General features: G+C 67.8%; 56 protein-coding genes and 1 tRNA gene (2 of these 57 running past the window's edge). 34 read left to right on the top strand and 23 right to left on the bottom strand.

From position 1 onward, the window contains the following. The 5 genes from NL241_RS23725 to era form a co-directional block, all read left to right on the top strand. Positions 1 to 254: the 3' end of a PhoH family protein gene (locus NL241_RS23725; RefSeq protein ID WP_487687121.1), read on the top strand. It extends 772 nt beyond the left edge of the window; only the last 254 of its 1,026 coding nucleotides appear in the window; its start codon lies beyond the left edge, outside the window; it ends in the stop codon at positions 252 to 254. Between the two features lie 63 nt (positions 255 to 317). Then, a complete protein-coding gene (ybeY, locus tag NL241_RS23720; RefSeq protein ID WP_487687123.1) occupies positions 318 to 854 on the top strand; it encodes an rRNA maturation RNase YbeY in 537 nt (178 codons plus the stop codon). After that, positions 851 to 2,155, top strand: coding sequence for a hemolysin family protein (locus NL241_RS23715; RefSeq protein ID WP_487687126.1), 1,305 nt, complete (start codon positions 851 to 853; stop codon positions 2,153 to 2,155). The genes ybeY and NL241_RS23715 overlap by 4 nt, the downstream gene beginning before the upstream one ends. Further along, positions 2,148 to 2,465: a cytidine deaminase-like protein gene (locus NL241_RS23710; RefSeq protein ID WP_487687129.1), complete on the top strand. Its 318-nt coding sequence runs from the start codon at positions 2,148 to 2,150 to the stop codon at positions 2,463 to 2,465. Before NL241_RS23715 ends, NL241_RS23710 begins: the two co-directional genes overlap by 8 nt. A 21-nt stretch (positions 2,466 to 2,486) precedes the next feature. Continuing rightward, a complete protein-coding gene (gene era / locus NL241_RS23705) occupies positions 2,487 to 3,389 on the top strand; it encodes a GTPase Era (protein ID WP_487687131.1) in 903 nt (300 codons plus the stop codon). Here the strand turns inward: era and NL241_RS23700 are convergent. The 3 genes from NL241_RS23700 to NL241_RS23690 form a co-directional block, all read right to left on the bottom strand. Continuing rightward, the gene (locus NL241_RS23700) at positions 3,386 to 4,018 is read right to left on the bottom strand and encodes an MmpS family transport accessory protein (protein WP_494395221.1); all 633 of its coding nucleotides are present in this window, start codon (positions 4,016 to 4,018) and stop codon (positions 3,386 to 3,388) included. The genes era and NL241_RS23700 overlap by 4 nt on opposite strands. Before the next feature lie 125 nt (positions 4,019 to 4,143). Then, positions 4,144 to 4,689, bottom strand: a complete 546-nt coding sequence (locus NL241_RS23695) for a CAP domain-containing protein (protein ID WP_487687136.1) — start codon at positions 4,687 to 4,689, stop codon at positions 4,144 to 4,146. Between the two features lie 21 nt (positions 4,690 to 4,710). Continuing rightward, the gene (locus tag NL241_RS23690; protein ID WP_487687139.1) at positions 4,711 to 6,168 is read right to left on the bottom strand and encodes an amidase; all 1,458 of its coding nucleotides are present in this window, start codon (positions 6,166 to 6,168) and stop codon (positions 4,711 to 4,713) included. Between the two features lie 61 nt (positions 6,169 to 6,229). On the opposite strand from NL241_RS23690, the gene recO reads away from it, so the two are divergent. Genes recO through NL241_RS23675 form a run of 3 tightly spaced genes read left to right on the top strand, consistent with a single transcriptional unit; the run spans position 6,230 to position 8,356 of the window. Further along, positions 6,230 to 7,075 carry a DNA repair protein RecO gene (gene recO / locus NL241_RS23685; protein WP_487687141.1) on the top strand — a complete coding sequence of 282 codons (846 nt, stop codon included), beginning with the start codon at positions 6,230 to 6,232 and terminating at the stop codon, positions 7,073 to 7,075. Next, positions 7,020 to 7,904, top strand: a complete 885-nt coding sequence (locus NL241_RS23680) for a decaprenyl diphosphate synthase (RefSeq protein WP_487687143.1) — start codon at positions 7,020 to 7,022, stop codon at positions 7,902 to 7,904. Before recO ends, NL241_RS23680 begins: the two co-directional genes overlap by 56 nt. After that, on the top strand, positions 7,904 to 8,356 hold the full coding sequence (locus tag NL241_RS23675; RefSeq protein ID WP_487687146.1) for a hypothetical protein: 453 nt from the start codon (positions 7,904 to 7,906) through the stop codon (positions 8,354 to 8,356). The genes NL241_RS23680 and NL241_RS23675 overlap by 1 nt, the downstream gene beginning before the upstream one ends. Here NL241_RS23675 and NL241_RS23670 read toward each other — a convergent pair. Next, positions 8,349 to 8,750, bottom strand: coding sequence for a Fur family transcriptional regulator (locus NL241_RS23670; protein ID WP_487687148.1), 402 nt, complete (start codon positions 8,748 to 8,750; stop codon positions 8,349 to 8,351). The genes NL241_RS23675 and NL241_RS23670 overlap by 8 nt on opposite strands. Further along, positions 8,747 to 9,100: an ArsR/SmtB family transcription factor gene (locus tag NL241_RS23665; protein ID WP_487688094.1), complete on the bottom strand. Its 354-nt coding sequence runs from the start codon at positions 9,098 to 9,100 to the stop codon at positions 8,747 to 8,749. The genes NL241_RS23670 and NL241_RS23665 overlap by 4 nt, the downstream gene beginning before the upstream one ends. 174 nt (positions 9,101 to 9,274) lie before the next feature. Here NL241_RS23665 and NL241_RS23660 point away from each other — a divergent pair, with 174 nt between their 5' ends. After that, the gene (locus tag NL241_RS23660) at positions 9,275 to 10,657 is read left to right on the top strand and encodes a glycine--tRNA ligase (protein WP_487687150.1); all 1,383 of its coding nucleotides are present in this window, start codon (positions 9,275 to 9,277) and stop codon (positions 10,655 to 10,657) included. Between the two features lie 32 nt (positions 10,658 to 10,689). Here NL241_RS23660 and NL241_RS23655 read toward each other — a convergent pair whose 3' ends face one another. Beyond that, entirely contained in the window at positions 10,690 to 12,717 is a 2,028-nt protein-coding gene (locus NL241_RS23655) for a TPM domain-containing protein (protein WP_494395220.1), read from the bottom strand. A gap of 70 nt (positions 12,718 to 12,787) precedes the next feature. On the opposite strand from NL241_RS23655, the gene NL241_RS23650 reads away from it, so the two are divergent. The 3 genes from NL241_RS23650 to NL241_RS23640 all read left to right on the top strand — a co-directional run bounded on the left by NL241_RS23650 (position 12,788) and on the right by NL241_RS23640 (position 16,355). Continuing rightward, positions 12,788 to 14,062: a deoxyguanosinetriphosphate triphosphohydrolase gene (locus NL241_RS23650; RefSeq protein ID WP_487687155.1), complete on the top strand. Its 1,275-nt coding sequence runs from the start codon at positions 12,788 to 12,790 to the stop codon at positions 14,060 to 14,062. Between the two features lie 4 nt (positions 14,063 to 14,066). Further along, positions 14,067 to 15,959, top strand: a complete 1,893-nt coding sequence (gene dnaG, locus NL241_RS23645; protein WP_487687157.1) for a DNA primase — start codon at positions 14,067 to 14,069, stop codon at positions 15,957 to 15,959. 66 nt (positions 15,960 to 16,025) lie between these two features. Further along, positions 16,026 to 16,355 carry a DUF7155 family protein gene (locus NL241_RS23640; protein ID WP_487687160.1) on the top strand — a complete coding sequence of 110 codons (330 nt, stop codon included), beginning with the start codon at positions 16,026 to 16,028 and terminating at the stop codon, positions 16,353 to 16,355. On the opposite strand, the gene NL241_RS23635 is transcribed toward NL241_RS23640, so the two are convergent. Beyond that, on the bottom strand, positions 16,356 to 16,595 hold the full coding sequence (locus NL241_RS23635) for a hypothetical protein (RefSeq protein WP_487688096.1): 240 nt from the start codon (positions 16,593 to 16,595) through the stop codon (positions 16,356 to 16,358). A gap of 219 nt (positions 16,596 to 16,814) precedes the next feature. Between NL241_RS23635 and NL241_RS23630 the strand changes: the two genes are divergently transcribed. Continuing rightward, the gene (locus tag NL241_RS23630) at positions 16,815 to 17,138 is read left to right on the top strand and encodes a hypothetical protein (RefSeq protein WP_494395219.1); all 324 of its coding nucleotides are present in this window, start codon (positions 16,815 to 16,817) and stop codon (positions 17,136 to 17,138) included. 10 nt (positions 17,139 to 17,148) lie between these two features. Here NL241_RS23630 and NL241_RS23625 read toward each other — a convergent pair. Continuing rightward, a tRNA-Asn gene (locus tag NL241_RS23625) sits at positions 17,149 to 17,221 on the bottom strand. Positions 17,222 to 17,539: 318 nt separating this feature from the next. Between NL241_RS23625 and NL241_RS23620 the strand changes: the two genes are divergently transcribed. Next, on the top strand, positions 17,540 to 17,758 hold the full coding sequence (locus tag NL241_RS23620; RefSeq protein ID WP_494395218.1) for an LppP/LprE family lipoprotein: 219 nt from the start codon (positions 17,540 to 17,542) through the stop codon (positions 17,756 to 17,758). Positions 17,759 to 17,884: 126 nt separating this feature from the next. Here NL241_RS23620 and NL241_RS23615 read toward each other — a convergent pair whose 3' ends face one another. The 4 genes from NL241_RS23615 to NL241_RS23600 are packed head-to-tail and all read right to left on the bottom strand — an operon-like array spanning position 17,885 to position 21,429. Continuing rightward, a complete protein-coding gene (locus tag NL241_RS23615; RefSeq protein ID WP_487687168.1) occupies positions 17,885 to 18,154 on the bottom strand; it encodes a cytochrome C oxidase subunit IV family protein in 270 nt (89 codons plus the stop codon). Further along, positions 18,154 to 18,723: a cytochrome c oxidase subunit 3 gene (locus NL241_RS23610; protein WP_494395217.1), complete on the bottom strand. Its 570-nt coding sequence runs from the start codon at positions 18,721 to 18,723 to the stop codon at positions 18,154 to 18,156. The genes NL241_RS23615 and NL241_RS23610 overlap by 1 nt, the downstream gene beginning before the upstream one ends. After that, entirely contained in the window at positions 18,720 to 19,397 is a 678-nt protein-coding gene (locus NL241_RS23605; protein WP_487688099.1) for a hypothetical protein, read from the bottom strand. The genes NL241_RS23610 and NL241_RS23605 overlap by 4 nt, the downstream gene beginning before the upstream one ends. A gap of 55 nt (positions 19,398 to 19,452) precedes the next feature. Further along, complete coding sequence (locus NL241_RS23600) at positions 19,453 to 21,429, bottom strand: acyl-CoA dehydrogenase family protein (RefSeq protein WP_494395216.1); 1,977 nt, start codon at positions 21,427 to 21,429, stop codon at positions 19,453 to 19,455. A gap of 102 nt (positions 21,430 to 21,531) precedes the next feature. On the opposite strand from NL241_RS23600, the gene NL241_RS23595 reads away from it, so the two are divergent. From NL241_RS23595 to NL241_RS23585, 3 genes are all read left to right on the top strand, one after another. Continuing rightward, positions 21,532 to 22,245 (top strand): VIT1/CCC1 transporter family protein, encoded by a 714-nt coding sequence (locus NL241_RS23595; RefSeq protein ID WP_487687176.1) that lies wholly within the window; start codon positions 21,532 to 21,534, stop codon positions 22,243 to 22,245. 30 nt (positions 22,246 to 22,275) lie between these two features. Then, the gene (locus NL241_RS23590) at positions 22,276 to 23,337 is read left to right on the top strand and encodes an esterase-like activity of phytase family protein (RefSeq protein ID WP_494395215.1); all 1,062 of its coding nucleotides are present in this window, start codon (positions 22,276 to 22,278) and stop codon (positions 23,335 to 23,337) included. Positions 23,338 to 23,524: 187 nt separating this feature from the next. Next, positions 23,525 to 23,845 carry a hypothetical protein gene (locus NL241_RS23585; protein WP_487687179.1) on the top strand — a complete coding sequence of 107 codons (321 nt, stop codon included), beginning with the start codon at positions 23,525 to 23,527 and terminating at the stop codon, positions 23,843 to 23,845. Between the two features lie 137 nt (positions 23,846 to 23,982). Here the strand turns inward: NL241_RS23585 and NL241_RS23580 are convergent, their stop codons facing one another. After that, positions 23,983 to 25,182 carry an MFS transporter gene (locus NL241_RS23580; protein WP_494395214.1) on the bottom strand — a complete coding sequence of 400 codons (1,200 nt, stop codon included), beginning with the start codon at positions 25,180 to 25,182 and terminating at the stop codon, positions 23,983 to 23,985. Between the two features lie 61 nt (positions 25,183 to 25,243). Then, on the bottom strand, positions 25,244 to 25,693 hold the full coding sequence (locus NL241_RS23575) for a MarR family winged helix-turn-helix transcriptional regulator (RefSeq protein ID WP_487687181.1): 450 nt from the start codon (positions 25,691 to 25,693) through the stop codon (positions 25,244 to 25,246). A 64-nt stretch (positions 25,694 to 25,757) separates the two neighbouring features. Here NL241_RS23575 and NL241_RS23570 point away from each other — a divergent pair, with 64 nt between their 5' ends. From NL241_RS23570 to NL241_RS23550, 5 genes are all read left to right on the top strand, one after another. Further along, positions 25,758 to 27,800 carry a DUF2232 domain-containing protein gene (locus NL241_RS23570; protein ID WP_494395213.1) on the top strand — a complete coding sequence of 681 codons (2,043 nt, stop codon included), beginning with the start codon at positions 25,758 to 25,760 and terminating at the stop codon, positions 27,798 to 27,800. Further along, complete coding sequence (locus tag NL241_RS23565; RefSeq protein WP_494395212.1) at positions 27,797 to 28,639, top strand: energy-coupling factor transporter transmembrane component T family protein; 843 nt, start codon at positions 27,797 to 27,799, stop codon at positions 28,637 to 28,639. Before NL241_RS23570 ends, NL241_RS23565 begins: the two co-directional genes overlap by 4 nt. 148 nt (positions 28,640 to 28,787) lie before the next feature. Next, complete coding sequence (locus tag NL241_RS23560) at positions 28,788 to 29,999, top strand: phosphotransferase (RefSeq protein ID WP_494395211.1); 1,212 nt, start codon at positions 28,788 to 28,790, stop codon at positions 29,997 to 29,999. A gap of 41 nt (positions 30,000 to 30,040) precedes the next feature. Beyond that, positions 30,041 to 30,301 (top strand): hypothetical protein, encoded by a 261-nt coding sequence (locus NL241_RS23555; RefSeq protein WP_487687191.1) that lies wholly within the window; start codon positions 30,041 to 30,043, stop codon positions 30,299 to 30,301. 80 nt (positions 30,302 to 30,381) lie between these two features. Beyond that, complete coding sequence (locus NL241_RS23550) at positions 30,382 to 31,836, top strand: peptide MFS transporter (protein WP_494395210.1); 1,455 nt, start codon at positions 30,382 to 30,384, stop codon at positions 31,834 to 31,836. 4 nt (positions 31,837 to 31,840) lie between these two features. On the opposite strand, the gene NL241_RS23545 is transcribed toward NL241_RS23550, so the two are convergent. The 3 genes from NL241_RS23545 to NL241_RS23535 are packed head-to-tail and all read right to left on the bottom strand — an operon-like array spanning position 31,841 to position 35,118. Beyond that, a complete protein-coding gene (locus tag NL241_RS23545) occupies positions 31,841 to 32,527 on the bottom strand; it encodes an LpqN/LpqT family lipoprotein (protein WP_494395209.1) in 687 nt (228 codons plus the stop codon). A 30-nt stretch (positions 32,528 to 32,557) separates the two neighbouring features. Then, positions 32,558 to 33,991, bottom strand: coding sequence for an APC family permease (locus NL241_RS23540; RefSeq protein ID WP_494395208.1), 1,434 nt, complete (start codon positions 33,989 to 33,991; stop codon positions 32,558 to 32,560). A gap of 29 nt (positions 33,992 to 34,020) precedes the next feature. Further along, a complete protein-coding gene (locus tag NL241_RS23535; protein ID WP_487687200.1) occupies positions 34,021 to 35,118 on the bottom strand; it encodes an alcohol dehydrogenase catalytic domain-containing protein in 1,098 nt (365 codons plus the stop codon). Between the two features lie 118 nt (positions 35,119 to 35,236). Here NL241_RS23535 and NL241_RS23530 point away from each other — a divergent pair, with 118 nt between their 5' ends. After that, a complete protein-coding gene (locus NL241_RS23530; protein WP_494395207.1) occupies positions 35,237 to 36,667 on the top strand; it encodes a PucR family transcriptional regulator in 1,431 nt (476 codons plus the stop codon). Here the strand turns inward: NL241_RS23530 and NL241_RS23525 are convergent. The 3 genes from NL241_RS23525 to NL241_RS23515 form a co-directional block, all read right to left on the bottom strand. After that, positions 36,660 to 38,339 carry an alpha-amylase family protein gene (locus NL241_RS23525; RefSeq protein ID WP_494395206.1) on the bottom strand — a complete coding sequence of 560 codons (1,680 nt, stop codon included), beginning with the start codon at positions 38,337 to 38,339 and terminating at the stop codon, positions 36,660 to 36,662. The two genes, NL241_RS23530 and NL241_RS23525, sit on opposite strands and share 8 nt — an antisense overlap. Then, positions 38,336 to 39,316 (bottom strand): TIGR03885 family FMN-dependent LLM class oxidoreductase, encoded by a 981-nt coding sequence (locus NL241_RS23520; protein WP_494395205.1) that lies wholly within the window; start codon positions 39,314 to 39,316, stop codon positions 38,336 to 38,338. Before NL241_RS23520 ends, NL241_RS23525 begins: the two co-directional genes overlap by 4 nt. Positions 39,317 to 39,382: 66 nt before the next feature. Next, on the bottom strand, positions 39,383 to 39,883 hold the full coding sequence (locus tag NL241_RS23515) for a hypothetical protein (protein WP_494395204.1): 501 nt from the start codon (positions 39,881 to 39,883) through the stop codon (positions 39,383 to 39,385). 63 nt (positions 39,884 to 39,946) lie between these two features. Here NL241_RS23515 and NL241_RS23510 point away from each other — a divergent pair, with 63 nt between their 5' ends. The 4 genes from NL241_RS23510 (at position 39,947) to NL241_RS23495 (ending at position 44,297) form a co-directional block, all read left to right on the top strand. Next, positions 39,947 to 41,461, top strand: a complete 1,515-nt coding sequence (locus NL241_RS23510) for a TldD/PmbA family protein (RefSeq protein ID WP_494395203.1) — start codon at positions 39,947 to 39,949, stop codon at positions 41,459 to 41,461. Beyond that, entirely contained in the window at positions 41,461 to 42,834 is a 1,374-nt protein-coding gene (locus tag NL241_RS23505; RefSeq protein WP_494395202.1) for a metallopeptidase TldD-related protein, read from the top strand. The genes NL241_RS23510 and NL241_RS23505 overlap by 1 nt, the downstream gene beginning before the upstream one ends. A gap of 122 nt (positions 42,835 to 42,956) precedes the next feature. Further along, on the top strand, positions 42,957 to 43,427 hold the full coding sequence (locus NL241_RS23500) for a hypothetical protein (protein WP_494395201.1): 471 nt from the start codon (positions 42,957 to 42,959) through the stop codon (positions 43,425 to 43,427). A 51-nt stretch (positions 43,428 to 43,478) separates the two neighbouring features. After that, positions 43,479 to 44,297, top strand: a complete 819-nt coding sequence (locus tag NL241_RS23495) for a carboxymuconolactone decarboxylase family protein (RefSeq protein ID WP_494395200.1) — start codon at positions 43,479 to 43,481, stop codon at positions 44,295 to 44,297. Here NL241_RS23495 and NL241_RS23490 read toward each other — a convergent pair. Next, positions 44,276 to 45,472, bottom strand: coding sequence for a serine hydrolase domain-containing protein (locus NL241_RS23490; RefSeq protein ID WP_494398375.1), 1,197 nt, complete (start codon positions 45,470 to 45,472; stop codon positions 44,276 to 44,278). The two genes, NL241_RS23495 and NL241_RS23490, sit on opposite strands and share 22 nt — an antisense overlap. A 235-nt stretch (positions 45,473 to 45,707) precedes the next feature. Here NL241_RS23490 and NL241_RS23485 point away from each other — a divergent pair, with 235 nt between their 5' ends. From NL241_RS23485 to NL241_RS23475, 3 genes are read left to right on the top strand one after another with little or no spacing between them, the layout of a single operon-like run. After that, positions 45,708 to 47,684 (top strand): glycoside hydrolase family 183 protein, encoded by a 1,977-nt coding sequence (locus tag NL241_RS23485; RefSeq protein ID WP_494395199.1) that lies wholly within the window; start codon positions 45,708 to 45,710, stop codon positions 47,682 to 47,684. A gap of 31 nt (positions 47,685 to 47,715) precedes the next feature. Beyond that, complete coding sequence (locus tag NL241_RS23480; RefSeq protein ID WP_494395198.1) at positions 47,716 to 48,168, top strand: hypothetical protein; 453 nt, start codon at positions 47,716 to 47,718, stop codon at positions 48,166 to 48,168. Positions 48,169 to 48,196: 28 nt separating this feature from the next. Further along, entirely contained in the window at positions 48,197 to 48,418 is a 222-nt protein-coding gene (locus NL241_RS23475; protein WP_494395197.1) for a hypothetical protein, read from the top strand. On the opposite strand, the gene NL241_RS23470 is transcribed toward NL241_RS23475, so the two are convergent. Next, the gene (locus tag NL241_RS23470; protein ID WP_494395196.1) at positions 48,419 to 48,937 is read right to left on the bottom strand and encodes a YceI family protein; all 519 of its coding nucleotides are present in this window, start codon (positions 48,935 to 48,937) and stop codon (positions 48,419 to 48,421) included. 29 nt (positions 48,938 to 48,966) lie between these two features. Continuing rightward, positions 48,967 to 49,683 carry an SDR family NAD(P)-dependent oxidoreductase gene (locus NL241_RS23465; RefSeq protein ID WP_494395195.1) on the bottom strand — a complete coding sequence of 239 codons (717 nt, stop codon included), beginning with the start codon at positions 49,681 to 49,683 and terminating at the stop codon, positions 48,967 to 48,969. A 160-nt stretch (positions 49,684 to 49,843) separates the two neighbouring features. On the opposite strand from NL241_RS23465, the gene NL241_RS23460 reads away from it, so the two are divergent. The 4 genes from NL241_RS23460 to NL241_RS23445 form a co-directional block, all read left to right on the top strand. After that, positions 49,844 to 50,602, top strand: a complete 759-nt coding sequence (locus NL241_RS23460) for an SDR family oxidoreductase (RefSeq protein WP_494395194.1) — start codon at positions 49,844 to 49,846, stop codon at positions 50,600 to 50,602. 69 nt (positions 50,603 to 50,671) lie between these two features. Then, entirely contained in the window at positions 50,672 to 51,337 is a 666-nt protein-coding gene (locus NL241_RS23455) for a nitroreductase (protein WP_494395193.1), read from the top strand. Positions 51,338 to 51,403: 66 nt separating this feature from the next. Further along, positions 51,404 to 54,211: a helix-turn-helix transcriptional regulator gene (locus NL241_RS23450; RefSeq protein WP_494395192.1), complete on the top strand. Its 2,808-nt coding sequence runs from the start codon at positions 51,404 to 51,406 to the stop codon at positions 54,209 to 54,211. Positions 54,212 to 54,228: 17 nt separating this feature from the next. Continuing rightward, positions 54,229 to 56,138: the 5' portion of a helix-turn-helix transcriptional regulator gene (locus NL241_RS23445; protein WP_494395191.1), read on the top strand. The gene runs 871 nt beyond the window's last position; the window shows 1,910 of its 2,781 coding nt (coding positions 1–1,910); its start codon is at positions 54,229 to 54,231; the stop codon falls past the right edge of the window.

Raw genomic sequence — 56,138 nt, 5'->3', positions numbered from 1 at the left:
TGACCCGGCTCGGTTTCGGGTCGAAGATGGTTGTCACCGGCGACACCTCACAGATCGATCTGCCCGGTGGAGCACGCTCCGGTCTGCGCGCCGCGGTGGACATCCTCGACGGCATCGATGACATCAACGTTTCCGAGCTCACCAGCGCCGACGTGGTACGGCACCGGCTGGTGTCCGAGATCGTCGACGCCTACGCCCGCTCCGAGGAGCCGAGCAGTATGAACCGGGCGCAGCGCCGGTCGGGGCGACGGTGACGCGATGAGTCTCCAGCAGCAGGTAGCGAGTGCGCCGGGGACGAGCGCGGGAGCGGATTGCGCATGAGTATCGAGGTTTCCAACGAATCGGGGATGGACGTCTCCGAAGAAGAGTTGATCAGCGTCGCGCGGTTCGCGATCGGCAAGATGAACGTCAGTCCGGGTGCGGAACTGTCGATGGTGCTGCTCGACACCGCCGCCATGGCCGACCTGCACATGCGGTGGATGGACCTGCCCGGCCCCACCGACGTCATGAGCTTCCCCATGGATGAGCTCGAACCCGGTGGCCGCCCCGACGCCGCCGAGCCGGGCCCGTCGATGCTCGGCGACATCGTGCTGTGCCCGCAGTTCGCCGCCGATCAGGCCAAGGCTGCCGGGCATCCGCTCGAACACGAACTGGCGCTGCTCACCGTTCACGGTGTGTTGCATCTGCTCGGATACGACCATGCGGAGCCCGACGAGGAGAAAGAGATGTTCGCCTTGCAGCGTCAGCTGCTCGATGATTGGTATGCCGATCAGGAGCAGCTCTACCGGCGCAGCGTCCAGGCGGAGAGAGACCGCAGACTGCTCGACAAGTCGAGGGCTTACGACGAATCGTGACAGGTATAGCACCGCTGCTCCTGGCTATTGCCCTCATCCTGCTCGGTGGTCTACTCGCGGCGATCGATGCGGCCATCAGCACCGTCTCCCTGGCCCGGGTCGAGGAGCTGGTTCGCGACGAACGTCCCGGCGCGGTCCGGCTGAACAAGGTCATCGCCGAACGCCCCAAGTACATCAACCTGGTGGTGTTGCTCCGGATCGCCTGCGAAGTCACCGCCACCGCACTGCTGGTCGCCTTCCTGGAGGACTTCTGGGGACTGAACTGGGGTCTGCTCGCTGCGGCCGCCATCATGGTGGTGGTCAGCTTCGTCGCGATCGGCGTCGGTCCCCGCACCTTGGGCAGGCAGAACGCCTACTCGATCGCCTTGGGTGCTGCCGTTCCGCTGCAAGCGATTTCGATTCTGCTGGCACCCATCAGCCGGCTGCTGATCCTGCTCGGTAATGCGCTGACACCGGGACGCGGTTTCCGAAATGGACCTTTCGCGTCGGAAATAGAGTTGCGCGAGGTCGTCGACCTGGCGCAGCAGAGCGGCGTGGTGGCCGACGACGAGCGGCGGATGATCCAGTCGGTGTTCGAACTCGGCGACACCCCGGCCCGCGAAGTCATGGTGCCGCGCACCGAGATGGTCTGGATCGAATCGGACAAGACCGCCGGCCAAGCGACCTCGTTGGCGGTGCGCAGCGGGCATTCCCGCATCCCGGTGATCGGCGAGAACGTCGATGACGTGGTGGGTGTCGTCTACCTCAAGGATCTGATCGAGCGCACCTACTATTCGAGCAACGGCGGCCGCGACACCAAGGTGTCCGACGTGATGCGCGCGCCGGTGTTCGTGCCGGACTCCAAACCACTGGACGCCCTGTTGCGGGAGATGCAGCGCGACCGCAAACACATGGCCCTGCTGGTCGACGAGTACGGCGCGATCGCCGGTCTGGTCACCATCGAGGACGTGCTCGAGGAGATCGTCGGTGAGATCGCCGACGAGTACGACACCGACGAAGTCGCGCCCATCGAGGACCTCGGCGAGAAGAATTTCCGGCTGTCCTCGCGGCTGCCCATCGAGGATCTCGGTGAGCTCTACGATGTCGAGTTCGACGACGACCTCGATGTCGACACCGTGGGCGGGTTGCTGGCGCTGGAGCTGGGCCGGGTGCCGCTGCCGGGTGCCGAGGTGGTGTCGCACGGCCTGCGGCTTCGCGCCGAAGGCGGCCATGACCATCGCGGCCGGGTCCGGGTCGGTACGGTGCTCGTCAGCCCCACCGAGCCCGACCCCGAAGAGGAAGAGTCGCACCACGATGACTGAGCTGGACCCCGAGGACGCCAAACTGGTGACGCTGGCGCGCGGCGCCATGGGCCGGGCCGAGGCCGGTTCTGGGGCGGCGGTGCGTGACCTCGACGGGCGCACCTATGCCGGGGCCCCGGTACGGCTGGCGGCTCTGGAGTTGAGCGCGCTGCAGGCGGCGGTGGCCGCGGCGGTGTCCAGCGGTGCCACGGGTTTGGAGGCCGCCGTGCTGGTGGCCGGCGACACGCAGGACCCAGGAGTGGCGGCGGTCCGGGAGTTGTCGGGCGACGCTTCGATCATCGTGACCGACCGCGCGGGAACACCCCAATGAACCGCGAAAGGGTTGGACCTGATGAGTGAGTTCCGTTCCGGCTTCGTCTGTTTCGTCGGCCGGCCCAACACCGGCAAGTCGACGCTGACGAATGCGCTCGTCGGCGCCAAGGTGGCCATCACCTCCAACCGGCCTCAGACCACCCGGCACACCATCCGCGGCATCGTGCACCGGGAGAACTTCCAGATCGTGCTCGTCGACACTCCTGGGTTGCACCGGCCGCGCACGCTGCTGGGACAGCGGCTCAACGACCTGGTGAAGGACACCTACTCCGAGGTCGACGTCATCGGCTTCTGCATCCCGGCCGACGAAGGCATCGGCCCGGGCGACCGCTGGATCTTCGACCAGATCTGCGCTGTCGCACCCAAGACCACACTCATCGTCGTCGTCACCAAGATCGACAAGGTACCCAAGGAGAAGGTCGCCGCTCAGCTCCTGGCCGTGCAGGAAGCGTTCGGCGACAAGGCCGCCGAGATCGTGCCCGTGTCGGCCACCAAGGGTGACCAGGTGGACGTCCTCACCGACGTACTCGTCTCGCATCTCGAGCCGGGGCCGGCGTTCTACCCCGACGGCGAACTCACCGACGAGCCCGAGGAAGTGCTGATGGCCGAGCTCATCCGCGAAGCCGCCCTGGAAGGCGTGCGCGACGAGCTGCCGCACTCACTGGCCGTCGTCATCGATGAGGTCGAACAGCGGGAAGGCCGCGACGACCTGATCGACGTGCATGCCATCCTCTACGTCGAACGCGACAGCCAGAAGGGCATCGTCATCGGCAAGGGCGGTGCCCGGCTCCGGGAAGTCGGCACGGCCGCCCGCACTCAGATCGAAAAGCTCTTGGGCACCAAGGTCTTCCTCGACCTGCGGGTCAAAGTCGCCAAGAACTGGCAACGCGACCCGAAACAGCTTGGCAGACTGGGCTTCTAACGCGTCCAGATGCAGTGCGCACTGCCGCCCGGCGGTTGTGACGCCACCACCACATCGTCGATCCGGATTTCACACCCGGCCGTGCCGTTGCCGACGGCCACCACCTGAAGCATGTCCTCACCCGGGTCGAGAGGCTGGGTTCGGGAGAACGGCAACTGCACGTCGTAGAACCGATCCGGCGACGGGTCGATGTCCACGGTCATCGCCTTCCCGCTGCCGGTGACCAGGAATGTCACGGTGCTGCCCTGCGGCGCGGCAGGTACATTGCGCTGGAAGTTCGACTGCGCCGCGGCGTTGGCGTCCCACATCTGCTGGCGGAAAGCCGTTGGCACACAGATGGCGTCGCCGTCGAAGGCCTCGCGCCAGACGAACCCCTGTGAGCAGGACAGCGGCCCCGACCCGGCCAGCGGATCCTTGTTGGATCCCGGGTTGGCGTTCTGCGTGGCCACCTGATCGCGCACGGCGGGTGTCACGCACACGGTGTCACCGGGGCGCGCCTCGCGCCACACGAGTCCCTGGATGCAGGTGTCCGGGCCGTACGGCAGCGGTTCGGCCGCTGCCGGCGTCACGCTCGATCCGACGATGAGCGCGGCCAAGGTCAACACAGGCGCGGCGTACTTGATGGTCATGGGGCCTCCCCGGAACGCGCGCGTCGAGTCGGCGCACTGTGAGCAGGACGCTAATGACCCTGCGGGGGAGGAGGAATCGGGTGTTTCCCTACCGTTTCCGCGATTCGCCGTTGAGTGTGACCTGGCTACGGAGTCCAGCCCGGCACATTGCCGAACTCGCGGCCGGGGGCCGGTACCGGCGCTCCGCCGTCACCCTTGCCGTAGACGGCGACCACAACCGTGCGGTCGATCAGGTTCTCCGACCAGACGCCGATGTCCACGTTGGCGCAGTCGTGCATGATCGCGTGGTAGTCGGGGCGGTACCACCACTGGTTGAGGATCTCGACCCCGCTGATCGCCAGTGCGGGGTTGATCGCCACTGTTTCGGCCACCTCGCCGTTGTAGCCGGCGTTGCGGGCGCGATCGGCCACCGTGGTGCCGTCGGAGCCGATGTCTCCGTTGAGGGCCCGGTTGTGCAGGACGTCATTGGTGTGCCATTGGGCAGCCAGGCGCAGCTTGGGGTTGATCTTGATGTTGGTGCTGCAGCCGGCCTGGTGCTGGGCGGTGTAGACGTTGGCCACCACGCTGTCGTTGAGGCGCCGATTGTCGGCCTGGGCGGCGGGTGAGCTGATCAGCGAGGCGCCGGCAACCGCGAGGACAGGCAGGACGACGGCAGCACGCATCGCAGTCATGGCAGGTGACCTTACGGGGTCTCAGCCGGCATCGGCAGGGGAATACCCGGCGTCCCTGGTGTGCGGGGTGTTCCACCACACCTCCGGGTGGTGTGTCGACCAGCCGGTCACCGCTTCGAGCTGAGCTGCCAGGGACACCAGCAACGGCTCACTGTCGGCGGGGCCCATCAGTTGTACGCCGATCGGCAAGCCGGTCGAGGTGAACCCCGCGGGAACGCTGATTGCGGGCCAGCCCAGGACATTCCACGGCCAGCATCCCGGGCAGGCGGCGATCATGGCCTTGTCGGTGGCCAGCCCCGACAACTTGTCGAACAGGTGCACCGGCAGCGGCGGCAGCGCGGTGGTGGGCGCCACCACCACGTCGACGGTCTCGAAGATCGCACCCACCCGTTGCTGCGTGCGGGTCTCGTTGGCGCGCGCCTTGCGCAGCACCTGTTCCGACAGCAGCCGTCCCATCCGCAGGTTCGCCGAGGTGCGCCGGTCGAGTTCCACGCCGTCGCCCATCCGGTCGGCCCAGTCCAGCAGGCCTGAGGTGGATCGCGCCAGGAAGTTCCACGACAGCCGCAACCCGTAGTCCGGGCTGCCGTCCAGCACGGTGTGGCCGAGATCGGTCATGTGGTCGGCGACGGACCGCAGGGCGCGGTGGATCTCCGGATGCAGACGGGCGCGGAAGCCGGTGAACGGAAACCGCGTCGAGATCGCGATGCGCAGTTGGCCCGGGCCGCGGGCAACCGCCTCGGACAACGAGACCGGCGCGGGTTTGTGCAGATCGCCGGGCACATTGCCCGACACCGCGTCCAGCACCAGCGCGGCGTCGGCGATGGTGTGGGCCAGCACGCCGTTGACGGTGATCCCGTTGAAGGCTTCGGCCAGCGGCCAGGTGGAGATGCGGCCGCGCTGCGGTTTGATGCCGACGAGGTTGGTCCAGGCCGCCGGGATGCGGACGCTGCCCGCGCCGTCGGAGCCGATGGCCGCTGCCACCAGACCGGCCGCCACCGCCGCGGCGCTGCCCCCCGAGGAGCCGCCGGGGGTGTGCTTGCGGTCCCACGGGTTGCGGGTGTGCCCGAACCCGGGTCCGCTGGTGAACGGCCACTGGCCGAACTCGCAGGTGTTGGTCTTGCCCACGATCACCGCACCGGCTGCGCGCAGCCGTCGCACCACTTCCGCGTCGGCGGTGGCCGGCAGCACCCGCCCGGAGGTGCCGAAGAAGGTCGGTACCCCGGCGACGTCGACGTCGTCCTTGACGGCGATCGGGATGCCCAGCAGGGGTGCGGTGTCACCGGCGCGGCGCCGTTCGTCGGCGGCGGCGGCCTCGGCGAGCGCCGAAGTGGTCAATACCGTCCGGAACGCGTTGAGGGTCGACTGGCTGGCGGTGATCGCGTGCAGCGAACGCCGCACCAGGTCATCAGCGTTCACCGAGCCGCTGGCCAGCTGGTACAGCTGGTCACCGACGGTGGGGAATCGGTCCGACGAACGCATCACGAGGAGACTATCGGCGCGCGTCCCCTTTGATGTCTCATGGCAATGAGAAACTGATTCGATGCGGTTGTATCGGGATCGAGCGGTGGTGCTGCGCCAGCACAAGCTCGGCGAAGCCGACCGCATCGTCACCTTGCTGACCCGCGATCACGGGCTGATCCGTGCCGTCGCCAAGGGGGTGCGTCGCACCCGCAGCAAGTTCGGTGCCCGGCTGGAACCGTTCACCCACGTCGACGTGCAGTTGCACCCGGGCCGCAACCTCGACATCGTCACCCAGGTGGTGGCCCTGGATGCGTTCGCCTCCGACATCGTGGGCGACTACGGCCGCTACACCACCGCTTGCGCCATCCTCGAGACCGCCGAACGCCTCGCCGGTGAAGAGCGCGCCCCGATGCCTCCGCTGCAGAAGCTGACCGTCGGTGCGCTGCGGGCGCTGGCCGACGGCACCCGGTCGCGGGAGCTGGTGCTCGACGCCTATCTGCTGAGGGCCATGGGCATTGCCGGGTGGGCACCCGCGCTCACCGAATGCGCCCGCTGCGCCACACCCGGGCCGCACCGGGCGTTCCATGTGGCCGCCGGGGGAAGTGTGTGTCTGCACTGCCGCCCGGCCGGGGCCAGCACACCGCCGCAGGGTGTCATCGATCTGATGTCGGCGCTGCACGACGGCGATTGGGAACACGCCGAAGCGTCACCGTCGTCGTACCGCAGTCAGGCCAGCGGCTTGGTGGCTGCGCATCTGCAGTGGCACCTGGAGCGTCAGCTACGGACTCTGCCCCTGGTGGAGCGGGCCTACCGGCCTGATCGCACAGTCGCTGATAGCCGGGTCATGCTGGTCGGGCAGGATATCCCTCATGGCTTTGAAACGGGAAGGGAAGATCAGCTACCCCCAGCTGCCTCCAGCGCCTGACGACTATCCGGTGTTCCCGGACACTTCGACGTGGCCGGTCGTCTTCCCGCAACTGCCGCCCAAGACCAACGGCCGGTTCTCCCGGCCGCCTCAGCACACCTCGAAAGCCTCGGCTCCCCAGATCCCCGCGGGCCAGGTGCCCAACCACGTCGCCGTCGTGATGGACGGCAACGGGCGTTGGGCCACCCAGCGCGGGCTGGGCCGCACCGAGGGGCACAAGATGGGCGAGGCGGTGCTGATCGACATCACCTGCGGGGCCATCGAGATCGGGATCAAACACCTGACGGTGTATGCGTTTTCCACCGAGAACTGGAAGCGCAGCACCGAGGAGGTGCGCTTCCTGATGGGGTTCAACCGCGAGGTGGTGCGCCGTCGCCGGGAGAACCTCGACGCCATGGGGGTGAACATGCGCTGGGTCGGCTCGCGGCCGCGGATGTGGAGCAGCGTCATCAAGGAGTTCGACATCGCCGAGCAGATGACGGTCGGCAACGACGTCATCACCGTGAACTACTGCGTGAACTACGGCGGTCGCACCGAGATCGTGGAAGCCACCCGCCAGCTCGCGCAGGAGGCCGTTGACGGCCGGATCAACCCGTCACGCATCAGCGAGGCGGCGTTCGCCAAGCACCTGCACCGCGCCGACATCCCCGATGTCGACCTGTTCATCCGGACGTCGGGGGAGCAGCGCGCGTCGAACTTCCTGCTCTGGCAGGCCGCGTACGCCGAGTTCGTGTTCCAGGACAAGTTGTGGCCGGATTACGACCGTCGCGATCTGTGGGCGGCCTGCGAGGAGTTCGTGTCGCGCAACCGGCGCTTCGGCAGGGCCTGATGCCCGACCTCGTGCAGCGTTTGTCGAGCGCCCTGGCCGAGGTGCTGACCGTCGTCGAGGAATCCGACGGCGCATTGACCGTCAGCCAACCGGGGCTGGTGGCCTCGCTGCGGGTGGTGACGATCGCCGAAGGCCTGGAGATGGTGTCGCTGACACAACCGCTGGCCTGGGATCTGCCGCTGAACGCCAAGGTTCGCGAGAAGGTGGCCCAGCAGGCCAGCAAGACGCTGTTGGGCACGGTGGCGCTGGTCGAAAAGGTTGAACAAGGGCCGGACGTCGCGGCCAATGGTTCGACGGCGAAGTCGTCGACCCGGAGGTCGACGGCCAAAAAATCCGCAGATGTGTTGCTGCGCTACAACTTTCCGGGTGCCGGTCTGTCCGATGAGGCGTTGCGGACCTTGATCCTGATGGTGCTGGCCGCCGGGGCCGACGTGCGTGAGGCGCTCAGCTAGACCCGCATGCGGTGCAGGTGCCGAAGATCTCGACGGTGTGGCTGACGTCGGTGAAGCCGTGGTCGGCGGCCACCGCCGCGGCCCACGATTCGACCTCGGGTCCCTCGACCTCGACGGTGGCCCCGCAGTCGCGGCACACCAGGTGGTGATGGTGGTGGGTCGAGCAGCGGCGGTACACGGCCTCGCCGTTGTCGGTGCGCAGCGTGTCCACCTGATTGGCCGTCGACATGGCTTGCAGCGTGCGATACACCGTGGTCAACCCGATGTTCTCGCCGCGGCGGCGCAGTTCGTCGTGGAGTTCCTGCGCGGATTTGAACTCCTCGAGGCTGTCCAGCAGTTCGGTGATGGCCGCGCGTTGTTTGGTGGCCCGGGTGCGGACTTCGGTGTTGGTCATTGGTGAGCCTCTCCGGCGTGGGCCACCGCGTCCAGCACGATATGGGCGAGGTGGTGGTCGACGAGGCGGTACATCACCTCACGGCCGGCGCGTTCTCCGGCGACGACGCCGGCGGCCTTCAGGATCCGCAGGTGCTGGCTGACCAGAGGTTGGGGCACGCCGAGGGCGTCGACGAGTTCGTGCACGCAACGCGCGGACTCATTGAGCTGCAACACGATTGCGATCCGGACCGGCGCGGCCAGGGCCCTCAGAATCTCGCCGGCGCCGTCGAGGATCTCGCGCGGCGGCAAGGTCGGATGAGTGGCGGTGCCGTGTTGGTGTTCGAACTCGCCAAGGGTTTGGTCGTACATCCCGGTGGACACTTCCGCGGCACCTCCCATAATGGAAATCGTTTCCACTACCACTCTTACATGCGTGATCGTGCATGTCAAAGGTTGGCCGTGTTCAGCGGGTCGCAGACACGGTGAGCGCCTGAACTACTCTGGTCGGGTTGCGTCCCACCAACACAGGAGTACTCGAGCATCGTGGCGTCCGTCATCGACACCATCGCCAACCTGGCCAAGCGTCGCGGTCTGGTCTACCAGTCCGGCGAGATCTACGGCGGCACGAAGTCGGCCTGGGATTACGGTCCGCTGGGCGTCGAGCTCAAGGAGAACATCAAGAAGCAGTGGTGGCGCTCCGTGGTCACCAGCCGCGACGACGTCGTGGGCCTGGACAGCGCGATCATCCTGCCGCGCCAGGTCTGGGTGGCCTCCGGTCACGTCGACGTCTTCAACGATCCGCTGGTGGAGTGCCAGAATTGCCACAAGCGGCACCGGCAGGACCACCTTCAGGAGGCCTACGCCCTCAAAAAGGGTGGGGAGCCCGACGACGTCCCCATGAGCGAGATCGTCTGCCCCGACTGCGGCACCAAGGGCCGGTGGACCGAGCCGCGCGATTTCAACATGATGCTCAAGACCTACCTCGGGCCCATCGAGTCCGAGGAAGGCCTGCACTATCTGCGCCCGGAGACCGCCCAGGGCATCTTCGTCAACTTCGCCAACGTGGTCACCACGTCGCGCAAGAAGCCGCCGTTCGGTATCGGCCAGATCGGCAAGAGCTTCCGCAACGAGATCACCCCGGGCAACTTCATCTTCCGCACCCGCGAGTTCGAGCAGATGGAGATGGAGTTCTTCGTCGAGCCGTCCACCGCGGCCGAATGGCACAAGTACTGGATCGACACCCGCCTGCAGTGGTACGTCGACCTGGGCATCAACCGCGACAATCTGCGCCTGTACGACCATCCCAAGGAAAAGCTCTCGCACTACTCCGACGGCACCGTCGACATCGAATACAAGTTCGGTTTCGCCGGCAACCCGTGGGGTGAACTCGAAGGCATCGCCAACCGCACCAACTTCGACTTGTCCACGCACTCAAAGCATTCCGGCGTCGACCTGTCGTTCTACGACCAGGCCAACGACACCCGCTACGTGCCCTATGTCATCGAACCCGCGGCAGGTCTCACCCGGTCGCTGATGGCGTTCCTGGTGGACTCCTACCACGAGGACGAGGCGCCCAATGCCAAGGGCGGCGTCGACAAACGCACCGTGCTGAAGCTCGACCCGCGGCTGGCTCCGGTCAAGGCCGCGGTGCTGCCACTGTCGCGGCATGCCGACCTGTCACCCAAGGCCCGCGATCTGGCGGCCGAGCTGCGCAAGTCCTGGAACATCGAGTTCGACGACGCCGGGGCGATCGGTCGCCGCTACCGCCGCCAGGACGAGATCGGCACCCCGTTCTGCGTGACGCTGGACTTCGATTCGCTCGAGGACCAGGCCGTCACCATCCGGGAACGTGATGCCATGACCCAGGAGCGGGTGGCGATCGACAAGGTGAGCGACTACCTGGCGGTGCGACTCAAAGGCTGCTGACCTTCTGCCCAGTCACCCGCTCGGCTAAGAAATCAGAACCGCCCGCCGCCACCGGAGTAGCTGCGACTCGACGATCGTGACGAGCCGCCGAACGACGACGGCCGGCCGATGCTGCGGCCGCCGCTGAACCCGCCACCCCAGCTGCCCCCGCGTCGGGAACCGCCGGAGAACCCGCCGTTGAGCACGCTGCCGATGAGGATTCCGCCGATCACCGCACCCAGATCGCCGCTGTTGTTGCCGTACTGACCGCTGTAGTGCACCTGGGCGCTCTGCACGTCGTTGTTGGCCAGCGATTGCGCTTGTGCGGCAAGGGCTGCCGCGCCGTTGGCGTGTGCGATGGCCTCCGCGGGCGCGTTCTTCTGCTTGGCCTCGGCGGCCTCGAGTTGTCGACTGGCTTCCGAGAGCCGGGTGCGGGCCTCCGGGCCGATGCTGCCACGGCGGGTGTCGATGAAATCCGAGACCGCTTTGACCCGCGACCGCGCGGTGAACAGCGACTGCTCCAGGATCCGGGCCTGCTTCTCGGCTTCCTGACGCTGTTCGGCCACGGCGGCCAGCAGAGCATCGAGGTCGGCATCTGCCTTGGTCAAGGCGGTGAAAGTGCCCAACGGATCGCTCGAGCCCGAGGTGTTGGCCTCGGCCACCGCGGCGACGGCGGCGTCGCGCGCCGCGGCCAACTCGTCGGCGCGCGGCGTGCCGTCCTGGCGCAATTGCGCCGCGGCCTGGTCGATACCCGACTGGATGTCGGCGATCGCGGCGGGCAATCCGTTGATCGCCCGATTGATGTCGGTGCCCGCACTGTCGATGGCATCGAGCAGCGTTTGCGCCTGCCCGAGTGCCGACTCGGCGGCATGGATGTCGTCGATCAACCCGATCTGATCGCCCGCCGGTCGCGCGACCAAGGCGCGAGCGCTGGTGATGTGCTGATCGGCGAAGCCCAACCGCTGCCGGGCTCCCTCGATGTTGCCCGCCACCGCGGCCAACGCCGTCGTCGAAAACTGCCCGTTCAACCGCGTCAGCGTCACGCTTGCCGGTTCCAGCCGCGCGGTCAGCGCCACCATCTGCTGAGTCAGGGCGTCGAGGCGCGACGGTGCGTTGATCAGGAGGTTGCGCAGTTGTTCGAAGGCGTCGCTCTGGGTCTCCAGCTGACGGTCGGCCCGGGCCGCGGCCACCACCACCCGGGTCAGCAGATCGCGGCGCTGCAGTGGTGATTCGGGGATCGCGTCATCGAGGGTCTGGCGGACGTTGAAGGCCTGCGCCAAGGTGGTTTTCGCGTTCTCGAGGGCTTTGCGGAACGGTTCGGTCTCAGCCGTGCCGAATTCCTCGACGGCCAAGGCAAGCTCGCCTTCGCTGGTCCGCACGGCGTTGTCCACGTCGACCACGATCGCCTTGGACAGCTCGTCGAGCGCTTCGATGGGCACCGACGCCAGGGCGTTGGGGTCGGTGGCATCCACCCGCTGGGCCGCCTCGAACTCGGCCGCTCGGCGCTTGGACCTGCGGCGTCGTCCCCACACCCAGAGGGCCAGCGCCAGCAGCACGATCACACCGAACACCGTCACGAAACCCACCCAGGACACCCCGGAGTTCGACGCGGGCGGGTCGGCGTTGAGCCCGTCGGCCGCGCCGATCGCGGCTTGCGCCCAGTCGTCGTCACGCAGCGCGGGTTCGATGACGTTGCGGCGCACGTCGTCGGAGCGCCCGGCCACGCCGGCCGGCGCGGTCGACGGCACCTGGAACGCGAATTCCCGGTCTTCGATCGCCACCGCCAGCAGTGCGTCGTCGTCACCGAAGCCGCTGAGCCGCATGGTGTTCTGTGCCCAGTCGACGCCGTTCTGACCGTCGAACGACTCGACGAACACGACGAACAGCTGCACTCTTTTCTCGTCGTAGAGCCGGTCGAGTGCCGACTGCACCTCATCGCGGTCCGAACCCGACAGCGCCCCGGCGTTGTCGGTCACCTGGGTGGGCAGCCGGAACGGCGGTTCGGCGGCAACCACGGGGGCGGCGAGCAGTCCGGCGGTCAAGGCCACCAGGAGCAGGCTGAGCAGGCGGGGGATGCGCATGCCCGTCAATCTAGTGCCGCTGTGAGTGGCTGTCCGTGGCCTCGGCGCCCTCCTGGCAGACTGTGCCCCGGTGAGTACGACAGTGAAAGACCATTACAGCGCGTTCGACCGTGAACGTCAGGTGCCAGAAGCACCGAAGAGCGCAGCGGTGCCGGGAACCAACACCGAGCACCGCAGTGACTTCGCGCGCGACCGCGCCCGGGTGCTGCACTGTGTCGCGTTCCGTCGGCTCGCCGACAAGACCCAGGTGGTGGGTCCGCGGGAGAGTGAAACCCCGCGTACCCGGCTGACGCACTCGCTGGAGGTCGCCCAGATCGGCCGCGGTATGGCGATCGGGCTGGGCTGCGATCCGGACCTGGTGGACCTCGCCGGCTTGGCGCACGACATCGGCCATCCGCCGTACGGGCACAACGGTGAGCGGGCCCTCGACGACATCGCCAAGATCTTCGGGGGTTTCGAGGGCAACGCGCAGAACTTCCGGATCTTGACCCGTCTGGAACCCAAAGTCCTTGACGGCCAGGGTCGTTCGGCTGGATTGAATCTGACCAGGGCGGCGCTGGACGCGGTGACCAAGTACCCGTGGCGGCGCTCGGCCGAGCGCAAGAAGTTCGGTTTCTATGACGACGACGGCGCCGGCGCCGATTGGGTCCGCACCGGAGCGCCGGTGGACCGTCCGTGCCTGGAAGCCCAGGTGATGGACTGGGCCGATGACGTCGCCTATTCCGTGCACGATGTCGAAGACGGTGTGATCTCCGGACGCATCGATCTGCGGGTGCTCGCCGACCCCGATGCCGCCGCCTCCCTGGCCCGCCTCGGTGCGCAGGCGTTTCCAGGAGTCGTGCACGACGATCTGTTTGAGGCCGCGCAGCGCCTGTCCCAACTCCCGGTGGTGGCCGCGGTCGGAAAGTACGACGGCACCCTGGCGGCGTCGGTGGCGCTCAAACGCCTGACCAGCGAACTCGTCGGCCGGTTCGCCAACGCGGCGATCACCGAGACCCGCGCTGTTGCCGGTGGGGGCCCGGTGCTCCGTTTCAACGCCGACCTGGCGGTGCCGGCCCCGGTGCGGGCCGAAGTGGCGGTGCTGAAGATCCTCGCGCTGCAGTTCATCATGTCCGACCACGTGCACCTGGGCATCCAGGCCGACCAGCGCACCCGGATTCACGAGGTGGCGCTGCTGCTGTGGGCGCAGGCGCCGGGCAGCCTGGACCCCCAGTTCGCTCCCGAGTTCGTTGCCGCCGAGGACGACGGAGCCCGGCTGCGGGTGGTGATCGACCAGATCGCCTCCTATACCGAGTCCCGGCTGGAACGCGTGCATGAAGCGCGTTCGCCTCGACCTCTAGACTGAACCGATGGCCGGGCGGATTTCTGATCGCGATATCGCGGCCATTCGTGAACAAACCCGCATCGAGGACCTCGTCGGTGATTACGTGCAGCTGCGCCGCGCCGGAGCGGACTCGCTGAAAGGGCTGTGCCCGTTCCACGACGAGAAATCGCCGTCGTTCCACGTGCGCCCCAACCACGGCCATTTTCACTGCTTCGGCTGTGGCGAGGGCGGCGACGTCTACGCCTTCCTGCAGAAGATCGAGCACATCAGCTTCGTCGAGGCCGTCGAGCTGCTGGCCGACCGCATCAACTACACCGTCACCTACACCGGGGCCTCGACCACCAACGTCCAGCGCGACAGGGGCAGCCGCAGCCGGTTGATCGCCGCCAACGCCGCGGCCGCCGAGTTCTACGCCGAGCAGTTGGAGACCCCCGAGGCCGCGACGGCCCGGCAGTATCTGACCGAACGCAATTTTGATGCCGCCGCCGCGCGGCTCTTCGGCTGCGGGTACGCGCCGTCCGGCTGGGACACCCTGACAAAGCACCTGTTGCGCAAAGGGTTCGAGTACAAGGAGCTCGAGGCCGCGGGCTTGTCGCGCGAGGGAAAGCGCGGCCCCATGGACCGGTTCCACCGCCGGCTGTTGTGGCCGATCCGCGGCTCCTCAGGCGAGGTCATCGGCTTCGGTGCGCGCCGGTTGTTCGACGACGACCAGAACCAGGCCAAGTACGTCAACACCCCCGAGACCACCCTGTACAAGAAGTCGAACGTGCTGTTCGGCATCGACCAGGCCAAACGCGATATCGCCCGTGGCCATCAGGCCGTCGTGGTGGAGGGTTACACCGATGTCATGGCCATGCACCTGGCCGGCGTGACGACTGCGGTGGCTTCGTGCGGCACCGCGTTCGGCGACGAGCACCTTTCCATGCTGCGTCGACTCATGATGGACGACAAGTTCTTTCGCGGCGAACTCATCTACGTTTTCGACGGCGATGCCGCGGGTCGGGCCGCGGCGCTGAAAGCCTTTGAGGGCGAGCAGAATCTGGCCGGGCAGTCCTTCGTGGCTGTCGCCGCCGACGGGATGGATCCGTGCGATCTGCGGCTCAAGCAGGGCGACACCGCGTTGCGGGACCTGGTGGCGCGACGAACTCCGTTGTTCGAGTTCGCCATTCGCACCGCGCTGGCCGAATCCGATCTCGACACCGCCGAGGGCCGGGTGGCGGCGTTGCGCCGTTGTGTTCCGATGGTGGCCAAGATCAAGGACCCGACGTTGCGCGACGAGTACGCCAGGCAGCTGGCCGGCTGGGTGGGCTGGGACGACGTGCCCCAGGTGATCCGGCGGGTGCGCGAGCAGGCAAAGGATCCGCGGGCCCGGGCCGATACCAGGCGGGCCGCGCCGGTGCGCAAAGCTCCGGTGGCCAGCCGGCCGGACCCTCGCGACCCGACGTTGTGGCCGCAGCGCGAAGCCCTCAAATCGGCGTTGCAGTATCCGGCGCTGGCCGGGCCGGTGTTCGACTCGCTGACTGTCGAGAGCTTCACCCATCCCGGCTACGCGGCGGTGCGCACCTCCATCGAGGCTGCGGGCGGGACCGCGACCAGTGCCGGTGGCGCGCAGTGGATCGACCAGGTGCGCCAGCAGTCCGCCTCGCCGGCGGTCGCCGCGTTGATCAACGAGCTGAGTGTGGAAGCGGTGCAGGTCACCGACGAGGAGAAACTGCCGCGCTACATCTCCAGTGTTCTCGCCCGCCTGCAGGAAGTGTGGATCGGCAGGCAGATCGCCGAGGTGAAGTCCAAACTGCAACGCATGTCGCCGGTGGACCAGGGCGATGAATACCACGCCCTGTTCGGCGACTTGGTGGCCATGGAGGCCTACCGGCGCAGCCTCTTGCAGCAGGCAAGTGGGGAAGACCTGACTGCGTGAGTGGTCTTCTCGGGTTAGGCTTCGCAGGAGGCCGGGGAAGCTGATCGTCGAGCGAAAGGCACATTGATGGGATCCACGCGACGCATGGTGGTTGTCGGCGCATTTGCTGCGGCCGCGGTCGCAGCACCCCTCTACGCGGCGTTGAGCACCCCGGAGCCCACGAGCACCGAGGCCAAATGCCTGGCGTGGCTCGGCTCCAAGGGTGACGGCCAGTGCATCGGCAATTCGCTCGGCAGCCAGTCGCCCACCCTCAACGGCGCAGGCTTGAGCCCCACCAGCCCCGGACCGGCCATGGGCGGTATCGGTGTGGGAACCCCGGGTGTCGGCATCGGTAACGGTGGCTTCTACACCTCGCCGCTGTTGCCGGGCACCTCGGTCAACATCCCGCTGGGCTGATCAGAGCTTCCGTTCGGGTTCGATCACCGAGGTCTTGTCATCGATCTCGGTGAGTTTCACCAACGCCGGGTCAGGGGAGACCTGCTCGGCGATCTTGCGCCGTCCGGCGTCCAATGCCGCCTTGGCCGCTGGGTGCCCGGTCACCGCCCGGTAGGTTCCGGCGATCTGTTCGTAGCGGCGACGGCCGGCCTTGGCGCCCAGCACATAGCCGACTCCCAGTACGGCGATCATGCGGATCACTGCGCTGCCTCCCGAGTTCTCGAATGTTGTTGACCATCCTGCCTCATCGGCGGGCGGGGCATCCGGCAGCGGTAGGCCGGGACTGCCGGTCGCATCCGTCACTGGTTGCTCATCTGACGCATTGCTCGATGGCCGCACTTCACGTCGGTGAGCGAGACGTAGGAGAATTTGCTGGTTCTGCCACCGGGCGGTGGCACCGCGCCCTATGCTCGGGCGCATGTGGGGAACATCGTTCAGAGCGCCAAGTTCGGTGGCGCCGCTGTGGCGGCGGTGATGCTGTGGGGGCTGTCGGGAGCGCCGGCGGCAGCCGAACCGGACCCGCTGGTGCCGCAGCCGCCGCTGTGGTGCCCGGGCAATCCGCCGGGGGCCATCTCGGCGTCGGGGTATGGCGGCTACTGCGAAGGTAAGAGTTTCCCGGACGGCACCCGCCTCAACGCGTACGCCATCGGCATGTTCTGGCAGCCGATGCGCTGCATCGTTCCGAACGGGTCGATGACGCCGCCGCTGGCGTCGCCCGGAGGGTGCGGGGGCTTGTTCGGCTAGGCAAGAAAAGCTCCCCCGGATGGACTCGAACCATCAACCGCCCGATTAACAGTCGGGAGCTCTGCCAATTGAGCTACAGGGGATTGGCGAAGACAGACTCTAGCGTACGAAGCCTGTCGACCGATAATCGCCAGGTCGCGGTGGTTTTCCCCTGGACGTTCGCGCGGTTCACGCCGGTGCGACGCGGCTGCACAGGCTCGCAGCCATCGGCGATCCGTGGCCTCTGGCGGGGTGCGGGTTCAGTCCGCCCGAGGCGCCACGTGCCGCCACAGCGGCAGCATGCGGCGCCGCCGCCGGCCCCGGCCCGGAGGCGGTCCAGCGAGCGGTCGCCGGCCTACCGGCGGCGCAGTGGGTGGAATCGGGCCGCGGTCACGCCGCTGACTGTCGTCTGCAGTGTTCAGGTGGCCCAGAAGGGCGCCACCGCGGCGACGCCCGGGAAGGTGTTGTTCCTCGACCACAACACGCCGCTGGGCACGCCGACGCCGGACCCCAAGCCCTATGTCACCGCCGTGCCGTCGGGATCGCACACCGTGACGGTGCAATACCAGTGGCTGGCCGGCAGCGGACCCGAGCCCGAACCCCTAATCGTCGGTGGGATCCGGCGTTGCGTCGTCGGGTAGCGGCAGTCCGTCGGCGCCGGGGGTGGCGGGGGCGGACACGATTTCATCCTTTTCGTCAGCCGTTACATTTTCGTCTGGAGTTGTCATGCACACGAGATACCCCGCTTGGTCCGGGACCTAACCCGCCTAGGTCCACAGATACAGTCCCGACAGCACGGCCCACAGCGCCACGCAGTACAGCTCGAACGCCATGCGCAGGGGCACTGGTGCACGGCGCAGTTCCATGAAGTCCAGGCCCACCAGCCGGATCTTTGCGGCCGCGATGGCCAGTACCACCACCGCGATCCTCGACCCGGTGCCGTGGTCGGCGCCCACCAGCCAGGACGCCAGCGTCGCTGCGATCAGCAGCAGCCAGCTCAGCCCCGCGCGGTTGGCCACCAATCCGAGGACCTTCATCAGCTCACCAGGTACAGCAGCGGGAACAGCACGATCCACAAGAGGTCCACCAGATGCCAGAAGCAGGCCCCGCCTTCGATCAGCGCCATCCGGGTGCTGCTCACCTCCGACACGCGCGCCTGGCCCAACAGCGCCACCAAGACCCCGATGCCGACGCAGACGTGCAACAGGTGCAGCCCGGTCAAGATGAAGTAGTACAGGTAGAAATCGCTGGCACCCGGGCCGTGGCCCGCCGCGCCCAGCGACACGTATTCGTACACCTTCAGCGCCACGAACAGCACACCGGAACCGATCGCGGCGCTCACCGCTCGGGTCGCAAGACCGCCTGAGCCGGACCGTAATGCGCCGAGGTACACCACCACGCACAGCGAACTGGTCAGCAGCACCAACGTGTTGATCAGCCCCACGCCCAGCTGCAGGGTCCGCCGCCCTTGGTCGAAAAGTTCAGGGGCCGAGGCTCTTTCGACCAGAAAGGTGCCGAAGAACACCGCGAACACCAGCATGTCCCCGAACAGGAAGACCCACGTGCCCTGCTCGCCCGGTATGCGGCGCGGCGCAGCGACGGTCACGAGACGGCGGCCAGTGCCGATTCCTGTTCGGAGCGCTGCTGGGCGGTGATTCCGTGTAGCAGCACATAAGTGGTGGTGAACATCCACAGCGTCAACGCCAGACCGGGGAGGTAGAAGGCGAATACGCCGTGCCAGGCCAGGGGTCCGTCGTTGAACACCACCACCACGCACCCGGGAAGTGACAGCATCGCCACCCACAGATTGAAGTAGCCGTACCAGCGCGGGAACGTCGGTGGGTCCCCGGTGTCGCAGAACGAGGCCGCGGCCAACGTGAGGTTCTGCACCACGATGGTGCCGACGATGCCGATGAACATCAACCAGAACACGTCGTTGAGCGCGAGGGTGATCTCGGCGGGGCGGGTCTCGGGCCGGAACGCGGCGGCGGCCATGATGAGGAACGGAAACAGCAGCGCCGGAACGAAAATGGTGGCCGCGAACAACTGGGTCAGAGACAGCATGCCCCACTGGCCTTCGGCGCGGCGGATGCGCAGCACGATCGTCGCGAGGAAGGGCAGCGCGATCACCGCGGTCAGAATGCAGCCGGCGACCCCGAGCCGCACCAGGATCTTGTTGTCGACGTAGAAGCCGGCGATCTCGTCGGCCGAGGCGGTGGGCGACAGCGGTGGGAACATCCCGGCCAGCCCGGAGAAACAGGTTCCGTAGAGCACCAGCATGACGGTCCCGCACCACGCGCCGACGCGCTGCAACCTCAGCTCCACGGCGCCGACGCTACTGCGCCGGGTCGTGGCTTATGGCAATTTTGTCAAAACTCAGGCCGGGGATGACACCGGGTTCCGACGGGTGCACGTCAGAGCCCAACATCTCGGCGTAGCGCAACTGTGCGGGGATGCCGAAACCGTCCACCAGCAGCTCGGCAAACGGACGCAGCTTGCGGCAGCGGTCGTTGATGCCGCGGGTGACGGCTTTGGCGCGCTCGATGGACAGGAAGCGGTGCTCGACGAACCACGCCTTGTCGTCTTCGATGACGCTCAGGGCGTACAGATCACACACCAGGCCGAGGACCTCGCGGGCCTTTTCGTCCTCGCACGCCTCGATACCGGCGACGAAGGCCTCCAGGATGATCCGGTCGATGTGAGCGGTGGCGGCATGCAGCACATGGTCCTGCACCGAGTTGAACGCATCGAAAGCCGACATCTCCTTGGACTTGCCCTGCAGCCGGCGCGCCACCGAAGCGATCATGTACTCCTCGCGGTCCTCGAACATCTTGACCTGGGTACCGCGGTTGAAGAGGCTGCCTTCTTCCTCGTTGTCCTGCCGGGTATCGAGGATGGTCTGCATGATCGTCTCGGCGGCGGTGCGTTTGAGGACCCGCTCACCGGCGAAGTTGGCCGCAAAGCGCACCCATTCCACCGGGCTCATGCCCTTGATGTCGTCGGCGTAGGCGGTCAGCAGCTCCTTGGCCACCAGCTGGGTCAGCACGTGGTTGTCACCCTCGAATGTGGTGAACACGTCGGTGTCGGCTTTGAGTGCGATCAGGCGGTTGTCGGCGAGATACCCTGCGCCGCCGCAGGCTTCGCGGGCTTCTTGGATCGCCTTGGTGGCGTGCCAGGTGTTGGCGGCTTTGAGACCGGCCGCGCGCGACTCCAGTTCGCGCTGTTCCTCGGCGTCGGGATTGTCGGCGGTCTGCAGTTCGTGGCACTTGGCCACGAGCTCGTTCTGGGCGAATTGCAGCGCGTAGGACTTCGCGATCAACGGGAACAACCGGCGCTGGTGCACCAGGTAGTCCATGATCAGCACTTCGTCTCCGTCGGGTGCCTGGAATTGCTTGCGCTGCAGGGCATATCGGGTAGCGATGTCCAGAGCCACGCGGGCGGCGGCGCCGGCACTGCCGCCCACTGTCACCCGGCCACGGATCAACGTGCCCAGCATCGTGAAGAACCGTCGGTTCGGGTTCTTGATCGAGGACGTGTACGTGCCGTCCGCGGCGACGTCGGCGTACTTGTTCAGCAGGTTCTCCCGGGGAATCCGCACATGGTCGAACATGATGCGGCCGTTGTCGACGCCGGGCAGCCCGCCCTTGTAGTGGCAGTCCGAGGTGGTGATGCCCGGCAGGTCGTTGCCGTCGTCGTCGCGCAGCGGCACCACGAAACAGTGCACGCCATGGTTGGTGCCGCCGGTGATCAGCTGTGCGAAAACGGCTGCCACCCGCGCGGTCTCGGCGGCGCCGCCGATGTAGTCCTTGCGCGAAGACGGGGTGGGGGAGTTGATGATGAACTCCTCGGTCCCCGGGTCGTAGCTGGCAGTGGTCTCGATGGACTGCACGTCGCTGCCGTGGCCGGTCTCGGTCATGGCGAAGCACCCGAGCAACTCGAGATCGATGAGCTTCTTGACATACGCCTCGTGGTGGCGTTCGGTGCCCAGATTCTCGATGGCCCCGCCGAACAGTCCCCACTGCACCCCGGCTTTGACCATCAGCGACAAGTCACTCATCGCGAGCATCTCGATGCGGGTGACGGCGGCGCCGACGTCACCGTTGCCGCCGTGCTCCTTCTTGAAGCCGTCCTCGGCTGCGCCGTGGGCCGCCATGATCCGCATCTGCTCGGCCACCTTGGTCCGCGCGATCACCGTGTTCGGGGTGTAGTGCGGTTTGAAGACTTCACCCGACAGTTCGGTGCGCATGTCGTTCTTCACGTCGCGCCAGCGGCCGTCGAGGGCGTTCCGGAGATGCTCGGCAATCGTCGTCATTACTGAACGGTAACCCGCCGTCGGCCTGCGCAAACTGTGATGTGGTAAACCCAGGGCAGCCTGAATGGATCCAGCCACGAGCAGATGGCGTTAGATGACGGCATGTCCGAACGGATCCGCCTGCCTCACGAGTACGACCACCGGCATTCCGATGTCAGCGGCGGCTGGTTGCGGGCCGCCACCTTCGGGGCGATGGACGGCCTGGTGTCCAACACAGCGCTGATCGCCGGGGTGGCTGCCGGCGCCAGCGCCGACGCGGTGGTGTTGTCGGGTGTGGCGGGGTTGTTGGCGGGATCCTTCTCGATGGCGCTGGGGGAGTACACCTCGGTGACGACGGCCAACGAGCAGATCGATTCCGAGGTCAAGGTCGAAAAGCGTGCGTTCCGGGCCAACCCGCGCGGCGAGAAAGCCGAACTGGTGCACATGCTGATGCAGATGGGCATGACCGAACCCACCGCCACGCAGGCCACCGAGGAACTGCACCGCGACGAGACGCGGGCGGTGAACTTCCACCTGGTGCAAGAACTCGGTGTCGATCCGTCCGAGAAGCCGTCGCCCTGGGTGGCGGCCGGCTCGTCGTTCGTCATGTTCGCCCTCGGCGCGCTCATCCCGCTCATCCCGTTTCTGCTCGGCTTCCAGTCGCTGTGGTGGGGATTGGCGTGTGGCGGCGTCGGCCTGTTGGTGGTCGGCGGGCTGGCAGCCCGGTTCACGCGCCGGCCGTGGTACTGGTCGAGCCTGCGGCAGTTGTGCTTCGGCGGCCTTGCCATCGCGGCCACCTATGTGGTCGGGCACCTCATTGGCGTCGCTGTTGCCTGATGTTCACCGGGCTGGCCTAGCTTCACCGGAGTGCACAACCGAATCCTGCCGCTCGCCGCTGCCGCCCTACTGGTCGCGTCACCCATAGCCGTCGCTCGTGCCGAAGGTCCGGCGCTGACCTATCTGGGCAAGGTGGAGCTGCCGGCAGCGACCGTGTACGACGGCACACTGGTGGGCGGGTTGTCCGGAATCAGCTACAACCCCGACGATCAGCTGTACTACATCGTCAGCGACGACAAGTCCGAGCACAATCCGGCCCGGTTCTACACCGCGCGAATTGCCCTGTCCGACAGTGGTATCGCCCACCCGCAGATCGTGGGGACCACGCCCTTTCAGGGGCTGGCTGCTGACGCGCCCCCGGACCCGGAGGGCATCGCCGTGGACCCGGCCCGCCACCGGCTGTATTGGTCGAGTGAGGGGGCCCGCGATGTCGATGGTGGGCTGCTGCTGAGTCCGCGAGTGCGGATCTCGGGGTTCGGCGGCAACCCGCTGGGCGAGTTCGAGCTGCTGCCGGGGATGCGGGTGTCACCTGATGAACAGGGGCCCCGCGAGAACCGCGCCCTCGAAGGGCTGACGCTGACACCGGACGGGGGCTCGGTCTTCGCGGCGATGGAGGGTCCCGTCTTCGCCGACGGCGCCCTGCCTGACGAGAGCGCAGGCGCGTTGACCCGGGTCACCCGCTTCGACGCTCAAACAGGCGCGGCAACAGGGCAATTCGCGTACCCGCTCGACGCGGTGAGTGCGGGCCCGGGTGGCGACAACGGACTGTCGGATCTGCTGGCGCTCGACGACGGCACCTTCCTGGTGCTCGAACGGGGCTTCGGTACCCACAGTGAGGTGCGGATTTATCACGCGGCCATCGGTGAGGCCGAGGATGTACTGCATCGGCCCAGCCTGCTGGGTGCGCCGGTGCGGCCCATGACCAAGACGTTGCTGGCGGACCTGGCCACCATCGACGGCCTCGATCCCGACAACGTGGAGGGACTCACGCTCGGGCCGCTACTTCCGAGCGGGCGCCGGTCGCTGGTGTTGGTCAGCGATGACAACTTCAGCGACACCCAGGTGACGCAGTTCCTGTTGTTCGCGCTCTGATCTGTCTTCTCGATGTGTCGCCGCAAGGCGGGGCCGGCGGGTAGTTGCTGCCACCGGCCGCACAATTGCTGCCAACGGAAATCAAAGCGCTGAGCTGCGGGTTCTACCTGTCAGAGCACCACGAACCGCGACCCACAGACCTCTCTGCGAGCCACGATTCGCACATCTTTCACAGAGAGAGAAGACCATGAAGAAGTTCGGATTCGCGACCATCGCCGCCACCGCTCTGACCGCCGGGTTCCTGGGCCTGGCCGCTCCCGCGGTCGCCGCCCCCACCGGTGCGGGCAATGCCCAAGACACCATCTCCTCGCTGGAGGCGCAGGGGTACAAGGTGATCGTCAACCGCTTGGGCAACGCCCCGCTCAACGAGGCCAACGTCGTCTCCGTCGGTGAGGGGCCCAGCTTCGTCCACCCGACATCGGGCCTGCGGCTGCGTGACAACTACACCGACCACGACCACAACTTCGGGTCGGAGAAGGTGCAGTCGGTGTACGTCACCGTGCGCTAGGTCCAATGCCAAGAGCCGCACCCCGTTCGGGTGCGGCTCTCGGCATTCGAGGCTGAACTCAGATTGGCCGATACCCGCAGAACCGTTGACCGGACTCTGGGTGGAATCGATCATCCGAGATAGCCGAAGTGCAGGACTCAGCTTGCGTCGGCCAGCGCCTCGTCCTGAGCCAGCTCCTCAGTGGTCTCCGGCTCGTCGATCCCCGGCAACCACCGCCTGGCCACGAACAACACCACCGCGCCCAGCAGTACCGCACCTGCACCCACCCAGTACGGCAGGTGGACGCTGACCTGTTCGCCCAGCACGCCGGCCAGCCACGGGGCCAGGGCGGCGCCGGCGAACCGCACGAAACTGTAAGCGGCCGAAGCAACTCCGCGTTCGACGGGCGCGGCCTTCATCACGGTCTCGGTGATCAGGGTGTTGTTCACACCGATCCACAGACCGGCGACGATGACGCAGACCGCCAGCACCACCTTGTCGGAGGTGAACACCGCCATGACCGCCAGCGTCGCCGTCATCAGCAGCAGGTTGACGATCAACACCGGCACGGTGCCGAAGCGGTGTTGCAGCCGCGGCGCGGCCACCACCGAGGTGAAGGCCAGCGCCAGGCCCCAGCCGAAGAAGATCAGCCCGATGCCGTGCGCGTCCATGTCGAGCTGAAACGGTGTGAAGGCCAGCAGTGTGAAAAAGCCGAAGTTGTACAGCAGCGCGGTGATCGCGACACCGAGCAGACCGCGATGGCGCAGTGCGCGGAACGGGTCCAGCAGTGACGTCGCGCGCGCCGCCCGCGGGGTGGCGGGCAACAGGAAGGCGGTCACCAGCACCGCGACCGCCATCAGCGCCGAGACGCCGAAGAACGGCCCGCGCCAGGAGAGGGAACCGAGCACACCGCCGACCAGGGGCCCGATCGCGATGCCCAGACCGAGCGCCGCCTCATAGAGGATGATGGCCTGCGCCACCGACCCGCGTGCCGAACTGACGATGGTGGCGAGCGCGGTCGCGACGAACAACGCGTTGCCCAGTCCCCACAGTGCGCGCCAGCCGACGATCTCCGTGACGGTCTCGGACATCCCCGCCAGCCCGGCACCGGCGATGATGATCACCAAGCCGAGCAGCAGGGTGCGTTTGGGTCCGATCCGCGAGGAGACCACCCCGGTGATGAGCATCGCGACACCCATCACCGCCATGTAGCTGGTGAACAGCAGCGATACCTGTGACGGCGTGGCATCCAGATTGTCGGCGATCGGTTTGAGGATGGGGTCGACGAGGCCGATCCCCATGAAGGCCACAACGGACGCGAATGCCACGGCCCAAACCGCTTTGGGCTGACGCCACATATAGATTTCCTATCTATTAGGGCGCACGAAGGTACCCGAGCTCCGTGCGCCGGCTTACTGACTAACTGTTCTGTGCGTTCTGCAACATCCGCCGCATGACGCCGACGGCGGTCCCGAGCGCGCTTCGCTCCTCGGGGGTCAGCTGTCCCAGTAGGGGATCGATGACGGCCGCGCGGTCGATGCGGGCCTGCGCCAGTACGTCGACGCCCTTGTCGGTGATGCGGATCAGCACCGCGCGCGCGTCACCGGGATCGGCGGTGCGTGTCACCAGTCCGGCATCTTCGAGGCGGCGGACCTGGGTGGTCATCGTCGGCTGTGAGCAGTGGTCGAGCTCGGCGAGATCGGAGATGCGGGCCTCGCCGCGATCCTCGATGGTCGACAGCAGGCGCGCCTGCGCCCAGGGCAGGGGGAGTTGGGTGCGCTGGGTCGCCAGCCGATTGAGCCGCGCGACAACACTGAGTAAGTCGGCGCCCAGGCCGGTAGTGTCGGAAGCGGCGCTGGCAGACGTCATAAAACACAGGTTACATAGGAATGCTATGTATTTCAATCTGTGGACTGACTGGCAGAATCGAAGAATGACCTCGAGCCCAGCGGCCACTGTGCCGAAAACGGCCCGGTCATTGCGCCCCGCGGAAACCGCTCAAGCCGCTGTCATGGCCGCGCTGTGCGCCGCCACGGCGATCATCGCCGTCGTCGTCCCGTTCGCCGCCGCGCTCTCGCTGCTGGGGACCGTGCCCATGGCCCTGTTGGCCTACCGCTACCGCATCCGAGTCCTGATCGCGGCCACCGTCGCCGCCGGCCTGATCGCGTTCCTGATCGCCGGCCTCGGTGGCTTCATGACCGTCGCCAACTGCGCCTACATCGGCGGGCTCACCGGCATCGTCCGGCGTCGCGGCCGGGGGACACCCACGGTGGTGTTCACCTCGTTCCTGGCCGGCCTGGTGTTCGGCTTCGTCATCGTCGGCGCGCTGCTGGTCTTGTCTCGCCTGCGGCACCTCATCTTCGCGTCCATGACCGCCAACGTGGACGGCACCGCCGCGATCCTGGCCCGCATCCCCGCACTGGAACAGACCGCGCAGGACCTCAAGGACTTCTTCCAGCTGGCGCTGAGTTACTGGCCGTTCCTGATGATCGGCTACGCGGTCTTCGCGATCATGAGCGTCTCGCTGCTCGGCTGGTGGGCGGTGTCGAAGGTGTTGCACCGGCTGCGCGGAATTCCTGATGTCCACAAGCTGGATCTCGCCGAGGAGACCGAACCGGCCGGGCCGGTCCCGGTGCAGCTGCGAGACGTCTCTTTTCGCTACCCGAACGCCGCACATGACGCGCTGTCGCCGGTGTCGTTGGACATCGCCGTTGGCGAGCACGTCGCCATCACCGGCGCCAACGGCTCCGGGAAAACCACGTTGATGCTGCTGCTCGCCGGTCGCGAACCCACCTCGGGAACCGTCGACCGGGCCGGCGGAGTCGGACTGGGCAGGCTCGGCGGCACCGCGGTGATCATGCAGCACCCAGAGAGCCAGGTACTCGGCACCCGCGTCGCCGACGACGTGGTGTGGGGGCTGCCGCCTGGCACCAAGACCGACGTCGACGGCCTGCTCGACGAGGTGGGCCTGGCCGGATTCAACGAGCGCGACACCGGCGGACTGTCCGGCGGCGAGCTGCAACGCCTGGCCGTCGCGGGGGCGCTGGCGCGTCGGCCGTCGCTGTTGATCGCCGACGAGGTCACCAGCATGGTGGACCAGGCCGGCCGTGAGGCGCTGCTGGATGTGCTGTCCGGACTGACCGAACGCCACGAGATGTCGCTGGTGCACATCACGCATTACAACAACGAGGCCGACAGCGCCGACCGCGCCGTCAACCTCAGCGCCTCGCTGGACAACACCGCGATGGTCGAGACCGCCGCCGCGCCGGCCGCGACCGTCGAGAACGGGCATCAGCCCTCCGGCACCCCGGTGCTCGAACTCGACCGGGTGAGCCACGAATACGGCACCGGCACCCCCTGGGCCAAACCCGCACTGCAGGACATCAGCTTCGCCGTCCACGAGGGTGACGGGGTGCTGATCCACGGCGGCAACGGCTCCGGTAAGTCGACGCTGGCCTGGATCATGGCCGGGCTGGCCGTCCCCACCGTGGGCACCGCACTGGTCGGCGGCAAACCCGCCCACGAACAGGTGGGCGCGGTGGCCCTGGCCTTCCAGGCGGCGCGGCTGCAGCTCATGCGCGCCCGCGTGGACCTCGAGGTGGCTTCGGCCGCCGGCTTCGAGCACACCGATCAACGCCGGGTGCATCAAGCGCTCAAGGCTGTCGGCCTGGACGCGTCTCTGGCGCGGCGGCGCACCGACCAGCTCTCCGGTGGTCAGATGCGGCGAGTGGTGCTCGCCGGTCTGCTGGCCCGCAAGCCCAAGGCGTTGATCCTCGACGAGCCGCTGGCCGGTCTGGATGCCGAGAGCCAGGCCGGGCTGCTGCGTCTGCTGACCGATCTGCGACGGAATTCTGGGCTGACGGTGATGGTGATCTCGCACGACTTCGTGGGTCTGGAAGAGCTGTGCCCGCGGATCCTGCATCTGCGCGACGGCGTGATGGAGCCGGCGGCGACGACGGCCGGGGGGATGACGTGACGGCACCACCGCGTAACCAGACTCCACGGCCGGTCGTGCTGCTGCGACCGGTTCCCGGCGACTCCGTGATACACCGGCTGTGGGCCGGCACCAAGCTGCTCGTGGTGTTCGTGTTCGGCGTGCTGATGACGTTCTATCCGGGCTGGGTGCCCATCGCGCTGGTGGCTGTACTGGTGTGGGTGGCCGCCCGGCTGGCGCACATCCCGCGCGGCGTGCTGCCGTCGATCCCGGTGTGGCTGTGGATTTTCCTGTTCTTCGGTGCGCTCACCGCATCCTTTGCCGGTGGGGCGCCCGAATTCGTCGTCGGGTCGGTGACCATCGGCCTGGGCGGGTTGCTGAACTTCCTGCGCATCACCGCACTGTCGATCGTGTTGCTCGGTCTCGGCGCCATGGTGTCGTGGACGACGAACGTCTCCGATATTGCGCCCGCGGTGGCCACGTTGGGAAAGCCGTTGCGCAAGCTGCGGATCCCGGTCGACGAATGGGCGGTGACGCTGGCGCTGGCGCTGCGGTCCTTCCCGATGCTGATCGACGAGTTCCGGGTGCTGTTCGCGGCGCGCAAGTTGCGGCCCCGGCCGCTGCTGAAGACCCGCAAGGAGCGGCGTCGCCGCTGGGCGATCGAGCTGATCGATCTGCTGGCCGCGGCCATCACCGTGACATTGCGTCGCGGCGACGAGATGGGTGATGCCATCGCCGCCCGTGGTGGCACCGGGCAGATCTCGGCCGCCGAATCCAAACCCGCCAAACGGGACTGGATCGCCATGGCCCTCGTCGCCGTGGTGTGTGCCCTGGCCCTGGTCGCCGAACTCACCGTCCTGGGCACCAGCTCCGCGCGCTGAAAAGCCGACAGCCTCGCCCAGTGTGGACTTGTGGCACGCGCAAGCTCGCCGAACGTGGATCAACTCCACACTCGTGAAATGCCCGGCATGAGAGTGCTCTCATCCACATCTCATTGCCACCACCCGCAGCGTCGCCACGCTCGTCGGCATGCCAGTGCCCGCGCTCGACCTGCTGCTCGGAGCTCAGGCCGCCGCCATCCTCGAGGCCGCCGTCGGTGAATACGACGCCGGCCTGACCGCCCTGCGGATCGCCGACGCTCACGTCGCGCCCAGTGGTGGTGTGCGGGTGCGCTACGTCGGCGACGTCCGCCGCGCCGACGGCAGCATGCGCCGGGAGACCCTGGTCGCCGCCGCCGGTGACCGCATCCCACCCGGGGCGGCCGTCCTGGCCGGCGACGTCGACGGCACCCCCGTCGAAGTCGGGGTCTGGCGCTGGCCGCAGGACCCCGCCCTGCCCGGGCTCGCCATGGCCGGCGACCCTGCGCGACTGGCCGAACTGCTCGGGGTCCAAGGCCCCGTGGGTATCACCGTCCGCGGCTACCGCCCGGGCCAACGCGCCGTCCTCGAAGCCACCGACGGCAGCTCGCGCTGGTTCGTCAAGGTCGTCGCGCCGTCGGCCGTCGCCGACCTGCACCACCGGCACACCGTCCTCGGCGCGGTGCTGCCGGTGCCGCCGATCGTGGCCTCCCACTGCGACGGCCTGATCGTCCTGCCTGAAGCACCCGGCACGCTGCTGCGCGCCCTACTGACCCGCGACGGCCTCGACGGCACCAGATTGCCCGCGCCGTCGACGTTGCAACACGCCCTCGACACCTTGCCCACCGCATTGCTGAAGCTGCCGCCGCGACCGACCCACCTGCACCGCGTCACCCACTCGGCGCGTGTCCTGAAGCTCACCGCCGATGTCGACGTCCGCGAGATGGTGGACGAAATGCTTTCGGCCGCAACTGCATCAGCCACCCAACCGGTGCACGGGGATTTCCACGACGGTCAACTCCTCGTCGCCGACGGCGGGCTCAGCGCGCTGATCGACGTCGACACCGCCGGACCCGGTGAACGCGCCGATGAGTGGGCCACACTGCTCGGCCACCTGTCGGTGTCGGGTCTGCAGAACCCCCGCGCGCGCTACTACGGCACCGCGGTGCTGGCCCACGCGGAACGTCAGACGGATCCCGCTGACCTGCACCTTCGTACGGCCGCAGTGGTCCTGGGCCTGGCCACCGGGCCGTTTCGCGCCCAGCGGCCGAGCTGGCGGGAACGCACTGCGGCGCGCATCGAGCTCGCCCAGCAGTGGATCAGCCGCATGAGAGATCACTCATCGTCGCCTCCCGCCAGACTCATCTGCACCGGCGATTCTTGATGTGTACGAAGCCAAAACCCCTACCGCACAAGGAGAGACACATGAATCGCCCCGCCACCTGGAAGGTCGTCACCGTCGGCGCCGCCCTGACCGGCCTGGGCATCGTCGGCGCCGGTGCCGCCGGCGCGGCCACCGCGCCGGCCCCGGTACCCGCGAGCATCGAAGCGTCGCTGAACTGGGCACCCGAACTCGGCAACGTTGCCGCCCTCGGCGATGACTGGACCGAGACCTACTGGGACGAGGACTGGAACGCCGGCCACCGCTGGGCCGACGACTGGACCGAGACCTACTGGGACGACTGATCAGCCTCGGTCGCCCCGGGACGGCATCCCGGGGCGACCCACTGTTGGCCGAACGCCCCCGATGGTGGGAATGTGGACCAATGGCAGTCCACGAACAAGACACCCAGCGCACACTGTTCGGCCATCCGATCGGATTGACCAACCTGTTCGGCGTCGAGCTCTGGGAGCGCTTCTCGTTCTACGGGATGCTGACCATCCTCGGCTACTACCTCTACTACTCGGTCACCGACGGTGGCCTCGGGCTCGAGCAGAGCACCGCCACGGGGATCGTCGGCGCCTACGGCGGCCTGGTGTACCTGTCGACGGTGCTGGGCGGCTGGATCGCCGACCGGGTGCTCGGCATGGAACGCACGGTGTTCTACGGGGGTGTGGTGGTCATGGCCGGCCACATCGCGCTGGCACTGATCCCCGGCCTGACCGGCGTCGGCGTCGGATTGGTGCTCGTGGCACTGGGCTCCGGCGCGCTCAAGGCCAACGCCTCCTCCTTGCTGGGCACCCTGTACGCCAAACGCGACCCCCGCGCCGACGGTGGTTTCACCCTGTTCTACCTCGGTATCAACCTGGGTGCCTTCGTCGGCCCGCTCATCACCGGGCTGCTGCAGACCCGGGTCGGTTTCCACTGGGGCTTCGGCGCGGCCGCGGTCGGCATGGCCCTGGGCTTGGCCCAGTACGTGGCGTTCCGGCGCAACCTCGGCGAGCACGGCCGCCACGTGCCGAATCCATTGCCGCGCAACGCTATCGGCAAGACCGCGGGTGTGATGGTCGCCGGTCTGGTGGTCATCGGCGTCGTCATCGCGCTGGGCTGGGTCACGCTGGCCAACCTGTCCCAGGTGACCACCGGCGTCATCATCGTCGCCTCCATCGCGTATTTCGCCATCCTGCTGACGAATTCGCGCGTCACCACGGAGGAGCGGGTGCGGGTGCGGGCATTCATCCCGTTGTTCATCGCCAACGCCGTCTTCTGGTCACTGTTCCAGCAGATCTTCACCGTGCTGGCGGTGTACTCCGACGAGCGGATGAACTGGTCGATCTTCGGATGGACGGCGCCGTCGAACTGGATCGGCTCCATCGAGCCCATCTGGATCATCGCGCTCTCACCGCTGTTCGCGGTCATGTGGACCAAGCTCGGCAACCGGGCTCCCACCACGCCGCGCAAGTTCGCCTACGGCGTCATCGGAATGGGCTTGGCTTTCCTGTGTTTCGTGCCGCTCGCCGGAAGCGAGGGACGTTCGGTGCCCGCGCTGGTCGTCTTCGTCATCCTGGGCGTGTTCGCGGTCTCCGAACTGCTGCTCTCACCCATCGGGTTGTCGGTCACCACCAAGCTGGCTCCGGAAGCCTTCCGCGCGCAGATGATGGCGCTGTACTTCTTCTCCGTCGGCATCGGCACGTCGATGTCCGGTGTGCTGGCGGGGTACTACGACCCGACCAACGAATTCGCCTACTTCGGGATCCTCGGACTCGTCGCCGTCGCGGTGGGCATCGTGGTGTTTGCGATCGCGCCCTGGATCAGCCGCCACATGGAGGGCGTGCACTGACCCTCTAAGGCCTGATCACGGTGTTGTTGTCGAGTTCCGCGGTCGCCGACACCAACGCCTGTGCATCGTCCTGCGGTCCCTCCGCACGGACCTGGAGCACGTAGGACCCGGCGGGCGAGGTGATGAGCGACGTCTTCTGTGCGATGAGGGTCTGGACGCCGTTCTTCACATACATCCCGCCGACCTGGTGGGCCTCCAGGCCGCCCAGGGCGCCCCGTCCACCGTCGCCCAGCGGCTGATAGCCCGGCAGGTTGCGCAGTTCGCCGTCGGCGTGGTCGAAGATGTCCTGGATCGGCACCTCTTTGCTGAGCTTGACCAGCGCGGCCTGGATGATCGGCGGGTTGGCGGGGTCGGCGGCCTGGGTGAGCATCACGGCCCAGAAGGAATCGCCGGGAACGTCGATGGCGGTCTCCCAGCCGGCCGGGGTGGGCAGCTCGATCGTCGGTGCGCCTCCCTCGGCCGGTCGCGCCGGTGTCTCGGTGACGCCGATGGACGCAAGGTAGTCGGTGAGCGTCAGCGACGGTGCCGGGGTGGGGGGCGCGGTGGTCAGCGGCGGGACCGATGAGGTGCTGGCCGGGGCGGCGGACGAGGTGCTCGCGGCCGATTCGTCAGCGGAGCCATCGGAGCTGCACCCGGCGAGCCCCACCGCGACCACGGCGACAGCAGCGCAGGCGATCATCTGAACGTTCACGGCGACCAGCTTAGGTGCCCGGAACAGGGCTCAGCCGACCCCTTCCATCGCGTCGGTCTCGGTGCTACCGATTCGCGCGATGACCTCTGGGCGGGTTCTCGCCTGGTAGGAAAACCAGGCGAGTGCGGCGATCATCGTGATCAGGAACAGGTACGGGATGACGTTGAGCGGGAACGCGGGCACCGGCCACACATTGGCGAAGAACACGTAGGCCATTGCCACGACGGCGACCACCGCGCACACCCACACGAGGGTGTTGGGCATCTTCTCGCGCCGGGTGTAGACGACGCAGGCGATCGCGACCAACGCATACGCCACCATGTAGCCGTAGGTCCCGTAGGTGTCCACCCACACCACGATGTTCATCGGGTCGACCCCGAGCAGCAGCAGGATGATGTCGAGCACGATCGCGGCCGGGCCGGCGATGAGCAGGACGCGGTGCGGGGTCAGGTGCGTGTCGTGGGTGCGGCCGAAGCGCTCGGCGACCATGCCTTCCTTGCCCATCACGTAGACGATCCGGCCCACCACGTTCAGTGGCGCGACGACGACGGCGAAGAACGATGCGCCCACACCGAAGGTGAGGATGGGTGCGAACCAGGTGGGCATGCCGATCTGGGTGGCGATGTCCTCCAGCGGGCTGGCGCTGTCGGCCAGACCTTCACCGAGGACGGCGATCTGGGTGTAGGCCGCGAACACGTACAGCACGCCCACCGTGACCGCGCTCCACATGATGGCGCGGGGGATCGCGGTGTACGGATTCTTGGCCTCGCGGCCCAGCGCATCCGCCGAGGAGAAGCCGACGAATCCCAGGATGCCCAGCACCATTCCGGCCGCGACACCTTGCAGCGGCAGACCGTCGAAGCTGAACTGAGCGGGATCCCAGGCGGCCGGGCCGGCCCACACCAGCGCGAGCACCAGCAGGATGATGATGATCGTCACCGAGACGAGCTCGAGCACCAGCGACACCCGCGCCGAGAGCCGGATCCCGCGGATGGTGAAAAGTGTTGCCAGCCCGCCCAATACGATGGCCAGCAGGATGCGCCAGCCCACGCCGTCGGCCGGCACGCCCAGCAGGATCAGGAACTGGTTGACGTAGGCGACGGCGCCGCCCAGCGAACCGGCGGCGATACCCCAGCAGCCCACCAGCAGCGCGATACCGGCCAGGTAGGCCCCCAGTGGCCCCAGGCCTTTGGCGACGTAGGTGTAGAGCGACCCGGCCGAGGCGTGCCGGCGGGCGAACACCGTCACGCAGTACCCCACCGACAGGATCACCAGCGTGGCGAGAATGAAGGAGTACACGGTGCCGTTACCGGCGCCGAGATAGATCGCGGCGGCGGTGAAGGCGATGACCGCGCTCGGGGCGATGTTGGCGATTGCCTGGGCGGCCAGTTCGGGGCCGCTCATGACGCCGCGGCGCAGGCCCGCGTCTACGGCGACGCCGGTGTCGGTGCTGGGGGAGGACATGCTCGGTCTTTCGTCGGTGAGAGGGTGGTTCAGGGGATGAGCAGGGTGCGCAGCGCTTCGCCGGACTCGAGATCTGCGAATGCTTCGGCGGCTTCGGCGAGCGGGCGCCGCGCCGAGATCAGCGGGTCGAGCTTGAGTTGGCCGTCCATGTAACGGTCCACCAGGGCGGGGATGTCGATCGACGGTCGCACGGAACCGTAGTTGGAGCCGAGAATGCGTTGGTCGGCCTCGGCCAGCACCAGCGGTTCGAAAGAGGCTTTCGCGCCGGTGGGGGGCAGGCCCACGATCACTGCGGCACCGCCGAGTCCGAGCATGCGGATGGCCTGTTCGGTGGTGGAGGTGCGGCCGATGGCGTCGAAGGCGTAATCGACGCCGTCCGGGATCAGCTCGAACAGCTGATCCACGACGTCGCCCTTGGGCGCGTCGATGCGGTCGGTGGCACCGAACTGCAGCGCCAGTTGCGTCTTGTCGGGCAGCACGTCGATGGCGACGATGCGTTCGGCGCCGGCCAGCTTGGCGCCCTGGATGACGTTGAGTCCCACACCGCCGCAACCGATCACGGCGACGGTGGAACCCGGCACGACGGCTGCTGTGTTGGTGACGGCCCCTACGCCGGTGGCCACCGCGCACCCGACGACGGCGACGATGTCCAGTGGCGCGTCGTCGCGAACCTTCACCGCGCCGGAGGCGGGCACCACCACTTCCTCGGCGAACGACGAGACACCGAGGTAGTGGTGCAGTGGCTCACCGTCTTTGGACAGCCGGGACGTGCCGTCGAACAACACGCCTTTCGGGGCGACCAGCGTGGCAACCTTCTGGCAGCGGGCCTCGTGACCCGACCGGCAGTAGCGGCATTCGCCGCACGGCGGCACCCAGCTCAGCACCACGTGATCGCCGACCGCCAGCGAGGTGACGCCCTCGCCGAGTTCGACCACGACACCGCTGCCTTCGTGGCCCATGATCAGCGGTGCCGGGGCATCCCATTCACCGCGCTTGACGTGCAGATCGGAGTGGCAGACACCAGCGGCGGCGATCTTGACCCGCACTTCCCCGGCCTTCGGCGGGGCGAGCTGGATGTCGGCGATCTCGATGGGCGTCTCCGGATCGCGGTAGACGACGCCTTTCATGGGGCTCCTCTGGTCTGACGTCTGGGGCTGGCTGATCGTAGGTCCGTGAGGGCGGCCACGTCACTGTGAAAATGTGTGGATCGGGCAGGTGTTTTTCGACATCTCGTACACTCGTGCGGTGGCGCGGGATCTCGGTTCGATTGCTCAGGTTCTCGGCGGAGACCTCCAGCTGAGCGACAGTTTCACCGTCTCCACACCGGTGGATGCGGTGGTGCGGCTCGCCGATTTCGCGGTCGTCGGGCACCGGTCATACGCCACGTTGGTGGTCGGTCCGCCCGACGAGCTCGAGGCGGCACTGGACGCCGGCGATCAGCGGTCGGTGGCGTTGGGCGCTGCGGTACTGGTTACCGGCGCGGGTCACGAGGGCCTGGCCACCCGTGATCTCTGCGCCATCCTCACCACGGAGTCCAGCCACCTACTGCTCCACGCCCGACTGGTGGCGCTGCTGGCCTCCGACCAGGCCGCCGAGGACCGCCTGGTCACCACCGGCACCAAGGTGCTCACCCAGGTTGCCCGCCGCGGGGGTGCGGAAGCGGTGGTCGCCGAACTGGCGCACCGAATCGACGGGTGGGCGGTGCTGCTCGACGCGCACGGCCAGGTGATCACCACCGCGGCGGCGGGTGGTCTGCATGTGAAAGACGCTGTGGCAGTGGCATTCAACCGTCCGGTCCGGGTGCGTCATCCCGGGCTGCAGGTACACCCCGTCGGCTCAGGGGAAGACCTCAGTGCGTACCTGGTCGTCTCGTCGCGTGACCACTCCACCAGCTACAGCCGTGATCTGGCGTCCCAGGCCGCCGCGCTGCTGGACCTCAAACTGCGCAGCCACGATCACTCGGTCACCGAACGGTTGGGGCGGGAGGTCATGGTGAACACGCTGCTCGCCGGTGGGCCGTCGGCGTCGGCACTGCTGCGCCGGTGGGGTGTGCACGAGTCGTCGCTGACGGCGTTCGTGCTGACCGCGCGCTCGAAATCGGTTGACCTGGAACGACTCGTGGTGCGGTGGTTCGATGAACTGGGGGCCGTCCACGTGATGACCGAAGACCACGGCCGGATCATCGGCTTCGTCCGCAACGACAGCGTGGACGACTTGGTGTTCCGCGCAGACAGTTTCACCGATGAGGCGCGGATGGCACTGCGCCTGGGGCTGGGATCACCGGCGCCCACTGATGCTCTGGCCCGCAGTGCCGCCGAGGCCCGGCAGGCACATGAGGTCGCCGTCGCCGACGCCCGCACCGCCGTGTTCTACCGGGCCATGCCCACGGTCGCCTACGTCCTCGACCGACTCGATGGGGTGGACGGCAATCGGCTTGCGGGCGTGCTCGATCCGCTGCGGGACGACGACGGCGCGCACGGTGAGCTGGCCCGCACGTTGAAGACCTATCTCTCCGAGCACGGCGTCTGGGGGATCACCGCCCAGAAGCTGGGTGTGCATCGCCAGACGTTGACCAATCGCATCCGCCGCATCGAGGAGCTCACCGACCTGTCCATGTCGAACCCCGATGACCGCGCGGCCGCATGGCTGGCACTGCGCGCGCTGGAGATCAGATGATGGGCGGTTCACCCGGGCGCAGCAGCCGCAGCCACCGGTAACCGTAGGGGTCCAGTTGCATCTCGGCGCGGCCCTGCGCGTCGAGTTCGTATTCGGTGCGGCCGTCGAGCAGGTCGACGAGTTTGGAGCCCGACGGGGCGTCGTCGAGCTGCAACGGCACCAGGGAGCCCTCGGCGCCGAAGTTGTGCAGCCCGACCATGGCCCACCCCGACGGCTCACGGCACACATGGGCCAGCACCGCGCGGTTGGGTTGCTTGAGCACCTCGACGACCGACCAGCCGATCTCGGGTTGTTGGCGGTAGGTGTAGATCAGATCGCGGATGAACCACCAGAACGAGCTGTGGTCGTGGCGCTGTGCGGCGGCATTCACCCGGTCGGGGCCGTACAGACCGTCGGGCAACGGGCGCGGCAGCCGGCGCTTGGCGGCGGTGGAGAAGCCGCCGTTGGTGTCACCGGTCCACTGCATCGGGGTGCGGACCGCGAAACGTCCTTCCACATCCAGGTTTTCGGCCATGCCGATCTCCTCGCCGTAGAACAGCACCGGGGTGCCCGGTAACGAGAAGGCCAGCGAGTACACCATCCGCATGCGGCGCTCGTCACCGCCGAGCATGGACGGCAGCCGGCGGCGCAGACCCCGATTGTAGAGTTGCATGTCCGGCTCGGGACCGAACGCGTCGAACACCTCCTGGCGCTCGGAATCGCTGAGCTTGTCCAACGTCAGCTCGTCGTGGTTGCGCACGAAGTTGGCCCACTGGCTGGTGATGTCGAGTGCGGGCCGCTGCCGCAACGCCTTGGCCAGCGGCCGGGCATCGCCCCGGGCCAGTGAGAGATAGATGTGCTGCATCCCGATGAAGTCGAACTGCATGTTCAGGCCATCCCCGTCCGGCCCGCCGAAGAAGGCCTTCTGGTCCTTGTAGGGCACGTTGACTTCACCGAGCAGGACAGCATCCCCGATGCGCCGGGTCACGAAATTGCGGACGTCGCCCAGGTATTCGAAGGGGTCGAACGCACCCGGGTCGCCGGGCGCGCCGTCGCGGGCGAACAGGAACGGCACGGCGTCCACCCGGAACCCGGATACTCCGAGTTGCAGCCAGAATCCGAGGGTCCGCGAAATCTCCTCCTGCACGCGGGGATTGGCGATGTTCAGGTCGGGCTGGTGTTTGTAGAAGTGGTGCAGGTAGTACTCGTTGGTCTTGGGGTCGAGTTCCCAGAGGCTGTTCTCCTGATCGGGGAAGACGACGTCCTTGGACGTGTCGGGCGGTTCGGTGTCGGTCCACACGTAGTAGTCGCGATACGGGTCGTCCTTGCTGCGGCGGGCCGATTTGAACCAGGGATGGGCATCGGAGGTGTGGTTCATCACGAAGTCGACGATCACCCGGATACCGTTGGCGCGGGCGGTGCGCACCAGTTCGACGAAATCGCCGAGGTTGCCCATTTTCGGGTCGACGCCGAAGAAGTCGGTGATGTCGTAGCCGTCGTCCTTGCGGGCGGTCGGATAAAACGGCATCAGCCACAGACAGGTGATGCCCAGATCGGCCAGGTATTCGATACGTTCGGTCATTCCGCGGATATCGCCGCAGCCGTCGCCGTCCCAGTCGTAGAACGTTTCGATGTCGGCGCAGTACAGCACCGCGTTCTTCCACCGCAGGTCACCGGTGTCGATTTTCCTCATGCGGGCACCGCCGGCGCGGTCGGCGACAGCTGCGGCAGCACGTGTGCACCGAAGGCGTCGATGTAGGCGGCCTGCTGTTGGCCGACGAAGTGCAAATACAGTTCGTCCCAACCCTGTTCGAGGTATTCGTGCAGCCAGGCCGCGTGCTGACCGAGGTCGCTGGAGACCCGCACCGACTTGTGCATGTGTTCGGGCGTGACGGTCTCGCCGATGACGTCGAATGCCTCGACGGTCTCGATGTCCCAGGACACCGGCGGGCCGACGACGTTGTTGCGCCACTGATCGTGGGCGATCGCCAGCGCCTCGTCGTCGGTGGGCGCCCAGCTCAGGTGGATCTGCAGCCGCGCGGGTCCGCGGCCGCCGGCCCCGCGGTAGGCGTCGAGCACCTTCTGCAGGTTCTCGGCGGGCTGGTTCACGGTGATCAGCGCGTCCGCCCAGGCCGCATGCCGGGCCGCCGTGGCCGGCGATACGGCCGGACCCACCAGGTCGGGCACGGTGTCGGGCAGTGTCCACAGCTTGGCCCGGTTGACGTGGATCAGGCCGTCATGGCTGACTTCCTCACCTTTGAGGAGCCGGCGGATGACGTCGACGCACTCGATCAGGCGCTGATCGCGAACCTCCTTACGGGGCCACACTTCGCCGTTGATCCGCTCGTTGGACGCTTCGCCTGATCCCAGCGCCGCCCAGAACCGGCCCGGGAACATCTGTGCCAGCGTCGCGATCGCCTGCGCGATGATCGCGGGGTGGTAGCGCTGGCCCGGCGCGTTGACCACGCCGAAGGGCAGGTTCGTCGTCGCCAGCGCAGCGCCCAGGAACGACCACGCGAACCCCGACTCGTTCTGCCGTTCGCTCCACGGACTGAAGTGATCGCTCGACATGCCCGCGGTGAAGCCGGCCTGCTCGGCGTGCTGGACGTCGCGAAGCAGCTGCGCGGGGGCGATCTGCTCGTGCGAGCAGTGGAATCCGATGACCGTCATGGGATCCACATACCCACTCCACCGGCCGGACTTACGTGCCCGTCAGCTCACGCCGGAAACCGCAGCCTAGTAACACTCCCCGGCGTGCACCTGGAAGCACTCTGGGCACATCTTGTCCCGGGTCGGCTCGGGGACCGGGGTGCGCGTCGGTTTGGTGGACTGTTTCGGCTTGGCGGCCCGCGGCCGGCTGGGCGCCGGCGCCGCTCGGGTGGCGTCGGGGTTGATCGCCAGGAGCCGCTGCAGGCGCTCCTCTGCGTAGCTACGCAGCGCCGGCGACACCTCCCGGCTCAGCAGCTCCCGGTAGGCCGCGGCGTTGGTGGCGGCCGCGGCGCGGCTGGCCGGGATGGTGCCGACCAGCAGGTGCTGCAGGCTCTTCATGTACGCCTCGACGTCGGCGGCGTTCTTGCGATGCTTCGCCGCGATCTGCTCCAACGTCGAACCCTGCTCGATGCTGCGCAGCACCTCGCCGTGGTTGAAGCTGGGATCGCTGGCGTGCAGTAGTCGTTCGATCTCGTCGCGCAGCCCGGGGGTCAGCGCGCTCATGACGGGTGCCCGTTCCTTTTCCATCGATGTCCAGTATCCGCGCCCGTGGGGGTGTCGGAGAAACCCGGGCCGCTACCGTGGGAACCCGTGAGTGCTCGCTCCGTAGACCCCGATTTCCTGGCCCTGCCCCGCCAGGCGCTTGCCGACGCCGCCCTCAGTGCGGCCGTCGAAGCCGGTGCCAGCTACGCTGACCTGCGGATTCACCGCATCACCAACGAACACATCCAACTGCGCGACGGTGAGCTGGAAAGCTCGGTGGAGACCCGGGAGATCGGTCTGGCGGTCCGGGTGATCGTCAACGGCACCTGGGGTTTCGCCTCCCACGCCGAACTGTCCACCGACGTCGCCGCCGACACCGCCCGCCGGGCCGTGTCGGTGGCCACCGCGCTGGAACCGTTGAACGCCGAGCGCATCGAATTGGCGGCCGAACCCGTCTACGTCGACGCCACCTGGGTGTCGAGCTATCGCGTGGATCCGTTCGACGTGCCCACCCCGGACAAGATCGCGCTTCTGAGCGACTATTCGGGCCGGCTGTTCGCCGCCGATGGAGTGGATCACGTGTCGGCCGGGGTCAGTGCGGCCAAGGAGCAGACCTTCTACGCCGACACGTTCGGCTCGTCGATCACCCAGCAGCGGGTGCGGGTGATGCCGATGTTCGAGGCCACCGCGGTGGACGCATCGGTGGGCTCGTTCGAGTCGATGGGCACCCTGGCTCCGCCGTACGGGCGCGGCTGGGAGGTGCTCTCCGGCGACGACGTGTGGAACTGGACCGACGAACTCGCGCAGCTGCCGACGCTGCTGGCCGAGAAGGTCAAGGCGCCGTCGGTGACGCCCGGCCCGACCGACCTGGTGATCGACCCGTCGAACCTGTGGCTGACGATTCACGAATCCATCGGCCACGCAACCGAATACGACCGGGCCATCGGCTACGAGGCCGCCTACGCCGGTACCTCGTTCGCCACTCCGGACAAGCTCGGAACCATGCGGTACGGCTCGCCGGTGATGAACGTGACGGCCGACCGCACCGTCGAGCACGGCCTGGCCAGCATCGGCTATGACGACGAGGGGGTGCAGGCGCAGAGCTGGGACCTGGTGCGCGACGGCATCTTCGTGGGCTACCAGCTGGACCGGGTGTTCGCGCCGCGGCTCGGGCAGTTGCGTTCCAACGGCTGCTCGTATGCCGATTCCCCGCACCACGTGCCGATCCAGCGGATGGCCAACGTGTCGCTGCAGCCGGCCGCCGACGACATCTCGACGGCCGACCTGATCGCCCGGGTGTCCGACGGCATCTACATCGTCGGGGACAAGTCCTGGTCAATCGACATGCAGCGCTACAACTTCCAGTTCACCGGCCAGCGCTTCTACCGGATCCGCGACGGCAGACTCGATGGTCAACTGCGCGATGTCGCCTACCAGGCCACCACCACCGATTTCTGGAACTCGATGGAAGCCGTGGGCGGTCCCTCGACCTGGGTGCTCGGCGGTGCGTTCAACTGCGGCAAGGCGCAGCCCGGTCAGGTCGCCGCCGTCAGCCACGGTTGCCCGTCGGCATTGTTCCGTGGCGTGAACGTGCTCAACACCCGAGTAGAGGGAGGGCGCTGATGATTCCCGCACCCATGGTGGTCGAGATCGCCCTGGCCGCCGCCAGCCAGGGCAGCGGCTCCGACGAGACGATCGTGCTCGTCACCGACACCACCGATGCCTCACTGCGCTGGGCCGGCAACTCGATGACCACCAACGGTGTGTCCATCAGTCGCGATACCACCGTCATTTCCATTGTCCGCCAAGGCGATACCGCACACGTCGGTTCGGTGCAGTCCAGCGATGTGGACCCCGAGACCATTCCGGTGCTGGTCACCGCGGCGCAGCTGGCGGCGCGCTCGGCCCCCGAGGCGCGCGACGGCTTCCCGCTGCTGACCGACACATCGACGCCCGAGGACTGGGACCACCCGTCGCCGGGAACCGGTGCCGAGGTGTTCGGTTCGGTGGCCCGCTCGTTGGCGGCCGGGTTTGCCGGTGCTGATCAGCTCTACGGGTTCGCCCATCACATCGTGTCGACGACGTGGCTGGCCACCTCCACCGGTGTGCGGCGCCGCTTCACCCAGCCCACCGGCACGGTCGAGATCAACGCCAAACGAGGCGGCGCCAGCGCCTGGGCGGGAGTCAGCACGCCATGGTTCGTCGACGTGCCCACTGATCAGCTACTCGAAGACCTGTCGATGCGGCTCGGATGGGCTTCCCGCACAGTCGAACTGCCCGCCGGGCGGTACGAGACCATCATGCCGCCGTCGACGGTGGCCGACATGATGATCTACCTGGGCTGGTCGATGGATGGCCGCGGCGCCCAGGAGGGCCGCACCGCGCTGTCGGCGCCCGGCGGTGGCACCCGGGTGGGGGAGCGGCTCACCGACCTGCCGTTGACGCTGTACTCCGATCCCGTCGAGCCGGGCCAGGAATGCGCGCCGTTCGTGCACACCGGCAGCTCGTCGGAACGGATGTCGGTGTTCGACAACGGTCTGGTGATCCCGCGGGTGGACTGGATCCGGGACGGTGTGGTCAACGCACTGGCTTATCCACGGGCCGCTGCCGCCGAATTCGACGCCCCGGTGGCCGTTCCCGCGACGAACATGCTGATGACCGGCGGGACGGCCGAGCTGGCCGACCTGGTGGCCTCCACCGAACGCGGGTTGCTCCTGACCACCTTCTGGTACATGCGCGAGGTCGACCCCACCACCCTGTTGCTGACCGGACTCACCCGTGACGGTGTGTATCTGGTCGAGGACGGCGAGATCACGGCCGCGGTGAACAACTTCCGCTTCAACGAGAGTCCGCTTGATCTGCTGCGCCGTGCCACCGAGGCCGGGGTGGCCGAGCCGACGCTGCCGCGTGAATGGGGCGATTGGGCCACCCGCGCCACCATGCCGAGCCTGCGCATCCCCGATTTCCACATGTCCTCGGTCAGCCAAGCCCAGTAACGCCGAGCGCGCGTGTCTGTACGCCAACACGCCGCAGAATCTGTACAAAGGCGAGCGCTCGGCGCGTTTCCTGCCTGGCGCATCGGGTATCCCCGACTTCACCAGAGTCCAGGGAGGGACCGATGAATACACGTGTGAGGACGGGCTTTGCCCTGTTCACCGGCGCAGCGGCCATGACGCTGCTGGTCGGCTGCGGAGGCAGCGACTCCGGCGAGGAGACCACCACCAGCGAAACCACCGAGACCACCAGCGAAACCACCACCACCACCACGACGCCCACCACGACTGCACCCGCCACCACAGGCACCGAGGCACCCGCGGGCACCGGCGAACCCACCGGCGGCGCCGGCAGCGTCCCGGGCGGCCCGACCGGCGGCGGCGGTCCTGAGGGCGGCGGCGGCAGCGTGCCGGGTGGCCCGACCGGCGGCGGTGGTCCTGAGGGCGGCGGCGGCAGCATCCCCGGTGGCCCCACGGGCGGCGGTGGTCCTGAGGGCGGCGGCGGCACCATTCCCGGTGTCGGCGGCGGCAGCGGCGGTCCCGAAGGCGGCGGCGGCTGCGTCGGCGACGTCTGTGTGACCGTCCCGGCCCCGTAACCCGACCCAAAACACTGACACAGCAGCCCGGTCGGAGGCAGTGTGTGAGGCGTGCTCACTCGTCTCACGGCGCTGTCGCCGGCCGGGCTTGCTCATGTCAACGCCGCGGTGCGCCAGACCTGCGCGTCCACGCTGGGCCTGACGCCGCTACCCGCGGATGCCGAGCCGGAAGCGCATCCCGATGTGCTGGCATTCGCCGAGCAGTTCAGTACCGACGTCGCCGCGCTCACCCCCGAAAAGCGATCTGCGTTCCTGGCGGCCACCGGTGACGCGGCATTCGCCGTGGTGGCGCTGATCTTCATCGCCGACTATGTGCCCCGGGTGCTCCGCGCCAGAGCGGCGCTGAGGCTGGACTCCACCGTGGACAGCACGGAATGGGATCGCGATACCGATCCCGGTGACCTGCTGCTGAACCACTTCGCGCCGACGGTGGCGCGGATGCGCGCGCTTGATCCCGTGACGACGGAGATCGTGCGGTTGCGTGGCGCTGCCCAACACAATTGCCGGCTGTGCCGGTCCCTGCGCGACGGCGACGCACTCGAGGGCGGCGGATCCGAACCCCTGTACGACGACATCGCGCACTACGAAACGTCGAACCTGTTGACCGGCAGGCACAAAGCAGCCCTTCGTTACGTCGATGCCCTGATCTGGACGCCGGCACACATTCTCGAGCAGACGGCCGACGCAGTGCGCGCTCATTTCCGCGACGACGAAGCCGACGAATTGACCCTCGACGTGATGCGCAATGCGTGCAACGAGATTGCGGTGGCGTTCGGCGCCGACGCGCCTCGCGTACAACAGGGAACCGAGCGCTACACCATCGGCGCGGACGGCCATCCCGTCTACGGTCAGAAATCCAGTTCGGTGTAGATCTGCCGCAAGACCTCGGGCAGCAACGCGTTGGCGGTGGTCCGGCCGTCGGGGGACAGGGTCAGGTTGGTCCAGATCACCAGCGTCACATCGTTGTTCGGGTCGTGGCCCATGAACGAGTTGAAGCCGGGTAGCTCGCCGCCGTGGTAGTACATTCCCGCCTGCGGCCCGAACTGCTGGTAGGTGATGCCGTACCCGTACTGTTGCCCGCCCATGGCGTCAGGGTCCTCGGGTAGCAGGCTGTCGAGCCACTGCTGTTGTGACTGCGGTCCGAACACCCCGCCGGACACCAGCTCCCGGATCCACACAGCCAGATCCTCCGCGGTCGCGATGGCCCCACCCGCGGCGGTGGCATACGACGGGTTCTGGTGGGTGTAGTCGACCGGTCGCAGCGTCCCGGCGTGCGCGGCAGCCTGCACATCAGCGGGATAGTCGGCGTCCACCAACGCATAGGAGGAACCGCCGTACATATAGCCGTGCGAGTAGGGCGCCGGCATTCCGGTGTCGGTGGGGGCCGGCAGCAGTGTCTGCCGAAGACCGAGCGGGCCGAACAGTCGCTGCTGGAACTGCGCCGACAGGGGCTGCCCGCCGGCCTTTTCGGCCACCAGCCCCAGCAACGCGTAGTTGGTGTTGCTGTAGTCGTACCGCGCCCCCGGGGGGAACAACGGTGGGTGGGCGTAGCCGAGAGCCAAAATCTCCTGCGGGGTCCACACTTTCGCCGGGTCGGCATCGAGCGCTGCCGCCAGGTCAGGGGCGTTGGTGTAGCCGTACAGACCGCTGCGCATGGTCAGCAGCTGCTGCAACGTGATGTTCTCACCGTTGGGAACCCCCGGCACATACGCCGAGACCGGGTCGCCGAGGGCCAGCTTGCCGTCCTGGGCCAGCAACAGGATCACGGCCGCCGTCATGGTCTTGGTGTTCGAGGCGATCCGGAAGTGTGTGGTGGTCTGCGGTGGCGCCGCGACGCCCAATTCGGTGGTGCCCGCGGCCGCGGTGTAGGAGCCCCGCGGTGTCTGCACCAACACCAGTGCTCCCGGAATCAGCATCTCGCGGGCGGCGGTCTCGACGACAGCCTGCAGACGCGCGGGGTCGATGGGCTGCAGTGCCGATGACGGCTCCGCGGCAGCGGTCGGGTTGGCCACCAGCACCGCCGCACACGCTGCGGTGGTCAGCATCCGTACGCGCAACCGCGTCCACGTCATCAGCGTCGCCTCCCGGAGTCGAGCTGTGGGCCGAAGTGTATCGCCGGGCTGCGTGCGGTAACGCCGATTGGCGCAGACGCGATAGTTGGCTGAAACGCCAGCACGATCTTGTCCTTGGTGTCATCCTGATGCCGCTCTCTTCGTAAGCCCGGGGTGTTCGATCCGAGAGTCATTGGTCACTGACGGGGCGTTCCTTCGAGGGGGAGTAATGCGCGCAGCGGTACACATCGGTCGGGTGGGCGGGCTGGCCGTCGCACTGGGAGTCGGGCTGGCGGTGGTCACGGGCGCGGGGGTAGCAGCCGCCGACACCACGGACACCGATTCGGACACCACCACACGAACGTCGGATTACTCGACGAAGAACAAACGCGCGGAGGCGCGAGGGTCCTCGGAATCCACGGCGAAGCCGACCCCGAGTGACGACGACAAGACCACCGACGACGAGCCCCCCGAGGACGAGGCGCCCGAGGACGACGCCCCTGAGAACGAGGCCCCTGAGAACGAGGCCCCTGAGAACGAGGCCCCTGAGAACGAGGCCCCTGACGACGTGGCCCCCGGGGACGACGCCCCCGCGGACGAAGCCGGCGCGGCAAGCGGGGCGACGCGCTACTCCTCTGACACCAGGTCGCGTCCGGCGGTCACAACGACGACGCCCGCTCCCGAGCCGGAAACAGTTGTCCAACAGGACGAGCCGGTTCGCGGGCTCACACCAGAGCTCGCCCCGGTGATCGCGCCGCCCATCGAGGCCACCTACACCAAGGTCCTCACACCATTGCTCGGGCAGGTGCGCACCGCCACCCTTCAAACAGTCGCTGCACCAACACTTTCCGAGCCCCAGGTGCTCACCGGTGTGGCCCTCGACACCCCGGTGCGGACGCCGGCTCCGCAGCAGTCGTCGCTGCTGTTGACGTTGCTCACCCTCGGTGCCCGCCGGGAAACCCAAGCGCGCACGTTGGCCACCGCCACCCCTGTTGCCGCGGCAGCCGTCACAGTCCCGGTCACCACCCGGGTCGGCTGGCTCACCGGCGCGGGCAGCATCAACGACACCGTGAGGCGGTTCGGCATCGCCGGCACCGACGTCGGCGTCATGTGGGACAACGGCATCACCAAGGACAATCCGGCCACCACCATCGTCGAGCAGCGCCAGGTTCTCATCGCCTTCGGCGACACGTTCAGCGGGGCCGGGATGTCCGGCGTGTGGCGCAACAATGTCCTGCTGCGCAGCGCCGACAACGTGCTGTCCAACGGCCTGTACGTGCCCAATGGGATCATCCACGATCCGGGCGCCTACAGCGGCTCGCCGATGACCAACCCGAACTTCTCGAGGGAGATCATCGGCAAGTACGGCTATGCCGTCGGTTCGGAGGTGACGATCATTCCGACCGCTGCCATCGCGGTGCCCGGCGCCGGCGCCAACGGGGCGACGCGGCAGTACGTCAACTTCATGTCGGTGCGGTCGTGGGATACGCCGGGCCGCTGGACCACCAACTACTCGGGCATCATCTGGTCCGACGACAACGGCCAGAACTGGACCGTGGTGCCGGCCTCGAGCATCAGGCCCGCAGCAAGTGGGCGTTCAACGCGGCCCTTCATCAACGGCAACCAGAACTTTCAGCAGGGCGCCTACGTCAAACCTCCCGCCGGCTCGGCCGATGCCGCGGCGGGTTGGGTGTACTCGTACGGCACGCCCGCCGGCCGTGGCGGCACGATCTACGTGTCGCGGGTCAACGACAAGCAGATCCTGGATCAGACCAAGTACGAGTACTGGAACGGCACCAGCTGGGTGAAGAACAACCCGGCGGCGGCCAAGCCCATCCTGCCCGGCACCACGACCACCAGCTTCTTCGGCCTGATCAAGAACACGACGTACCCGACGGCCGGGGAGATGTCGGTGCAATACAACCCCTACCTGAAGAAGTACGTGATGCTCTACACCGACAGCGGTGACAACGTGGTGATGCGCACCTCGTCGACACCGCAAGGCAGCTGGTCGACGCCGAAGACGCTGGTCACGTCGTCGCAATACCCGGGGCTCTACGCGCCGATGATCCACCCGTGGTCGGGTTCGACGTTGCTCAAGAAAGAGGACGGCACGGCCGAGGATCCGCAGATGCTGTACTGGAATCTGTCGCAGTGGAACGAGTACAACGTGGCGTTGATGCGGACCGACCTGAGCCGCGTGTAGCGCCGCGCCGCGACGCGACGATAGGAACGACATGAAGCGTGTGGCAGCAGTGGCAGTCACGGTGGCGGCGTTGACGGTGGCGCCGGTGGCCTCGGCGGCGCCGCAGCCCGGCAGCGCGTGCCCGGCCCCGGAGGCGTTGACCAAGCTGCCCGATCGGACGGTGCTGACCTGTTCCGGTGGTACCTGGACGCCGTATCCCGGGCCCTATCCGAACAGCGGCACCTGGGTCAGCGACCAGGCCGGTATCACCCTGCACGGCCAGGGGCTGCGCAATCCCGAGATCATGTCCGGCGCATGGACCGCGACGCCGCTGGATGCCGCCGCGGCGTGCGGCGTGCGCCAGGCTTCGGTGGTGGCCGCCGGCGAGGTCGGCCCCGAGCAGATCACCACGGGCGAGCCCGGGCAGAGACTCGACTTCGAGGTGCTGCCAGTGGTTTTCAACATCACCCTCAGTGGGGATTGTCTGTGGCAGAAGAAGGCGTGAAACAGCCTGCATCGGGTAGTCGGTCGTCATGGCCGACAACGAGAAAGACCAGCAGCAACAAGGCGTAGAGGAGCTGGCCGGCCGGGAGGCCAGCCAGATCCCGGTCGACGAACTCGACAACACCATCGACGACGATGCCAGTCCCGCCGGCCGGCACGCCATGTCCGAGTCCACCAACGAGCCCAGTCCGAACAAGTCGGTGGGCACCAGCGACTTTCCGGTGCGAGAGTGGCCGGACCGGGAGATCTGATCAGGGAAGCGTTGCCGCCAACACCACGGTGACGGTGTCGGCGACGCGCAGTGAACCCATCATCATCGAATACGGTTTGACGCCGAAATCGGACTGGCGCACCTGCGAGCGGCCCGACACCTCGCGTCCGTCCACCTCGACGTCGACGACGTGCTCGCGGCGCCGGCCACGGATGTCCAGTTCGCCAGTGATCCGGTATCCGGCTGCTGTCGCCTCGATCGTCGTTGAGGTGAAGCGGACAATCGGAAAGCGCTTCGCCGACATCGTTTTCAGTGCGTTGGAGCGTGCGACCGCGCGCTCCGGTGGAGTCAGTGGTGTCACTCCACCTTCGCCGCTCTCCACCGAGAACGAGTCGACGTCCGCGGTCAGGGTCAGTGCCGACGGCTGGTCGCCCGCCCAGTCCAGGCAGGCGCGCCAGGATTCGACCGCGATGGTCAGCCGGTGGCCCATGCGGGCGGCCACACCGTCGACGCCGGTGAGCACCTTCAAAGTTCCCGCGCTGCTGTCGAAGTCCGTCATTGGCGTCACCGTACCTGCCGATGCACCGGTCACATCGCGGTGCCCCCGCCGTCGACGTGCAGGATGGCGCCGGTGATGAAACTGGATCGCGGCGAAGCCAGGAAGAGCACCGCCTGCGCGATCTCCTCGGGTTCGGCGGTGCGTCCCAGCGGCAGGGCGCGGCCGAGTTCCTCGTTGGTGTCGCCCCATTCGGCGAGCACGCCGTCGGTTCGGGTGGGCCCGGGGGCGACGGCGTTGACCCGCACGCCGGCCGCGCCGAACTCCGCGGCCCATGTCCGGGTCAGGGATTCGACCGCCGCTTTCGATGCGCTGTACACCGAGGCGGCCGGGACCCCCTTTGACGCCACCATCGACGTGATGTTCACGATGCTGCCGCGGCTGCGCTCCACCATTCCCGCCGCCAGGGCTGCCGAGAGGAAATAAGTGCCGCGGACGTTGGTGTCGAAGGTGCGCTCGAACGTCGCGGCGTCCTGATCGAGTGTCAACGCTCCGGGGAAGCTCGCGGCATTGTTGATCAGAATGTCCACCTGGCCGGCCTGCATCACCAGCGCGTCCACCGACGCCGGGTCGGACATGTCGGCCGGGATGAACCGGGTCCGTTGGTGAGCGGCGGCGGCCTCACCCCTGCGCGGATCCCGGCCGGTGATGATCACCTCGGCACCCGCGTCGGCGAGCAGCCGGGCGCATGCCAGGCCTATTCCGGCGGTGCCGCCGGTGACCAGCGCTGTGTGACCCTGCAGTTCCATCTGTGTGTCCTTTCGTCTCCACGTGCCGGAACTCCCGGTCGGCGCGGCGGTCATCCAGATGCGATTCAGATCACGTGGATGAATCGGCGCCCCCGCATCCGTTTCGGCGGTCAGAGGCAGTGACGACACGGCCTCGGTTACGCGAACAGGAGAGGCCAACATGAGAATCGTCGTCATCGGCGGAACCGGCCGGATCGGATCAAAGGTGGTGCAGGGCCTGACCGAACATGGCCACGACGCCGTGGCCGCGGCGCCGTCGACCGGCGTCAACGTCCTCACCGGCGAGGGGCTGGCCGATGTGCTGGCCGGCGCCGAGGTGGTGGTCGACGTCACCAACTCGCCGTCCTTCGAGGAAGCCGACGCCCAGCACTTCTTCCACACATCCACCACCAACCTGCTGGCCGCGGAAGTCACCGCCGGCGTTGGACATCACGTCGCGCTGTCGGTGGTCGGGACAGAGCTGCTGGCCCGCGAAAGCGGCTATTTCCGGGCGAAACTGGCGCAGGAGGAGCTGATCGCCCACGGACCGGTTCCGTATTCGATCGTGCGGGCCACCCAGTTCTTCGAATTCCTCGGCGTCATCGCTGATTCCGCCACTGTCGACGGCACTGTGCGGCTGCCCGCCGCGTTCATCCAGCCGATGGCCACCACCGATGTCGCCGAGGCCGTCGCCATCGCCGCGGTCAACGCTCCGGTGCAGGGCATCAGCGAAGTCGGTGGGCCGGAACGGTTCCGGCTCCCGGACCTGATCCGCACGGCGCTGACCGCGCGCGGAGACGGTCGCGAGGTCGTCGCCGATCCGCAGGCGCGCTACTGGGGGGTGGCCATCGACGAGGGCACCCTGGTGCCCGGTGACGGGGCGACGCTGTTCGACATCCGGTTCGAGGACTGGATCCTCGAGGCAGCGGCCAGAAGCTAGAGGAATGGTGAACGGTCCGGCCGCGGCACTGGACCCGGCCGGACCCGCACCCGAGGAGAACGAACAACCATGGATGTCTTTGACGCTGTCACCAGCCGGCATGCGGTGCGCGGGTTCACCGACCAACCCGTTCCGGTCGAGGTCCTCGAGCGGGTCCTCACCGCCGCCCGATGGGCGCCGTCGGGGTCCAATCTCCAGCCGTGGCGCACCTACGTCGTGACCGGCGAACCGTTGGCACTCCTGAAGAAACGTGCTGTCGAGCGGGTTTCGGCGGGTGACCCCTGGGATGCTCGCGAATTCGAGATGTACCCGGCCGCACTGAAATCGCCGTACCGGCAGCGGCGTCATGACTTCGCCGAACAGCGCTACGGCGCGCTCGGTATCGACAGACAGGATATCGAGGCGCGGCAGCGCGCAGCGATCGGTAACTGGGACTGCTTCGGTGCGCCGGCAGCGCTGTTCTGTTACGTCGACCGCGATCTCGGGCTGCCGCAATGGGCCGACGTCGGCATGTACCTGCAGACGGTCATGCTGTTGCTGCGCGCCGAGGGGTTACACAGCTGCCCGCAGATGGCCTGGTCCACCACCCGGACCACCGTCGCGGAGATCGTGAAACCGGATGAGGGGTTGATCCTGTTCTGCGGCATGTCGATTGGCTACGAGGATCCCGACGTCCAGCATCCGCGCACCGGGCGGGCACCGCTGGGGGAGACGGTCACCTTCGTATCGGACTGATTCCGCGCTACCATCCATGCGGGCCGGGCCGGCCACCCGGAGACGATCGGACACGGTGGAGCGGTGATGTCGAGCGAGGGACGGAAACGGTCTCTGCTGGGGCGCGCCACCGAAACCGAGGTTCTACGAGGAGTGATCTCCACCGTGCGCGGCGGTCGGTGTCAAGTGCTGGTGCTGCGTGGTGAAGCTGGTGTCGGCAAGTCCGCGTTGCTCGGCTATGTCACCGAGGCGGCCTCGGCATTCCGGGTCATCGCCGTGTCGGGGGTGGAATCCGACATGGAACTCGCCTACGCCGGTCTGCAGCAGCTGTGCGCACCGCTGATGGGGCATTTGGACGACCTGCCACCACCGCAGCGCGACGCCCTTCTGGTGGCCTTCGGCCAGGGCGTCGGGCCCACTCCCGACCGGTTCCTGGTGGGCCTGGCGGTCTTGAGCCTGCTGGCCGCCGCCGCAGACGAGCAGCCGCTGCTGTGCGTGATCGACGACGCGCAGTGGCTGGATCAGGTGTCGGTTCAGACGCTGGGGTTCGTGGCCCGCCGACTGATGGCGGAGCCGGTGGCGCTGGTGTTCGGTGTGCGCGACACCGGCACCGAGGTGCTCGCCGGTCTCCCGGAACTGCGGGTCGCGGGCCTACCCGACGCCGAGGCCCGTGAGCTGTTGGAAACGGTCATGGTGGGCGGGATCGACCCGGGTGTGCGCGACCGTCTGGTCGCCGAGACCCGCGGCAACCCGTTGGCCCTGCTGGAGATACCGCGCACGGTGTCGGCGCCGGAACTGGCGGGCGGCTTCTGGAACATGGGCGCGCAGAACTCGCCGGGGCGCCTCGGAGAGAGGTTCGTGCGTCGGATCCAGGCCTTGCCGGACGCCACAAGGATGCTGCTGCTCGTCGCGGCGGCCGAACCCGTCGGCGACGCGGCGCTGTTTTTGCGTGCGGCGGCGCGGCTCGGAATCGCGGTCGACGCCTTGGCGCCGGCGGAGGCCGCCGGCGTCATCGAGTTCGGCACCCGCATGCGCTTCTACCACCCGGTGATGCGCTCGGCCGCGTACCGGGCCGCTGACCTCACCGACCGGCGCACCGTCCACCGCGCGCTCGCCGAGGCCACCGACGCCGAGGCGGACCCCGACCGTCGAGCCTGGCATGCCGCCAACGCGGTGGCCGGTGCCGACGAATCGGTGGCCGAGGAACTCGAGGCCTCCGCCGGGCGGGCGCAGAGCCGGGGTGGAACAGCCGCTGCGGCAGCGTTTTTGGAGCGCGCCACGGTGCTTACCGCCGATCCCGCGCTACGAGGCAGGCGGGCGCTGGCCGCAGCACTGGCCAAACGCGACGCCGCAGCGCCGGACGCTGCCTACGAGCTTCTCGGCGTCGCCGACCATTCAGCGCTGTCCGACCTCGACCGTGCCCGGGCCGCCCGACTGCGCGCACAGATGGAGTTCGTCCGCAGCCGGGCCGGTGACGCCGGGGCCCGGCCCGTCGGCGACACGGCGCCGGCGCTCCTGGCTGCGGCCGGTCATCTCGAGCACCTGGACGACTTCGCCGCCCGCGAAACCTACATGGAGGCTTTCGCGGCTCTGCTGTACGCCGGTCGGCTCGGCGCGCCGGGTGCACTGGGTAAGGCCGCGGCGGCGGCGCGGGACGCGGTGCAGCGCACACCGGAGCGGCCACGTTCGGTGGACCTGCTGCTCGAGGGGATGGTCGAACGGATCACCGGCGGTGTGCGCGCCGGCTCGGGGCCGCTGCGCCTCGCGCTGGCCGCCATGCTGGAGTTGGCGCGAGCCGACGAGACTCAGGTGCGGCGCTGGATGGTCCCGGCGTTCCCCGTTCTGCAGGAATCCGCGGCTTACGAGTTGTGGGATGACATGGTCGTGGGCCACCTGTCTGCCGCCGTGGTGCGCCAGGCCCGCAGCGCCGGAGTACTCGCCGGTCTGCCGCAGGCATTGGTGTACCGCGCCGGTGATCACCTTCTCGGCGGCGAATTTGCCACAGCAGCAACACTTCTGGAGGAGGCGGCGTCGCTGACCGAGGCCACCGGCAGCCACGGCCCGGTGCGGTACCACGCGGTGCAGCTGGCCGCCTGGCGCGGGGATCCGACGGGGGCCACCATCACCATCGAGGCGGCCGCCGCCGACGGTGCGGCCCGCGGGGAGGGACGCCTGCTGAGCTTCACCGGATACGCCGGCGCCGTCCTGTACAACGGGCTCGGCCGCTTCGAGGAGGCCGCGGCCTGTGCGCGCGACGCCTGCCGGCATGAGGAACTGGGGTTTCATGGGTGGGGTCTGCTGGAACTGGTCGAGGCGGCCGCGCAGGTCGACGACAAGGTGACGGCCACCGACGCGGTGCGACGACTGGAAGAGCGCGCCGGTGCCAGCGCCACCGACTGGGGCCTGGGCGCCCTGGCCGGTGCGAAGGCACAGCTGGCCGCACTGCTGGGGGAACCCGACCGCGCCGAGGAACAGTACCGGGAGTCTCTCGAGCGGCTGGCGCGCACCCGCGTCGTCGTCCATCTCGAGCGGGCCCGGCTCAGTTACGGCGAGTGGCTGCTCGGAGTGGGCCGGCGCGGTGACGCCCGACGAGAGTTGACCCAAGCCCACGACGCGTTCAGCCGGATGGGGGCGCAGGCCTTCGCCGACCGCGCGCGTCGTGGCCTGCTGGCTGTGGGAGAGAAGGTCCGCAAGCAGCCGATCGGTACCGGCGACGAATTGACCACCCAGGAGGCGCAGATCGCCCGGCTGGCCGCCGACGGCCTGACCAATCCGGAGATCGGGGCGCAGCTGTTCATCAGCGCGCACACCGTGGACTGGCACCTGCGCAAAGTCTTCGTCAAACTCGGTATCAGCTCGCGCCGGCAACTGCGCACGGTGTCCTGGGCCAGCTGAGGTTACTATCCTGAGCCATGGCGAGCGCGGACCGACCGCAACCGTTGCGTGGCCGCGACGCTGAGTGCCAGACACTGCGTGATCTGATCTCGACCACCCGGTCGGGCACCTCGGCTGTGCTGGTGTTGCGGGGTGAGGCCGGCGCCGGCAAGACCGCCCTTCTGGACTACGCGACCGAGCAGGCGACCGGGTTGCGCTGCCTGCAGGTGGCCGGCGTGGAATCCGATATGGAGCTGGCGTTCGCCGGACTGCAGCAGTTGTGCTCACCGCTGATGAAACACCTTGACGCATTGCCGACTCCGCAGCGACAGGCCCTCGATGTGGCGTTCGGGCTCGACGTCGGGCCCACCCCCGACCGCTTCCTGGTCGGTCTGGCAGTGCTCAGTCTGCTGGCCGCCGGCGCCGACGAACGCCCCCTGCTGTGCGTGGTCGACGATGCGCAGTGGCTCGACCAGGTGTCGCTGCAGACCCTGGGGTTCGTCGCACGACGTCTGCTGGCCGAGCCCATCGCGCTGCTGTTCGCCGCCCGTGATCACGGTGCCGAAGTGCTGTCGGGCCTGCCGGAGATCACCGTCGGCGGTCTGTCCGACGCTGACGCCCGCGACTTGCTGGACTCTCTGGTCGTGGGCGCTATCGATGCGGGCGTGCGTGACCGCATCATCGCCGAGACCCGGGGCAATCCGCTGGCGCTGCTCGAGGTACCTCGCAATGTCTCGGCCGCCGAACTGGCCGGCGGCTTCTGGCCTGCCGGAGCACGCCCGGCGACGGGGCAGGTCGGGGAGAGCTTCGTGCGGCGTATCGAGGCGATGCCGCGGGCCACCCGCACATTACTGCTGGCCGCGGCGGCCGAGCCGCTCGGCGACGGGGCACTGTTCCTGCGTGCAGCAGCCAGGCTGGGCATTCCGGCCGGCGCTCTGGCCCCCGCGGAGCAGGACGGCCTCCTCGAGTTCGGTACCCGGGTGCGGTTCCGGCACCCCCTCATGCGTTCGGCGGCCTACCGCGCCGCCGACCTCACCGAACGCCGGGAGATCCACCGGGTTCTCGCCGACGTCACCGACCGGGAGACCGACCCGGACCGGCGCGCCTGGCACGCCGCCAGTGCCGCGGCCGGCCCGGATGATGCGGTGGCCGCCGAGCTGGAGGACTCCGCCGCGCGGGCGTTCCGCCGAGGTGGGGTGGCCGCCGCGGCTGCCTTCCTGGAGCGCGCCACCGTGCTGACCGCTGATCCGGGGCTGCGCGGATCCCGCGCCATCGCCGCGGCCCACGCCAAACGCGAGGCGGCGTTACCGGAAGCCGCGTACGAATTGCTCGCGATCGCCGACCTGGCGCCTCTGTCGAAGGTGCAGCAGGCGCAGGTCTTCCGGATGCGCGCGCAAATGGAATTCGTCAGCAGCCGCAGCGGTGTCTCGGGTGCGCCTCGCACCACTGATGCTGCTGCGCAACTGTTTCGGGCCGCGCAGGGTCTGGAGACACTCGACGACGAGCTGGCCCGCGACACCTACGTCGAAGCGCTGACCGCTGCCATGTACGCCGGCCGCCTGGGAGAGCCGTCCCGGCTGCGTGAGATCGCCGAGGCCGGTCGCGCCGCCGTCTCCGGCGTGGCCGAGCTGCGGCGCCCCATCGATTTCCTGTTGAGCGGCCTGACGAGCCGCCTCCTCGACGGACCCAATGCCGGCTCGGAACATCTACGGATGGCGTTGGAACTGTGGAACACCCAGGTGCACAGCGATGGTCCGGTGGTGCACTGGCCGTTTCCTATTGCGCAGGAGTCTGCCGCGCACGAGATGTGGGACGACGCGGTCCTTCAGCAGATCGCTACCGAGATGGTGCGCCGGGCGCGTGACACCGGGGCGCTGGCGGTCCTTCCGCCGGCGCTGGCGTACCGCGCGGGGGTGCACGTCTACACCGGTGAATTGGCCACGGCCGC

This window comes from Mycolicibacterium sp. SMGY-1XX (assembly GCF_059132455.1).
Note: the sequence above shows the minus strand (reverse complement) of the source record. Positions and strands in the feature narration are given on the sequence as shown.

Coding starts and splice junctions, on each gene's coding strand:
- NL241_RS23455 (WP_494395193.1), top strand. CDS start 50,672: ATGGATGTCTTTGACGCTGTCACCAGCCGGCATGCGGTGCGCGGGTTC.
- NL241_RS23485 (WP_494395199.1), top strand. CDS start 45,708: ATGCGCGCAGCGGTACACATCGGTCGGGTGGGCGGGCTGGCCGTCGCA.
- NL241_RS23560 (WP_494395211.1), top strand. CDS start 28,788: ATGCCAGTGCCCGCGCTCGACCTGCTGCTCGGAGCTCAGGCCGCCGCC.
- NL241_RS23690 (WP_487687139.1), bottom strand. CDS start 6,168: ATGCGTTCGTCGGACCGATTCCCCACCGTCGGTGACCAGCTGTACCAG.
- NL241_RS23515 (WP_494395204.1), bottom strand. CDS start 39,883: ATGGAAAAGGAACGGGCACCCGTCATGAGCGCGCTGACCCCCGGGCTG.
- NL241_RS23500 (WP_494395201.1), top strand. CDS start 42,957: ATGAATACACGTGTGAGGACGGGCTTTGCCCTGTTCACCGGCGCAGCG.
- NL241_RS23580 (WP_494395214.1), bottom strand. CDS start 25,182: ATGTGGCGTCAGCCCAAAGCGGTTTGGGCCGTGGCATTCGCGTCCGTT.
- NL241_RS23465 (WP_494395195.1), bottom strand. CDS start 49,683: ATGGAACTGCAGGGTCACACAGCGCTGGTCACCGGCGGCACCGCCGGA.
- NL241_RS23505 (WP_494395202.1), top strand. CDS start 41,461: ATGATTCCCGCACCCATGGTGGTCGAGATCGCCCTGGCCGCCGCCAGC.
- NL241_RS23520 (WP_494395205.1), bottom strand. CDS start 39,316: ATGACGGTCATCGGATTCCACTGCTCGCACGAGCAGATCGCCCCCGCG.
- NL241_RS23710 (WP_487687129.1), top strand. CDS start 2,148: ATGACTGAGCTGGACCCCGAGGACGCCAAACTGGTGACGCTGGCGCGC.
- NL241_RS23470 (WP_494395196.1), bottom strand. CDS start 48,937: ATGACGGACTTCGACAGCAGCGCGGGAACTTTGAAGGTGCTCACCGGC.
- NL241_RS23615 (WP_487687168.1), bottom strand. CDS start 18,154: ATGAAGGTCCTCGGATTGGTGGCCAACCGCGCGGGGCTGAGCTGGCTG.
- NL241_RS23640 (WP_487687160.1), top strand. CDS start 16,026: ATGGGATCCACGCGACGCATGGTGGTTGTCGGCGCATTTGCTGCGGCC.
- NL241_RS23540 (WP_494395208.1), bottom strand. CDS start 33,991: ATGTCCTCCCCCAGCACCGACACCGGCGTCGCCGTAGACGCGGGCCTG.
- NL241_RS23700 (WP_494395221.1), bottom strand. CDS start 4,018: ATGACCATCAAGTACGCCGCGCCTGTGTTGACCTTGGCCGCGCTCATC.
- ybeY (WP_487687123.1), top strand. CDS start 318: ATGAGTATCGAGGTTTCCAACGAATCGGGGATGGACGTCTCCGAAGAA.
- NL241_RS23550 (WP_494395210.1), top strand. CDS start 30,382: ATGGCAGTCCACGAACAAGACACCCAGCGCACACTGTTCGGCCATCCG.
- era (WP_487687131.1), top strand. CDS start 2,487: ATGAGTGAGTTCCGTTCCGGCTTCGTCTGTTTCGTCGGCCGGCCCAAC.
- NL241_RS23595 (WP_487687176.1), top strand. CDS start 21,532: ATGTCCGAACGGATCCGCCTGCCTCACGAGTACGACCACCGGCATTCC.
- NL241_RS23460 (WP_494395194.1), top strand. CDS start 49,844: ATGAGAATCGTCGTCATCGGCGGAACCGGCCGGATCGGATCAAAGGTG.
- NL241_RS23535 (WP_487687200.1), bottom strand. CDS start 35,118: ATGAAAGGCGTCGTCTACCGCGATCCGGAGACGCCCATCGAGATCGCC.
- NL241_RS23450 (WP_494395192.1), top strand. CDS start 51,404: ATGTCGAGCGAGGGACGGAAACGGTCTCTGCTGGGGCGCGCCACCGAA.
- NL241_RS23605 (WP_487688099.1), bottom strand. CDS start 19,397: ATGCTGGTGCTCTACGGAACCTGTTTCTCCGGGCTGGCCGGGATGTTC.
- NL241_RS23675 (WP_487687146.1), top strand. CDS start 7,904: ATGCCCGACCTCGTGCAGCGTTTGTCGAGCGCCCTGGCCGAGGTGCTG.
- recO (WP_487687141.1), top strand. CDS start 6,230: ATGCGGTTGTATCGGGATCGAGCGGTGGTGCTGCGCCAGCACAAGCTC.
- NL241_RS23585 (WP_487687179.1), top strand. CDS start 23,525: ATGAAGAAGTTCGGATTCGCGACCATCGCCGCCACCGCTCTGACCGCC.
- NL241_RS23570 (WP_494395213.1), top strand. CDS start 25,758: ATGACCTCGAGCCCAGCGGCCACTGTGCCGAAAACGGCCCGGTCATTG.
- NL241_RS23555 (WP_487687191.1), top strand. CDS start 30,041: ATGAATCGCCCCGCCACCTGGAAGGTCGTCACCGTCGGCGCCGCCCTG.
- NL241_RS23490 (WP_494398375.1), bottom strand. CDS start 45,472: ATGCTGACCACCGCAGCGTGTGCGGCGGTGCTGGTGGCCAACCCGACC.
- NL241_RS23480 (WP_494395198.1), top strand. CDS start 47,716: ATGAAGCGTGTGGCAGCAGTGGCAGTCACGGTGGCGGCGTTGACGGTG.
- NL241_RS23475 (WP_494395197.1), top strand. CDS start 48,197: ATGGCCGACAACGAGAAAGACCAGCAGCAACAAGGCGTAGAGGAGCTG.
- NL241_RS23525 (WP_494395206.1), bottom strand. CDS start 38,339: ATGAGGAAAATCGACACCGGTGACCTGCGGTGGAAGAACGCGGTGCTG.
- NL241_RS23665 (WP_487688094.1), bottom strand. CDS start 9,100: ATGTACGACCAAACCCTTGGCGAGTTCGAACACCAACACGGCACCGCC.
- NL241_RS23695 (WP_487687136.1), bottom strand. CDS start 4,689: ATGACTGCGATGCGTGCTGCCGTCGTCCTGCCTGTCCTCGCGGTTGCC.
- dnaG (WP_487687157.1), top strand. CDS start 14,067: ATGGCCGGGCGGATTTCTGATCGCGATATCGCGGCCATTCGTGAACAA.
- NL241_RS23655 (WP_494395220.1), bottom strand. CDS start 12,717: ATGCGCATCCCCCGCCTGCTCAGCCTGCTCCTGGTGGCCTTGACCGCC.
- NL241_RS23575 (WP_487687181.1), bottom strand. CDS start 25,693: ATGACGTCTGCCAGCGCCGCTTCCGACACTACCGGCCTGGGCGCCGAC.
- NL241_RS23680 (WP_487687143.1), top strand. CDS start 7,020: ATGGCTTTGAAACGGGAAGGGAAGATCAGCTACCCCCAGCTGCCTCCA.
- NL241_RS23670 (WP_487687148.1), bottom strand. CDS start 8,750: ATGACCAACACCGAAGTCCGCACCCGGGCCACCAAACAACGCGCGGCC.
- NL241_RS23600 (WP_494395216.1), bottom strand. CDS start 21,429: ATGACGACGATTGCCGAGCATCTCCGGAACGCCCTCGACGGCCGCTGG.